The following is a 55843-nucleotide window of genomic DNA, read 5'->3' as shown; positions in this document are numbered from 1 at the left end:
GAGACGGAGCGGGGGCGCGCACGGTTCCCCGGAGCGCCCGGAGTTGACTCATTCGCCCTCGACGGGCCGTGCGGTGAGTGCTCCGGACTCAGTCGCCGTATTCAGACATGGCGTCCAGGAGCCGTGCCGAGGAGGCGGGTACGACGACACCATGGATACGGGACGGCGACACCGGAGCGGCCGCCTTGGCGGCCGGCACCACCCAGTGCGGAGCCATCCGTGCGCAGTCACCGCGCAGCTGGGCCAGGGAGATCTCGGACTCGAGCGGCGCGGGGGAGGCGATGGACTTTGTCATATCCGCACCGTACGCATCGGGAGGTCCGCGAAAAAAGCCCTACTATCGGGTAGTTTCTGCCCTTCAGCCCCGGCCTGACAACCGGTAGCGTGAAGCGTCATCCGCCCCCGCCCCTGGAGCGCATCGCCGTGCGAATCGCAGTCACCGGTTCCATCGCCACCGATCACCTCATGACCTTCCCCGGCCGTTTCGCGGACCAACTCGTCGCGGACCAGCTGCACACGGTCTCCCTCTCCTTCCTGGTCGACAACCTCGATGTCCGCAGGGGCGGTGTCGGCGCGAACATCTGCTTCGGCATGGGCCAGCTGGGCACCAGGCCGATCCTGGTCGGAGCGGCCGGATCGGACTTCGACGAGTACCGCGCCTGGCTCGACCGCCACGGCGTGGACACCGGGTCCGTCAGGATCTCCGAGGTCCTGCACACCGCACGCTTCGTCTGCACCACCGACGCCGACCACAACCAGATCGGCTCCTTCTACACCGGCGCCATGAGCGAGGCCCGCCAGATCGAGCTGAAGTCGGTCGCGGACCGGGTCGGCGGCCTGGACCTGGTCCTGATCGGCGCGGACGACCCGGAGGCCATGCTCCGGCACACCGAGGAGTGCCGCTCGCGGCAGATCCCCTTCGCGGCCGACTTCTCGCAGCAGATCGCCCGGATGAACGGTGACGAGATCCGGATACTGCTCGACGGCGCCACCTACCTCTTCTCCAACGAGTACGAGAAGGGACTCATCGAGTCCAAGACCGGCTGGACCGACGAGGAGATCCTCGGCCGCGTCGGCCATCGGGTCACCACCCTCGGCGCGAACGGCGTGCGCATCGAGCGCGTCGGCCACGAGCCGATCGAGGTCGGCTGTGCCGAGGAGGAGGCCAAGGTCGACCCGACGGGCGTGGGCGACGCCTTCCGCGCGGGCTTCCTCTCGGGCCTGACCTGGGGCGTGGGCCTGGAGCGTGCGGCGCAGGTCGGCTGCATGCTCGCGACGCTGGTGATCGAGACGCTGGGCACGCAGGAGTACACGCTGCGGCGGGCGCACTTCATGGACCGCTTCACCAAGGCGTACGGCCACGAGGCGGCCGCCGAGGTCCGCGGCCACCTGGGCTGAACCATCCGCTGGTACGTCAGTACGTCGAGCTCCCCCCGGACGACCGTCCGGGGGGAGCGTCGGTTTCCTGACCGCCCGCCCTGACCGCCCGCCCTGTCGGCCCAGCTCGGAAGTCCCGCCCGGCCGGAGCCGCACCGGGTCGGCCTGCCCCCGGCGCCGCGCCCGGCCGCCCCCGTGCCACCGTCGGCTACACCAGCCGCCGCACCACGTACGCCGTCCCGCGCTCCGCCGGCTCCTCGCCCACGTACTCCTGGTCCCGCATCACGCACCACGCCGGGATGTCCAGCCGCGCCGCCTCGTCGTCCGACAGCACCGTCACCGTGCCGCCCAGCGGTACGTCGCCGATCACCTTCGCCAGCTCGATCACCGGGATCGGGCACCGCTTCCCGAGCGCGTCCACCACGAGGGACGCCCCCTGCCCGGTGCTCGCCGTGGCGGTCGGCGCGCCGAGCCGTTCCCGTACCGCGGACACCACCGTCGGCAGCACCTCCAGAAAACGGTCCACGTCCTCCCCGGTCGTGCCGAGCGGCAGCGAGACCCGCACATTGCCCTCGCTCAGCACCCCCATCGCCCGCAGCACATGGCTCGGCGTCAGGGTGCTCGATGTGCACGAGGACCCCGAGGACACCGAGAAGCCCTCCCGGTCCAGTTCGTGCAGCAGAGTCTCCCCATCGACATAGAGACAGGAGAAGGTGACGAGATGGGGCAGCCGGTGCACCGGATCGCCCACCACCTCGACATCCGGGACCAGTTCCGGCACCCGGGCGCGGATACGGTCCACCAGGGCCCGCAGCCGTACCGCCTCCGCCGCCGCCTCGGCCCGGACCGCCCGCAGCGAGGCGGCCGCGGCGACGATCGCGGGGAGGTTCTCGAACCCCGCGGACCGGCCCGACTCCCTCTCGTCGGCGGGCTCCTGGGGAGCGAACCGGACGCCCTTGCGCACGACGAGCAGCCCGGCCCCCGCGGGACCGCCCCACTTGTGCGCGCTGGCGGCGAGCAGCGACCAGTCCCCGCCGACCGGACCCCACGCGAGCGACTGGGCGGCGTCCACCAGCAGGGGCACCCCGGCGGCCCGGCACACCTCGGCGACCCGGTCCACCGGCTGTTCCGTGCCCACCTCGTGGTTGGCGGACTGCAGACAGGCCAGCGCGGTGTCCTCGCGCAGCGCCGCCGCGTACGCCGCGGGGTCCACCCGGCCCGCCCGGTCCACCGGCACCTCGGTCGCGGTGTCGCCGGCCGCGTGCAGGACGGAGGAGTGCTCCACCGACGAGACCACCACATGCCGTCCGACACGCCGACGGCCCGCGAGCGCCCCGGAAACTCCGAGGTGAACCGCGCGCGTCCCCGAAGGAGTGAACACGAGCTCGTCCGGGCGGCACCCCACGGCCTCCGCCGCGGCCTCCCGCGCCGCGTCCAGCAGCAGCCTGGCCCGTCGCCCTTCGCGGTACAGCCGCGAGGGGTCGGCCCACCCCTCGTCCAGGGAGGCCTGCAGGGCCTGGCGGGCAACCGGGTGCAGGGGAGCGGAGGACGCGGCATCGAAGTAGGGCACGTCGCCACGCTAACCCCAGGGCCCGGAAGGAGCGTCAGATGCCCGCCGGAGGCAGGCATTCCGGACGCTTTCCATCCCTTCGGGGTGTCGGACGGCGCGTTGGGCACCCTCCCCGCGCGACCCCAAATAGCGTCCAGTAGGGTTTGGTCCGCATAAACATCCAAACCCCTGCCCGCGTCAGGGCCGGCGACCGACCAGCGAGACGGCCGCGGCATGCCGCGCGGGCCGAGACTCTCGGGAAGGCGCTACGTGAGTCCCAACGGCTCCGACCTCCCCCACGCCCTGGGGGGCGCGGGCGGTACCCCCATGTCGCGGCGCCCGATGCGGCGGAAGCTGACGCAGCTGCTGACTGCGGGCCTGATCCTGGCGACCGCCACCGGTTGCACCTACAAGGACTTCCCCCGCCTTGGTATGCCCACCCCGGTCACCGAGGAGGCGCCGCGGATCCTGTCCCTCTGGCAGGGCTCGTGGGCGGCAGCGCTCGCCACGGGCGTCCTGGTGTGGGGCCTGATCGTGTGGAGTGTCATCTTCCACCGGCGCAGCCGCACCAAGGTGGAGGTTCCTCCGCAGACCCGGTACAACATGCCCATCGAGGCCCTGTACACGGTCGTTCCGCTCATCATCGTCTCGGTGCTCTTCTACTTCACCGCGCGTGACGAGTCCAAGCTTCTCTCCCTGGCCGACAAGCCGGCCCACACGGTCAACGTGGTCGGGTACCAGTGGAGCTGGGGCTTCAACTACATCGAGAACGTCCCGGGCTCCGAAGGCGACGCGAAGACGTCCAAGGACCTGCAGGCCATTCCCGACAGGTTCCGCGACGACTTCCCGGCCAACGCCGGCGGTGTCTACGACGCCGGTATCCCCGGCACGCGGAACCCGCAGAACGGCAACCCGGGTCCGACCCTGTGGCTGCCCATGGGTGAGAAGGTCCGGTTCGTCCTGACCTCTCGTGACGTGATCCACTCCTTCTGGGTGGTTCCCTTCCTGATGAAGCAGGACGTCATCCCCGGCCACACCAACTCCTTCGAGGTGACTCCGAACCGGGAGGGCACCTTCATGGGCAAGTGCGCCGAGCTCTGCGGCGTCGACCACTCCCGGATGCTCTTCAACGTCAAGGTGGTCTCTCCGGAGCGCTACCAGCAGCACCTGAAGGAGCTGGCGGAGAAGGGGCAGACCGGCTACATCCCGTCGGGCATTGAGCAGACGGACCCGGCCAGGAATGCGGAGAAGAACCAACTGTGAGCATCCTCAACGAACCCCAGGGTGCCGCCGCAGCAGCTGACGACTCGTACGAGAACGAGCTGCCGGTACGGCGCAAGCAGCCCGGCAATGTGGTGGTGACGTGGCTGACCACCACCGACCACAAGACCATCGGCACGCTCTACCTGGTCACGTCGTTCGTCTTCTTCTGCATCGGCGGAGTGATGGCGCTCTTCATGCGCGCCGAGCTGGCCCGGCCGGGCACGCAGATCATGTCGAACGAGCAGTTCAACCAGGCGTTCACGATGCACGGCACGATCATGCTGCTGATGTTCGCGACGCCGCTGTTCGCCGGCTTCGCGAACTGGATCATGCCGCTGCAGATCGGCGCGCCCGACGTGGCGTTCCCGCGGCTGAACATGTTCGCGTACTGGCTGTACCTCTTCGGCTCGATCATCGCCGTCGCGGGCTTCATCACGCCGAACGGTGCGGCCGACTTCGGCTGGTTCGCCTACTCCCCGCTGTCGGACGCCGTCCGCTCACCGGGTATCGGCGCCGACATGTGGATCATGGGTCTGGCCTTCTCCGGCTTCGGCACGATCCTCGGCTCGGTCAACTTCATCACCACGATCATCTGCATGCGCGCACCCGGCATGACGATGTTCCGGATGCCGATCTTCACCTGGAACGTGCTGCTGACCGGTGTGCTGGTCCTGCTCGCCTTCCCGGTTCTCGCCGCCGCGCTCTTCGCGCTGGAGGCGGACCGCAAGTTCGGCGCCCATGTCTTCGACGCGGCCAACGGCGGAGCACTGCTGTGGCAACATCTCTTCTGGTTCTTCGGCCATCCAGAGGTGTACATCATCGCCTTGCCGTTCTTCGGGATCGTCTCCGAAGTGATCCCGGTCTTCAGCCGCAAGCCGATGTTCGGTTACATCGGTCTGATCGGTGCGACGATCGCGATCGCCGGTCTGTCGGTGACGGTCTGGGCGCACCACATGTACGTGACAGGCGGGGTACTCCTACCGTTCTTCTCGTTCATGACATTCCTCATCGCGGTGCCCACCGGTGTGAAGTTCTTCAACTGGATCGGCACGATGTGGAAGGGCTCACTGTCCTTCGAGACACCGATGCTGTGGACGATCGGCTTCCTGGTCACCTTCACCTTCGGTGGTCTGACCGGCGTCATCCTGGCCTCGCCGCCGATGGACTTCCACGTCTCCGACTCGTACTTCGTCGTCGCGCACTTCCACTACGTCGTCTTCGGCACCGTGGTCTTCGCGATGTTCGCCGGCTTCCACTTCTGGTGGCCGAAGTTCACGGGCAAGATGCTGGACGAGCGGCTCGGCAAGATGACCTTCTGGACGCTGTTCATCGGCTTCCACGGCACGTTCCTGGTGCAGCACTGGCTGGGCGCCGAGGGCATGCCGCGGCGGTACGCGGACTACCTCGCCGCGGACGGCTTCACCGCGCTGAACACCATCTCCACGATCAGCTCGTTCGTCCTGGGCCTCTCGGTCCTGCCGTTCTTCTACAACGTGTGGAAGACCGCGAAGTACGGCAAGAAGATCGAGGTCGACGACCCGTGGGGCTACGGCCGTTCACTCGAATGGGCCACGTCCTGCCCGCCGCCCCGGCACAACTTCATCACCCTGCCGCGGATCCGTTCCGAATCCCCGGCCTTCGACCTCCACCACCCGGAGGTCGCGGCTCTCGAGACCCTCGAGAACGCCGGCCAGAAGGACACCAAGATGTTCGGCGGCAAGGAGGTCGGGAAGTGAAGATCCAGGGCAAGATGTTCCTGTGGCTGAGCTTCTTCATCCTCGCCGTCGCCATCCTGTACGGCGTGTGGTCGAAGGATCCGGCCGGTACGACCGCGCTCTTCCTGGCCTTCGGCCTGAGCATCATGATCGGCTTCTACCTGGCCTTCACGGCCCGGCGGGTCGACGCGATGGCGCAGGACAACAAGGAGGCCGACGTCGCGGACGAGGCCGGCGAGGTGGGGTTCTTCTCCCCGCACAGCTGGCAGCCGCTCTCGCTGGCCGTCGGTGGCGCTCTCGCCTTCCTCGCCGTCGCGATGGGCTGGTGGCTGCTGTACTTCTCGGCGCCGCTGATCCTCGTCGGACTCTTCGGCTGGGTGTTCGAGTACTACCGCGGTGAGAGCCAGAACCAGTAACACCGCGTCAGCAACGCACGGGCGGACCCGGATCCCCTTCACTCGCGAGGGGGACCCGGGTCCGCCCATTTGCAGCCTCTCGGCGCGCCGCTACCGACTGATCTTCATAACGTGTGCTTATGAGTCAGACGCCTCGGTTTCGCACCATTCTGAGCTGCACCTTGCTGGTCGTGTCCCTCGGGGCGGTAGCGACCGCGTGCGGCGAACCCGACACCCATCCGCTCTCCGCCACACCGTTCGACGCGGCGGAGCAGATATCCTTCAACACGCCCCACTCCAGTGGGAAGAAGGTCGACCCCGACAAGCCCCTCGAAGTCACCACCAAGGGTGACAGCGGCCGCATCACCGATGTGACCGTCATCGACGGCTCCGGGCACTTCCTCGCCGGCGAACTCTCCGCGGACGGCAGCCGCTGGCGCTCCACCGCCCCGCTCTCGGCCGGTGCGAAGTACACCGTCAAGGTCTCCACGGAGGACTCCGACGGCTCGCCCGGCAGCCGCACCCTCACCTTCGAGACCGCTCCGGCCAAGCGCCTCCTGACGGTCGCGTTCGGCCCGAAGGCGGGCACGTACGGTGTCGGGCAGCCCATCACGGCCGACCTCAGCCTGCCCGTCAAGGACAAGGCCGCCCGGCAAGTCGTCGAACGTGCGCTCAAGGTCGACTCCCAGCCCTCGGTGGAGGGCGCCTGGCACTGGGTCGACGACAAGAAGCTGCACTTCCGCCCGAAGGAGTTCTGGCCCTCCGGAGCGACCGTGAGCGCCTCCAGCAACCTCCAGGGCGTCAAGGTCTCCAACAAGCTCTACGGAGGCTCCTCGAAGGGCCTGAAGCTCACCATCGGCGACCGGATCGAGGCCATCACCGACGCGGCCTCGCACCAGATGACGGTCCTGCGCAACGGAGAAGTGATCAACACCATTCCGGTGACCACCGGCAAGCCCGGCTTCTCCACCCGCAACGGCATCAAGGTCGTGCTCGCCAAGGAGTACTTCGTCCGGATGCGCGGCACCAGCATCGGCATCGCCGAGGGCAGTTCGGAGTCGTACGACCTGCCGGTGTACTACGCCACGCGCGTCACCTGGAGCGGTGAGTACGTGCACGCCGCCCCGTGGTCCGTCGGCTCACAGGGCGCCGCGAACGTCAGCCACGGCTGCACCGGCATGTCGACCAGCAACGCCCAGTGGTTCTTCAATACCGTCCGCGAGGGCGACGTGGTGAAGGTCGTCAACAGTGCCGGAAACGAGATGGACCCGTTCGGCAACGGTTTCGGCGACTGGAACCTGGACTGGGACAAGTGGCGCACGGGCAGCGCCCTGGTGGCCGGCGGCGGCACCGGTGCCGTCACGAACCCCGTCGACACGGCACGGCTGCGTCCCCAGGTCTGACCGGCACGCGGCAGGCTCGTCAGGCCTCCACGGCCAGCCTGCCGCGCAGCAGGGCCGCCAGTGCGTCCGCGAACTCCACCGGGTCCACCGGAAGGGTCACGGCGGCCTCGGCGCGGCTCCAGGTGGCCAGCCAGGCATCCTGCGGGCGGCCGATCAGCAGCAGCACGGGCGGGCAGTCGAAGATCTCGTCCTTGATCTGCCGGCACACGCCCATACCGCCCGCGGGAACCGTCTCGCCGTCCAGCACACAGACATCGACGCCGCCCTGGTCCAGCTGCTTCAGCACGGCGGGCAGCGTGGCGCACTCGATGAACTCGACCGGCGGAACGTCGGTCGCGGGCCTGCGCCCGGTCGCCAGCCGCACCTGCTCGCGGGTGTTGGCGTCGTCGCTGTAGACCAGCACGGTGGCGGTCGGCTGCATTCTTCCTCCGATTCGACGGCGGCTCGGCTCAGGAACCGATGGGCCGGATGCTACTCGGTCACACACCCGGTCAACAGCCGTTCGGACACCGCTTCGATGGGCCGTTCGGGCTGGACGGGAGCCACTGACACACCGAACGGCACCCCCCGGAGTGAGGCCGGGATAAGCGACCGACATAATGTCGGTCGTGGCGACAGCAACGACAGTAGAAACCGGGCACGCGCACCCGTCGGTCAATCGACCGAACCTCACCAGCGTCGGAACCATCATCTGGCTGAGTTCCGAGCTGATGTTCTTCGCGGCCCTCTTCGCGATGTACTTCACCCTGCGATCGGTGACGGGGGCCGAGTTCTGGTCGGAGAAGGCTTCGACCCTGAACTTCCCGTTCTCGGCGACCAACACCACGATCCTGGTGCTCTCCTCCCTCACCTGCCAGCTCGGCGTCTTTGCCGCCGAGCGCGGTGACGTGAAGAAGCTCCGCTCCTGGTTCGTGATCACGTTCGTGATGGGTGCGATCTTCATCGGCGGCCAGGTGTTCGAGTACACCGAGCTGGTCAAGCACGAGGGCCTCTCGCTCTCGTCGGACCCGTACGGCTCGGTGTTCTACCTGACCACCGGCTTCCACGGTCTGCACGTGACGGGCGGACTCATTGCCTTCCTGCTGGTTCTCGGCAGAACGTACGCAGCCAGGAGGTTCACCCACGAGCAGGCAACCGCCGCCATCGTCGTGTCCTACTACTGGCACTTCGTCGATGTCGTCTGGATCGGCCTCTTCGCCACGATCTACATGATCAAGTAAACGGCGCAGGCACTCGCTGCCTGAAGCAGACACAGTCCAGAAGCATCGACGCAGAAGATCCTGACACCGGGGTAATCCGTGAAAAAGCTCTCCGCACGACGACGCCATCCGCTGGCGGCGGTCGTCGTCCTACTCCTCGCGCTGGCGGCAACTGGGGGGCTGTACGCCGCGTTCGCACCCGCGGACAAGGCGCAGGCCGATGAAACCGCCCAGTCCCTCGCCATCGAGGAGGGCAAGAAGCTCTACACCGTCGGCTGCGCCAGCTGCCACGGTACCGGCGGTCAGGGCACCTCTGACGGCCCGAGCCTGGTCGGCGTGGGCTCCGCAGCCGTCGACTTCCAGGTCGGCACCGGCCGTATGCCGGCCCAGCAGCCGGGCGCCCAGGTGCCGAAGAAGAAGGTCATCTACTCGCAGGCCGAGATCGACCAGCTGGCGGCGTACATCGCCTCGCTCGGCGCCGGTCCGATCACGCCGACCGAGAAGCAGTACAACCCCGCGGGTGCCGACATCGCCAAGGGTGGCGACCTGTTCCGCACCAACTGCGCCCAGTGCCACAACTTCACGGGTGAGGGCGGTGCGCTGACCAACGGCAAGTACGCCCCGAGCCTGGAAGGCGTGAGCCCGAAGCACATCTACGAGGCCATGCAGACCGGCCCGCAGAACATGCCCTCCTTCCCCGACACGACGATGCCGGAGCAGGAGAAGCGGGACATCATCGCTTACATCAAGAATGTGAACGGCGAGGAGTCCGAGAGCCCCGGCGGCCTCAACCTGGGTGGGCTCGGCCCCGTCAGTGAGGGACTGTTCGGCTGGATCTTCGGTCTGGGTGCGCTGATCGCAGTCGCCATCTGGGTCGCGGCCCACACCGCTAAGGCCAAGAAGTCATGAGTAGCCAAGAGAATCCAGAAGAGAACCTGCCCGCAGAGCAGGCTGCCGCGCACGGCGCGGGACACGAGGGCACCACCGTCGTCAAGCACGACGCGGACCCGTTCGCCGACCCGGGACTGCCGGCCCACAAGCCGCGTATCCAGGACATCGACGAAAGGGCAGCCAAGCGCTCCGAGCGCACGGTCGCCTTCCTGTTCCTGCTGTCGATGCTGGCAACGGTCGCGTTCATCGCGTCGTTCGTCATCTTCCCGGTCACCGAGATCGTCTACATCTGGCCGCTCGGCCACATCAGCGCGCTCAACTTCGCGCTGGGTATGACGCTCGGCGTCGCCCTCTTCTGCATCGGCGCGGGCGCGGTCCACTGGGCCCGCACCCTGATGTCGGACGTGGAGATGGTCGACGAGCGGCACCCCGTCGCCGCACCGCCCGAGGTCCGTGCCAAGGTCATGGCCGACTTCGCGGCGGGCGCCAAGGAGTCCGCGATCGGCCGGCGCAAGCTCATCCGCAACACGATGTTCGGTGCGCTGACGCTGCTGCCGCTCTCCGGTGTGGTGCTGCTGCGCGACCTCGGTCCGCTGCCCGAGAAGAAGCTGCGCTCGACGCTGTGGGCCAAGGGCAAGCAGCTCATCAACATGAACACCAATGAGCCGCTGCGTCCCGAGGACGTCGCCGTCGGTTCGCTGACCTTCGCCATGCCCGAGGGCCTGGAGGAGGACAGCCACGATTTCCAGAAGGAGATCGCGAAGGCGGCCCTGATGATCGTCCGTATCCAGCCGGAGGACATCAAGGACAAGCGCGAGCTCGAGTGGTCGCACGAGGGCATCGTGGCCTTCTCGAAGATCTGCACGCACGTCGGCTGCCCGATCAGCCTCTACGAGCAGCAGACCCACCACGTGCTCTGCCCGTGCCACCAGTCCACCTTCGACCTCGCCGACGGCGCCCGCGTCATCTTCGGTCCCGCCGGTCACGCCCTTCCGCAGCTGCGGATCGGTGTGAACGCCGAGGGCCACCTCGAGGCGCTCGGCGACTTCGACGAGCCTGTCGGTCCTGCCTTCTGGGAGCGCGGATGAGTACCAAGACAGAGTCCAAGCGCAAGGCACCGGCCGGCGAGAAGGTTGCCGACTGGGCGGACGGCCGGCTGGGGATCTACTCCCTGGCCAAGGCCAACATGCGCAAGATCTTCCCGGACCACTGGTCCTTCATGCTCGGTGAGATCTGCCTCTACAGCTTCATCATCATCATCCTCACGGGTGTGTATCTGACGCTGTTCTTCCACCCGTCGATGAACGAGGTGGAGTACCACGGCAGCTACATCCCGATGCAGGGTGTGCGGATGTCGGAGGCGTACGCCTCGACGCTGGACATCAGCTTCGACGTCCGCGGCGGTCTGCTGATCCGGCAGATCCACCACTGGGCCGCGCTGGTGTTCCTCGCCGGCATGCTGGTGCACATGATGCGCGTCTTCTTCACGGGCGCGTTCCGCAAGCCGCGCGAAGTCAACTGGATGTTCGGCTTCCTGCTGTTCGTCCTCGGCATGTTCACCGGCTTCACCGGTTACTCGCTGCCGGACGACCTGTTGTCGGGCACCGGTGTGCGGTTCATGCAGGGAGCGGTCCTGTCCGTGCCGGTCGTCGGCACGTACCTGTCGATGTTCCTGTTCGGCGGGGAGTTCCCCGGCGGCGACTTCGTGGCCAGGTTCTACTCGGTCCACATCCTGCTGCTGCCGGGCATCATGCTCGGTCTGCTGGTGGGCCACCTGATCCTGGTCTTCTACCACAAGCACACGCAGTTCGCGGGCCCCGGCCGGACGAACAAGAACGTCGTGGGCATGCCGCTGCTGCCGGTCTACATGGCCAAGGCCGGAGGCTTCTTCTTCCTGGTCTTCGGTGTCATCTCGGTGATGGCCGCGGTCGCCTCGATCAACCCGATCTGGGCGCTCGGTCCCTACCGGCCGGACCAGGTCTCCACCGGCGCACAGCCCGACTGGTACATGGGCTTCTCCGAGGGTCTGATCCGTGTGATGCCAGGCTGGGAGATCAACGCCTGGGGCCACACGCTCGCCCTGGGTGTGTTCATCCCGCTGGTGATCTTCCCGCTGGTGCTGGTCGCGATCGCCGTCTACCCGTTCATCGAGTCCTGGGTCACCGGGGACAAGCGCGAGCACCACATCCTGGACCGCCCGCGCAACGCCCCGACCCGAACGGCTTTCGGTGTGGCGTGGCTGACCGTCTACTTCGTGCTGCTGATCGGTGGCGGCAACGACCTCTGGGCGACCCACTTCCATCTGTCGATCAACTCGATCACCTGGTTCGTCCGGATCTTCTTCTTCGCCGGACCGGTCATCGCCTTCATCGTCACGAAGCGGATCTGTCTGGGTCTTCAGCGTCGCGACCGGGACAAGGTGCTGCACGGACGCGAGTCCGGCATCATCAAGCGCCTGCCGCACGGTGAGTTCGTCGAGGTCCACGAGCCGCTCAGCCAGAGCGACCTGCACGCGCTCACCGCGCACGAGCAGTACAAGCCCGAGGAGCTCGGCCCGGAGACGGACGAGAACGGGGTCCGCCGCAAGGTCACCCCGGCCCAGAGGATGCGGGTCAAGCTCAGCAAGTCGTACTACGGCGAGGAAAGCCAGATCCCCAAGCCGACGCCCGAGGAGTTCAGGGAGATCAGCAGCGGCCACGGCCACCACTGACCGCCTGAAGCGAGCGCATTGCCGCCACAGCGCCAAAGGCACCTCCCGGCAGTAGCAGGTGAAGGGCCCCGTCCAATCGTCGGACGGGGCCCTTCGCCGTCTCCGGGGCTGGATAGGGTGGACGCATCCCCTTATCGGCTGTGGACCCAGGAGTGGACCATGAACGTTGTGACCCCGGTCGGCGGCGACAGCGTGGCGGCTCACTCCTGGCCGAGTGTGCTGAACGCGCTGCTCGACAACCGTGACCAGAGCGCCGACGCCACCGCCTGGGCGATGGACCGCATCCTCAGCGGCGAGGCGACGAACGCCCAGATCGCCGGGTTCGCGGTCGCGCTGCGGGCGAAGGGCGAGACGGTCGAGGAGATCTCCGGCCTCGTGCGCACCATGTACGCGCACGCGAACCTGATCCAGGTGCCCGGCCGCAGCGTCGACATCGTCGGCACGGGCGGCGACGGGGCCAAGACGGTGAACATCTCCACGATGTCGGCCATCGTCGTGGCCGGCACCGGAGCCAAGGTCGTCAAGCACGGAAACCGCGCGGCCTCGTCCGCGAGCGGCGCTTCCGACGTCCTGGAGAAGCTCGGCGTCAACCTCCAGCTCACCCCGCAGCGGGTGGCCGAGGTCGCGGAGGAGGCGGGCATCACCTTCTGCTTCGCGGTGAAGTTCCACCCCGCCCTGCGGCATGTGGCCGCGGCACGCAAGGAACTGGGCATCCGCACCACGTTCAACTTCCTCGGCCCGCTGACCAATCCGGCGCAGGTCAGGGCGCAGGCCACCGGTGTCGCGGACGCGCGGATGGCGCCCATCATGGCCGGGGTGCTCGCCGACCGCGGCTCGTCGGCACTGGTCTTCCGCGGCGACGACGGCCTGGACGAACTGACGACGACCGCCACCTCACGGGTGTGGGTCGTACGCGACGGTGCGGTGCGTGAGGAGGCGTTCGACCCGCGGGACATCGGCATCGACCTGGTGCCGGTGGAGGCGCTGCGCGGCGCCGACGCCTCGTACAACGCCGATGTGGCCAGACGCCTCCTCGGCGGGGAGACCGGGGCGGTGCGGGACGCCGTCCTGCTGAACTCGGCGGCCGCCCTGGTGGCGCTGGATCCGACGGACGGCACGCTGAACGAACAGCTGGCGGCAGGGGTCGCGCAGGCCGCCCAGGCCATCGACTCGGGGGCGGCGAACGACGCGCTCCAGCGCTGGGTGGCCGCCACCAACGATCAGGGCTGATCCGGCGGGGCCGGCAGTACCGATCGATGCGTCACGCGAGGGCGCGGTCCGGATGGTGGACCGCGCCCTTGCGGTGTCCGCGACGTGTGGCAGGATGCTCTCCAAGGTCATGAGTGACAGCGATTACGGCCCCGGCCCGCTGTCCGGCAACCCTCCGTCCGTGGCGGGGTGCCCCGGGTGAAGACCAGGCCGCAGGCAGCGAGGTCTGTGGCAAGCGCGGACCCCTGCACACCCTGGGGTCCTGGTCCTCAAGGGAGCAGTCTCGTGAGCAAGCGAATGCGATAGGGCGTACAGCCCCTTCTTCAGCACACCCTCCGCACGGCGTCCGCCGTGCGTCGAGGTCCCCGCACCGCCGGGTTCTTGAAGCCGATTCGCCTTTCCTGCCGGGAGATACCGCCATGTCCGCACGCCTGAACACCGCCACCGCCCCTGCCGCCACCGTCCCCTCCCCGGACGCGGCCGTCGCCGATGCCGGATCCGACCCCTGCTGTGCCGAGCCGCTGCCGGTCCTCGGCCGTGACGTGACCGTGCCGCTCGTGACCGGCGGCGAGGTCACCTACGCGGCCCTCGACTACGCGGCCAGCGCACCGGCCCTTCAGCGCGTGTGGGACGACGTGGCCGCGTACGCCCCCTACTACGGCAGCGTCCACCGCGGCGCCGGGTACCTCTCGCAGCTGTCCACCGACCTCTTCGAGAACAGCCGCGTCACGGTCGCCGACTTCCTCGACTGCCGCGAGGGCGACCAGGTGGTCTTCACCCGGTCCACCACCGACTCGCTGAACCTGCTGGCGTCCGCGCTGCCGGCGGACTGCCGGGTCTTCGTCTTCGAGACCGAGCACCACGCCTCGCTGCTGCCCTGGGGCGACACCCGGGTGACGTATCTGAACGCGCCGCGCACCCACGCCGAGGCGGTGCGGACGCTGGAGCAGGCGCTCGCCGACCGCGACCCTTCCTCTCGCTCTTCGAGCTGGGGAGACCCCGTCGGTCCGGCGCTGGTCTGTGTGACCGGAGCGTCCAATGTGACGGGTGAGCTGTGGCCGGTGAAGGAGCTCGCGGAAGTGGCGCACGCCCACGGCGCGCGGATCGTCCTGGACGCGGCGCAGCTCGCCCCGCACCACGCCGTCTCGGTGCGGGACCTGGACGTCGACTGGGTGGCGTTCTCCGGGCACAAGCTGTACGCGCCGTTCGGCTCGGGCGTGCTCGCGGGCCGGGCGGACTGGCTGCAGGAGGCGGAGCCGTACCTCGCGGGCGGCGGTGCGTCGCGCACGGTGGCACGGCGTGCCGACGGCGGCGTCGATGTCGAGTGGCACACGACGCCCGCGCGCCACGAGGCGGGCTCGCCGAACGTCATCGGCGTCTACTCCATCGCCTCGGCCTGCAAGGCGCTCACCGAGGCCGGCTTCGAGAACCTCGTCGCCCGTGAGCAGCACCTGGTCGACAGGGTCCGGGAGGGCCTGGCCGCGGTGCCGGAGGTCAAGGTGCTGTCGCTGTTCGGTGCGGATGCGCCGCGGGTGGGTGTCATCTCCTTCGTGGTGGAGGGCTGGAACAGCTCGCACTTCGCTGCGGCCCTGTCGGCGGAGTACGGCATCGGCGTACGCGACGGACTGTTCTGCGCCCACCCGCTGGTGCGCACCCTGCTCGGCAGCGCCCCGCAGGACCCGGGCGAGTGCGGCGCCCCGGAGGCCCGGCCGGGCGAGGTCTCGCTCAACGCGATCCGGGTGAGCTTCGGCGCCGGGACGCCCGACGAGCACGTGGAGCGCTTCGTCGGTGCGGTGAAGGAGCTGGTGCGCGAGGGCGCGAAGTGGCAGTACCGCACCGAGGACGGCCGCTGCGTGCCTGCCGTCTGAGCGACCTCCCGAGCGAGAAGCCCGCGCCGGACGGCGCGGGCTTCTTCGTGTGCCGGGGGCTGTCCCGGTCGCGTGGGCCGACGGGCTCTAGGAGTCCAGACCGATCGCGAACGCCGCCTCCAGGTCGTGCTGCGAGTACGTACGGAACGCCACGTGCGTGTCCGTGCCCTCGACACCCTGGATCTTGCTGATGCGGCCGGGGATCACGTCCGCCAGGTCGTCGTGCTTCGCCACGCGGACCATGGCGATCAGGTCGTAGGTGCCCGTGACGGAGAAGACCTCGCTGACGCTGTCCAGCGCCGCGATGGACTCGGCGATCTCGGGAATGCGGTCCACGCTGGTCTTGATGAGCACGATCGCAGTGATCACGGCTGGCTTTCTCCCTCGGTGGCCGCTGCTGGGGCCTTCACTCTAGCCGGACGCCGGAACCGCCCCCAGGCATAGAGGAACCCGGTGCCGAACCCCACCACATGCGCGAGATAGGCGACCCCGGGCCCGCCCTCGCCGGCCCCCGACGCGGCCAGCCACTGGAGGACGAACCAGAAGATCAGCACGATCCAGGCGGGGAAACGCAGCGGCAGGAAGAAGAGGAAAGGGAAGAGACTGGTGACCCGGGCCTTCGGGAAGAGGAGAAGGAAGGCGCCGAGCACCCCCGAGATCGCCCCGGACGCTCCCACCAGGGTCTGCTCGGACTCGGCGTTGGCCGCCGCGTAGGCGAGCAGGGCGAAGGCGCCGGTGCCCAGGTAGAACAGGGCGAACTCCAGCGGCCCCATGCGCTCCTCCACCATCGCGCCGAAGACGTAGAGGAAGAGCATGTTGCCGAGCAGGTGCAGCCAGTTCCCGTGCACGAAGAGCGCGGTGAAGGGGGTGAGCAGTGTGTCAGGGGAGCCGGTCATCAGCTGGGCCGGGATCACGCCCCACCGCACGAAGTACGCGCTCTGCGCCGCGAGCCACGCGTCACCCGTGCCGTACGACGGGTTCAGCCCCGAGACCGGGCTGATGAGGAAGACCGCGCAGCAGACCGCGATCAGGCCGTACGTCACCGAGGGCCTGGTCACCGCGCCCCGCACCCTCCGCCAACCGATCATGGACAGATCATGGCGTAGCGGGCCGGAAGGGTACAGAGTGCCTCGCCGTGCCGCGGGGTACCTGCGAGGCCGTAGGGTTACAGGGAGTACATCCGCAGTTCGACGGCGCACCGCGGCACCCGCATCCGCACGACGAAACGAGGACGGAACGATGACGACGGTTCCCTCGCCGACGGACCAGACCCGCTGGCGCTGCACGCTCTGCGGGAACCTCACCCGCTTCGACGTCACGCGCTCGTCGAAGGTCGTGGAGTACGTCCATCTGGACCTGGCCGGAGAGCCGACCGTCGAAGAGCGTGACGTGGTCAGTGAGACCATCGAGTCGGTGCGCTGCCGCTGGTGCAACGCGGTGGACAAGATCGAGCTGGTGGACAGGCCGGGCGCCGCCTCCTGAGGGAGTGGCCCGAACGGGTAGTGGGGTGACGGATCGTGGAGCAGCCTGACAGCGGCGCCGAGCCGGCCGGTGCGGCCGGTGACGCCGCAGAGGCGCTCGACCGGCCGTTGCCGGAAGGTGTGCGACGCCGGGTCGTGGCGCTGGTCTCGGACGCCTTCGGCGGGCTCACCGTCGCGGAACTGCCCGCCCAGTTGCGGCAGTACGCCCGTTTCACCCCTTCCCGCCGCGCCAAGTTCGCCGGCAACGCGATGGCCGCCGCCCTGGAGAGCGACCCCGTCTTCCGGCAGCGCATCGCCGAACGGCTCACGCAGGCGCAGCCCGAACTGTGCGGGGCGCTGACGGCGGGATCGCCGCCCGCGGCGGCCGATCCACTCGACGTGGCGGCCGCCGCCTACGTTCTGCGGCCCACCGGATGGGTGAAACTTGTCGCCGCCGCCGGTGAGGAGGCGCAGCGCGCCGACGCCGAGCGGGCGGACGAGGCCGGGCGGCGCGAACTGGAGCGGCTGCGCGAGGAACTCGTCGAGGCCCGCGGTCTGACCAAGAGCGAGACCGAACGGCTGCGCACCGAGCTGGAGACGGTCCGCAAGGAAGCCGAATCGCTTCGCCGCAAGCTGCGCAGCGCCCAGAGCGACGTCAAGCGCGGTGAGGCCGCGCTGCGCCGGGTGAACGCCGAGATCGACACCGTCCGGTCCGAGACCGCGGCCCAGGTCTCGGCCGCCGAGAGCGAGAGCAGGCGCCTCAAGGCCCGTCTCGGCGAGGCGGAGGCGGCGGTCGAGGCCGGACGCCGTGCTGCCCGTGAGGGGCGCTCCGTCGAGGACATGCGGCTGCGGCTGCTGCTGGACACCGTGCTGGAGTCCGCGCAGGGGCTGCGCCGCGAACTGGCCCTGCCACCCGCGTCCGTGCATCCCGCGGACACGGTCGACGCGGTCGAGCCCGGTCGGATGTCGCCCAAGGACATCGCGGCCCGGGCCCTGTCGGAGACCGACCCGGCGCTGCTCGACCAACTGCTCGCGCTGCCCCAGGCGCATCTCGTCGTCGACGGCTACAACGTCACCAAGACCGGCTATCCGACGATGCCGCTGGAGAAGCAGCGGCTGCGGCTGCTCGGCGGGCTCTCCATGCTCGCGGCGCAGACCGGGGCCGAGATCACCTGTGTCTTCGACGGGGCCGAGCTGGCCGCCCCGGTGCTGCTGGCGCCGCCGCGAGGCGTGCGGGTGCTGTTCTCCAAGCCGGGTGTGACGGCCGACGAGCTGATCCGCCAGCTGGTGCGCGCGGAGCCGCCCGGCAGGCCCGTCGTGGTGGTCTCCACCGATCGCGAGGTCGCCGACGGTGTGGCGAAGGCGGGGGCCAGGCCGGTCGCGTCCGTTTTGTTGCTGAAGCGGCTTTCGCGCGTCTGAGCAACTCGCGTACTCCTTGGGCCGATTCGCCCCACTCTCGGCGGAACGTTGCGTCAAGTGGCAATCACAACGCGTGTGATGTGAGTAAAGAATGCCCTCCGCGCCAAACATTTTTCCCGACAGGATTTGAAGTGATCACAAGAAGGTCACTAAGGTCAGGCCTCGAACCTTCGCGCGGTTGATCGCCCATCCGGGGTGACAGCGAAGGAACCGCCACTTCTGTGTACTTCAGCTTTTTCCCGGGGGAGCTGTGTGCGCGGAGCCGGGGTTCACCCCCCACTGCCCGGTAGGCGGCTGAGGAAGAAGGAGCTCGCCCGCGTGGCGTCCCACCGTCGTCCCAAGCAGCCGAGCCGCACCCGCGTGACCGTGCTCACCGCGACCGCGGCAGCGGCCGTCGCCCTCACTTCCCAGGCCGCCCAGGCTGATCCGAAGCCGAGCAAGAGCGACGTCAAGGAAAAGGTCGACAAGCTCTACGAAGAGGCCGAGAAGGCCACCGAGAAGTACAACGGCGCCAAGGAGCAGCAGGACAAGCTCCAGAAGCAGGTCGACGCCATCCAGGACAAGGTCGCCCGCGGTCAGGACGAGCTCAACACCCTGCGGGACGGCCTCGGTTCGGTGGCCAGCGCCCAGTACCGCTCCGGCGGCATCGACCCGGCCGTACAGCTCTTCCTCTCCTCGGACCCGGACAGCTACCTCGACAAGGCCTCCGCGCTGGACCAGCTCGGTGCCAAGCAGACCGAGGCGCTCACCGAGATCCAGACCAAGCAGCGCACCCTCGCGCAGCAGCGCCAGGAAGCCCAGAGCAAGCTCGGCGACCTGGCCGACACGCGCAAGCAGCTCGGCACGAAGAAGAAGGAAGTCCAGTCCAAGCTCGCGTCCGCGCAGAAGCTGCTGAACTCCCTGAGCGCGCAGGAGCGTGCCTCCCTCGCCGCTGACGAGACCCGCGCCGACCGCGCGAGCGAGCGCGTGGACCTCGGTGCCACGGTGCCCGCCTCGCAGCGCGCGTCCGCCGCGTTCGCCGCCGCCCAGAGCAAGATCGGTACGCCGTACGTCTACGGCGCCTCCGGCCCCAACTCCTTCGACTGCTCCGGCCTCACCTCCTGGGCGTTCGCCCAGGCCGGTGTCTCCATACCGCGCACCTCGCAGTCGCAGGCCAACGCCGGCACCCGGATCTACTCCCAGAGCGCCCTCAAGCAGGGCGACCTGGTGATCTTCTACGGCGACCAGCACCACGTCGGCTTCTACGCGGGCAACGGCCAGGTGCTGCACGCGCCGCGGAGCGGAGCCAACGTGCGCTACGAGTCCATCAACAACATGCCCTTCCAGTTCGGCGTGCGCATCTGACGCCCAATCGGGCGATTTCCCGCACCTCCTGCTGACGCTGCGCCCCGCCGGTGACCTGTGGTCTCCGGTGGGGCGTCACTGTCTGTGCACGATACGGTCGTTGGCCGCCGCGTGATCGCCCGGCTACTGTCTGCCGCGCACCATCCCTCGTGCACCTCGTCCAGCGGAAGGGAGCGCGGTTCGTGGCGTCCCATCGACGGTCCTCACAGCCCGGTCTCACTCACAGCGCCAGGGTCACCGTTCTGTCCGCCGCGGCGGCAACGGCCGCTGCGGCGCTCGGGGCCGCACCGGCGGCCGTCGCCGACCCGGGCGACGGGCCGGACTCCTCGCGTGCCACGGTCGACCGGCTCTTCCAGGAGGCCGAGAAGGCCACCGAGCAGTTCAACAAGGCCGGTGAGAAGGCCGACCGGCTGCGCGAGGACGTGAGCCACACGCAGGACAGCGTCGCGCGGGGCCAGGAGCGCATCAACCGGATGCGCGGCGCGCTCGGTTCGGTCGCGGGGGCGCAGTACCGCTCCGGCGGCATGGACCCGGCGCTCGCACTGCTCCTCTCCGCGGACCCCGACAGCTATCTGGAGAAGGCAGCGACCCTGGACCGCATCAGCGAGCGTCAGGCCACCGCCCTGCGGGATCTCCAGCAGGCCCAGCGAAGACTCGGCCAGGAGCGTGCGGAAGCCGCTCGCGACCTCGTCGAACTGGAGCGCAGCCGGGCGGCCGTCGCCCACCACAAGCGCACCGTCGAACGCAAGCTGGGAGAAGCCCGGCGCCTGCTCGACTCGCTGCCCCCCGAGGACCGCGCGGACTTCGACCGCGCTTCCCGCTCGGGACGCGGCCAACTGCCCGAGCTCTCGGGCCTCGCCCCCTCCTCGGCCCGGGCCGCCGCCGCGGTGATGGCCGCCCGCAACGCGGTGGGCCGCCCCTACGTCTGGGGCGCCAACGGGCCCTCGGGCTTCGACTGTTCGGGGCTCACCCAGTGGTCGTACGCCCAGGCGGGCGTCGGGCTGCCGCGCACCTCGCAGGCACAGCGCTACGCCGGCCGCCAGGTCTCCCTCTCCGAGGCCCGCCCCGGCGACCTGGTGGCGTACCGCAGCGACGCCAGCCACATCGCGATGTACATGGGCAACGGGCAGGTGGTGCACGCGCCCTATCCCGGCGCCCCGGTGCGCTACGACCCGGTCGGCATGATGCCCGTCTCGTCGGTCACGCGCGTCTGAGCCCGTTCCGGCTCCGAGCACCGGTCGGCCGTCCGAGCCCGGTCCGGCGTCCGGAGCGGCTTGGTCCGCGGCGGCTGTACGGGTGGGCCGGCTCCTCGTCCGGGCACGGGCCGCGTCCTGGCCCGTCCGCTTCCGCTCTACGTTCCGTACGATCGACAGGGTGGCAGGTCACGGGCGCGTCGGGCGCCGGGCGATACGGATGGCGGCGGGGCTCGGCCTCGCCGTCGCTCTGCTGACCTCCGGCTGCGCCGGTCCCGGGGCGTCCGACAGCACCGTCCGGGAGATCCAGCGCACCCTCGACGGCCGCGCCGCCGCCGTCCTCGGGCACGACGAGAACGCCTATCTCGGTGCGGTGGCCTCCGACGCGAGCGCCCTGCGGGCCGACGAGCTCAGACAGTTCCGCAACATGGCGGACATCCCCTTCGGGTCCTGGGAGTACCGGCTCGGGGACGTACGCCGCGACGGCTCCACCGCGGTCGCCGACGCCGAACTCCGCTACCGCATCGCCGGATACGACACCGCACCCGTCACCGCCGCCCGCACGGTCGAATTCACCCGGCGCGACGGCCGCTGGTATCTGAAGGCCGACCGGCCCGCCGGGAAGAGCGCTCAGCAGCTCTGGCAGCAGGGCGACGTCCATGTCGTACGTGGCAGCCGCAGCCTGGTGCTCGCCGTCGACCGGGACACCGTCCGGCAGAAGGCGCTCGCGGCGACCGCCGACCGTGCGGTGCCGGCCGTCGCGGGCGCCTGGCCGTCCCCGTGGGCCCGGCGCGTCGTCGTCCTGGTGCCGTCCTCGCTGGAGGCCATGGGCGAGCTGCTGGGTGCCCCCGCGGCCGGTTACCGCGGCATCGCTGCCGTCACCACGGGCGAGACCGGGTCGTCCGGCAAGGCCCCCGCGGACCGGGTGATCGTCAACCCCGAGGCGTACGGGGTGCTCGGCGACTTCGGGCAGACCGTCGTGCTCACGCACGAGACGACGCATGTGGCGACCCGTGCGTACACCTCGAAGGCCACTCCCATGTGGCTCTCCGAGGGCTTCGCGGACTGGGTCGCCTACCGCGGCACCTCCCGCACGGACGGACAGACCGCGCCCGAACTCCAGCGCGCGGTCCGCGGCGGTGAGACCCCGGCCGCCCTGCCGGACGACAAGGACTTCGCCTTCGGCGGCGACGCGGATGTGCTGGCGCGGGCGTACGAGGGCGGCTGGATGGCCTGCGAGCTGATCGCCGGGAGATGGGGCGAGGGGAAGCTGACCGCCTTCTACCGGGCGGTGGGGGAGAAGGAGCACCGGGCGAGCGCGGTCGAGAAGGCGATGCAGGACGTGCTGGGGATCTCGCCGGAGGAGTTCACGGTGACGTGGCGGGGCTATCTGCGGGAGCGCCTGGGCTGACGGCGGCCCCATGCGGGGGCGCCTCAGGAGGAGAGCAGTTCCTTGTCGGGTGCGGGCCGCAGCGGCAGGCTTCCGCGGCCGCCGGGCTCATGGACGGTGTGCCGCCACAGCCGTACGCAGGCGGTCACCGTCGCCGCGACCAGCAGACCGTTGCGCACCGCCAGCAGCAGCACACCCAGCGGGTCGCTCTCCACCACATGCGCGAAGTAGACGGGGAACTCCAGCACCGTCATCGCGCATGCGGCCAGCACCAGCCAGGCGGGCAGGGTCATGCGGCAGGCCCGGAAGGTGAGGCAGACCGCCGCCAGCCCGACCAGCCAGATCATGTACTGCGGGCTGATCACCCGGCTGGTGGTGGTGAACAGCAGCACGGCCGCGAACGCCGCGTCGCACACGGTGGAGGGGCCGAACTCCCGCGCCCGCAGCCGCCACAGCACCAGCCAGCCGAGCGCCCCCGCACCGAGGACCATCGCGAGCGTGGACACGAGCGGGACGTACGGGCCGAGGAACTCCACGGACCCGTAGTTCAGCGCCACCCGGCCGTCCCAGCCGATGTGCCGCGCCCCGTGGAAGACGAGCGCCCCCAGCGACTCGATCTCGGTGCCCCGGTCGCGCTGGGAGGTGAGAAAGGCCAGGGCGCCGGGCATCGTCGCGACGAAGAGCAGGGTGAGGCCGGCCGCCGTGACCGCGGCGGCGGCCCAGGAACGGCGGGTCGCGCGTCCGCGCGGCAGCCCCAGCAGCAGCAGGACCGGCCAGACCTTGAGCAGGGCGCCCAGGCCCGCGAGCACCCCGAGCATGCGGGGCCGGCGGGCTCCCGCGACGAGTGCGGCCACGGCGACGGCGGTGACCATCAGGTCGTAGCGCGCGTACGCCGTCGGTCCGAGGAGTGCCACGCCGCCGACCCACATCCAGGCACCCCGCCGGGTCGCGCCCGGCCGTCCGCCGGCGTGGAGCAGCAGCGCGAGAACGAAGGCGTCGCAGAGGGCGGCGAGGACGAAGAAGGCGGAGGCGTAGCCGAGCAGGGGCACCACGGCGGGCGAGAGGATCGCGAGCGCGGCGGCGGGCGGGTACTGCCAGGTGACGTCGTCCAGCGGGAAGGTGCCGGTGCCGAGCGTCTCGTACCAGCCCCGGTAGATCACCGAGACGTCGGTGGTGACGTCGGGGCCGGGGAACGTGACCACTTTGAAGACGCACAGCAGCAGCGCCGTCCTGGTGAGGATCCACACCGCGAGGGGGAGCCGGGTGCCGACTGCGTCCGCCATGAGCATCTCGTCCCTGTTCGTACGGAAATGAGAGATGCTCATGATGCCGGGCGGGACCGTGCCGGAGCGACGAGGCAGGGCCGTTCGGTACTGTCGGCGGACGATGCACAAGACCTTGATCGTGACCAACGACTTCCCGCCCCGGCCCGGCGGTATCCAGGCCTTCCTGCACAACATGGCGCTGCGGCTGGACCCCGAACGGCTCGTCGTCTACGCCTCCACCTGGAAGCGCGGCCAGGAGGGCGCGGAGGCGACCGCGGCCTTCGACGCGGAGCAGCCCTTCACCGTCGTGCGGGACCGTACGACCATGCTGCTGCCGACCCCGCGAGTCACCCGGCGTGCGGTCGGACTCCTGCGTGAACACGGCTGCGAGTCCGTGTGGTTCGGGGCGGCGGCGCCGCTCGGGCTGATGGGTCCCGCCCTGCGCAGGGCGGGTGCGCGGCGGCTGGTGGCCACGACGCACGGGCACGAGGCCGGCTGGGCCCAGCTCCCCGCGTCCCGGCAGCTGCTGCGGCGGATCGGCGAGGGCACCGACACCATCACGTATCTGGGCGAGTACACCCGTTCGCGCATCGCCGCCGCGCTCACGCCCGAGGCGGCGGGCCGCATGGTCCAACTGCCGCCGGGCGTCGATGAGAAGACCTTCCACCCGGGCTCCGGAGGCGAAGCGGTCCGCGAACGGCTCGGGCTCACCGACCGGCCCGTGGTCGTCTGTGTCTCACGGCTGGTGCCCCGCAAGGGCCAGGACACCCTGATCCTCGCGATGCCCGCGATCCTGGCGGAGGTGCCGGACGCGGTGCTGCTGATCGTGGGAGGCGGCCCGTACGAGAAGGACCTGCGCAAGCTCGCGCAGGACACCGGAGTCGTGGGATCGGTCCGCTTCACCGGCGCGGTGCCCTGGGCCGAACTGCCCGCCCACTACGGCGCCGGTGACGTCTTCGCGATGCCGTGCCGCACCCGCAGGGGCGGCCTGGACGTCGAGGGTCTCGGCATCGTGTACCTGGAGGCGTCGGCGACGGGCCTGCCGGTGGTGGCGGGCGACTCCGGCGGCGCCCCGGACGCCGTACTCGACGGCGAAACGGGCTGGGTGGTACGCGGCGGCTCGGCCGAGGACGCGGCCGACCGGATCGTGGCGCTGCTGGAGGACCCGGAACTGCGGACGCGGATGGGGGAGCGGGGCAGGCAGTGGGTCGAGGAGAAGTGGCGCTGGGACCTGCTGGCGGAGAAGCTCAGAACGCTGCTGTGAGCGGGATGAGTCGGCGGGGCGTGTCCGCGGTGACGCGATGCCCGACCGGGGGCGTCTTTGCCGACGCGGCGCCCGGCAGAACTCGTACCCGCTGACGCGACGTCCCCGCAGACCCTGGTCTGCGGGGACGGAAGCCGGCGCCGGGTTGCCCGGTCGGCGAGGGCCGGGGGCTGCCGCCCCCGGACAGCCTCAGCCGCGGTAGATCGCCTCGATCTCGTCCGCGAAGTCCTTCGCCACCACATTCCGCTTCAGCTTCAGCGACGGCGTGATGTGTCCCGCCTCTTCCGTGAACTGGGCGTTCAGGATGCGGAACTTGCGCACCGACTCCGCCTTGGAGACGGCCGCGTTGCCCTCGTCCACCGCCTGCTGGATCTCCGCCAGCAGCTCGGCGTCGTCGCGCAGCGAGGCAGCCGTCGAACCCGCCGGCTTGCCGTGGTCCGAGGCCCAGCGGCCCAGGAACTCCTCGTCGATCGTGACCAGCGCGCCCACGAAGGGACGCCCGTCGCCGACCACCATGCACTCCGCGACCAGCGCGTGCGCGCGGATGCGGTCCTCGATCACAGCCGGAGCGACGTTCTTGCCGCCCGCGGTGACCAGGATCTCCTTCTTGCGGCCGGTGATCGCGAGGTAGCCGTCCTCGTCGAGCGTGCCGATGTCGCCGGTGTGGAACCAGCCGTCGGCCAGCGCCTCCGCGGTCGCCGACTCGTTCTGCCAGTAGCCCTGGAAGAGATGCTCTCCGTGCAGCAGCACCTCGCCGTCGTCCGCGATCCGCACCACCGAGCCCGGCAGCGGCTGTCCGACCGTGCCGATCTTCTGGCGGTCCCACGGATTGAACGCCGTCGCCGCGCACGACTCGGTCAGGCCGTAGCCCTCCAGCACGGTGAAGCCGATGCCGCGGAAGAAGTGTCCGAGCCGCTCGCCCAGCGGCGCGCCGCCGGAGACCGCGTACTCGCCGCGGCCGCCCAGCACCGCCCGCAGCTTGCTGAAGACGAGCCGGTCGAAGACCTTGTGCTTGAACTTGAGGCCGATCGAGGGGCCTTCGGAGGTGCCGAGAGCACGGCTGTAGGAGATCGCCGTCTGTGCCGCCTTGTCGAAGATCTTGCCCTTGCCGTCGGCCTGGGCCTTCGCACGGGCGGAGTTGTAGACCTTCTCGAAGACGCGCGGCACACCGAGGATGAGCGTCGGCCGGAAGGAGGCCAGCTCGTCGGTGAGGTTCTTGATGTCCGGGACACAGCCGAGCTTGATCGGAGCCATCACGGCCGCGACCTCGACCATGCGCCCGAAGACGTGCGCGGCGGGGAGGAACAGCAGCACGGAGCTCTCGCCCGTACGGAACAGGGGCTTGAGGCGCTCCACGAGGTTGCCGCACTCGGCGAAGAAGCTGCGGTGGGTGAGCACACAGCCCTTCGGGCGGCCGGTGGTGCCCGAGGTGTAGACGATGGTCGCGGGGTCGTCCGCCTTGGCGTGCGCGCTGCTCGCGTCGACGGCCTCGTCGGAGATCCCGGCGCCCGAGGCGATCAGCGCGTCGACCGCGCCGGCCTCGATCTGCCAGACGTCACGCAGGCCCGGCAGCCGGTCCCGTACGGACTCGACGGCGGCCGCGTGGGCCTCACCCTCCACGATCACCGCGACCGCGCCCGAGTCACCGAGGATCCACTGGACCTGCTCGGCCGAACTCGTCTCGTACACCGGCACGGTGACCGCGCCGGCGCTCCAGATGGCGAAGTCCATCTGCACCCACTCGTAGCGGGTGCGGGACATCAGGGCGACCCGGTCGCCGGGCCGGACACCCGCGGCGATCAGGCCCTTGGCGGCGGCGCGTACCTCGTCGAGGAACTGGCGGGCGGTGACGTCCGCCCAGGCTCCCGCCACCTTTCTGCCCATCACCGCAACATCCGGATGCTGAGAGGCATTGCGGCGGATCAGATCCGTCAGGTTGCCGTCCGAAGGGACCTCGTACAGGGCCGGAAGGCTGAACTCGCGCAAGACTGCTGCTCCTCATCGGGCGCCGGCGCCACGGCTCTGTGTGATGCACCGGCTGCGGTCCAAGATCGGGCAGGTGCTCATTGGGGGGTGAGCACGACTGGACTGCCCGGACGTTACCCACCAGTACTCGGTTCCGGATAGGGGGTCCCGGCCAGATGTTCCCTGCGTCACACGTGTATGGCAGTGCTTCGCGCAGAGTAGTCCACCCCCCGTGCGGTCGGAAGAACGGCTGGTCCCGCCCCCTCTACCCAGCCACGGCGGCGGCGTCCTAGGGTGATCGGCATGCGAGGTATGCGAGTCAATGTGGTCAGTGACGTGCACGGCAATGCCGGGGATCTCGCCACCGCGGGCGACGGCGCCGATGCCCTGATCTGCCTCGGCGACCTCGTCCTCTTCCTCGACTACGCCGACCACTCGCGTGGCATCTTCCCCGACCTCTTCGGCGCCGAGAACGCCCACCGGCTCGTCGAACTGCGCACGGCCCGGCGCTTCGACGAGGCCCGTGACCTGGGGCGGAGTCTGTGGGCGGAGATCGCCACCGACCGCGAGAGCGCCATCGAGTCGGCCGTACGACGCCAGTACGCCGAACTGTTCGCCGCCTTTCCCACCCCGACGTACGCCACCTACGGCAATGTCGATATGCCGACCCTCTGGCAGGAATACGCGCACCCGGGTGTCTCCGTCCTCGACGGCGAGCGCGTCGAGATCGGCGGCCTCGTCTTCGGCTTCGTCGGCGGCGGACTGCGCACCCCCATGCGCACGCCCTACGAGATCTCCGACGAGGAGTACGCGGCGAAGGTCGAGGCCCTCGGCGAGGTCGACGTCCTGTGCTCGCACATTCCGCCGGAGGTCCCCGAGCTGACCTACGACACGGTCGCCCGCCGCTTCGAGCGCGGCAGCCGGGCCCTGCTGGACGCGATCCACCGCACACGGCCGCGCTACTCCCTGTTCGGTCACGTGCACCAGCCGCTCGTCCGGCGGATGCGGGTCGGCGCGACCGAGTGCGTGAACGTCGGGCACTTCGCCTCGACCGGCCGCCCCTGGACGCTGGAATGGTGAGCACGGCCCCAGTGGAGTGAGCACGGGCCGTGGAGTGCCGAGCCCGGCCCCCAAAGGACGGGCAAACGGCGAGCACAGGCCCTGGGATTCCGACCTGCTGAGGCGCGATAGCCTGCACACCACACCACCCCCGGTCCGTACCCGCACTCCGAGGAGCCGCAGCGATGGCGGAACACACCAGCTCGAGCATCACGATCGAGGCGGCGCCGGCCGATGTGATGGGGGTGATCTCGGACTTCGCCCGCTACCCCGAGTGGACCGGCGAGGTGAAGGAGGCGGAAGTTCTCGCCACCGACGGCAAGGGCCGCGCCGAGCAGGTCCGTCTGGTGCTGGACGCCGGTGCGATCAAGGACGACCACACGCTCGCGTACACCTGGAACGGCGACAACCAGGTCAGCTGGACGCTGGTGAAGTCCCAGATGCTGCGCGCCATCGACGGCTCGTACACGCTCGCCCCGGTCGGAGGCGGCGACCGCACCGAGGTCACCTACCGGCTGACCGTCGACGTCAAGATCCCCATGCTCGGCATTTTCAAGCGCAAGGCCGAGAAGGTCATCATCGACCGCGCCCTGGCCGGTCTGAAGAGGCGCGTCGAGAGCGGACGCAAGGCCTGATGCGCACGGTCCTCGTCACCGGCCTCGGCGGCGCGGGCCGTACGACCGTCGCCGCGGCGACCGCCCATGCGGCGGCGAAGCGCGGCGAGCGCGTGCTCTTCCTCTCCGCCGGTCCCGGCGAGGTGCTCGGAAGCCCGGTCACCGGCAGCCCCGATGCGCCCGAGAAGATCACGGACGGCCTCTGGGCGGCCCGTGTCGACACCGGCGCCGACTTCCGGGCGGAATTCCTCTCGCTCCAGGAGCGCAGCGCGACCGCGCTCGACCTGCTCGGCGCCGCACGGCTCGAAGAGGCGGAGCTCACCGAACTCCCCGGGAGCGAGCAGTTCGCCCTCCTGCGGGCGCTGACCGTCGCCGCCTCCGGCGACTGGCACACGGCCGTCGTCGACCTGCCGCCGCTGCGCGAGACGATCGCCCTGCTCGCCCTGCCCGAGCAGCTGCGCCGCTATCTGCGCCGGCTGCTGCCGCAGGAACGCCAGGCCGCCCGCGCCCTGCGCCCGGTCCTCGCCCAGCTCGCGGGTGTCCCGATGCCCGCCCAGTGGCTGTACGCGACTGCCGCGCGCTGGGACGCCGAACTGGCCCTCGTCCAGAGCGTGATCGAGTCCGGCGACACCGCCCTGCGCGTGGTCGCCGAACCAGGACCCGCGGCCGCCGCCGCCCTGCGGACCGCCCGCAGCGGACTCGCGCTGCACGGCCTGCGGGTCGAGGCCCTGCTGGCCAACCGCGTCCTGCCCCGGCACTCCGCCGACACCTGGCTCGCCTCCCTGGCGGCCCAGCAGGAGAAGTGCCTGCACGAGTGGTCCGAGGTCTGGCTGCCCGGCACCGCGCTCCTCGAAGTTCCCCATGCGGGCCGCGACCCCCGCGGCCTCGACGACCTCGCCCTGCTGGGCGACCTGACCCTGCCGGACGGCGGCGGACCGCGAGACGGCGCCGACGCGGGCGCAGGCCACGGCAGCCCCCGGCAGCGGATCGAGGACCGCCGTACCGACGACGGCATCCTCGTCTGGACGCTGGAGCTGCCGGGCGCTGTCAAGGGAGACGTCGGCCTGGTCCGCCGGGGGGATGAACTGATGCTCTCCGTCGGACCGTTCCGCAGGATCCTGCCGCTGCCGTCCGTACTGCGCCGCTGCACCGTGTCGGGCGCGGCCCTCGCGGACGGTGTGCTGAGGGTCCGCTTCGCGCCGGACCCGCAGCTGTGGCCGCACGGGCACTGAACGGGCCACCGCCGTTCGGGTAACGTCGAGCGTACGAGAGCCCGCATCCGGTCAGCCGGTTCATGCCCTGTGCAGGAGTACGCCATGAGTGATGCCACCGAGCGTCCCGCAGTCGATGCCGACGCCGACGCCTGGGCCGACGCGTGCGCGGAGGACCTCGAGGCGGAGAAGGCCCGACGTCGCGCCCAGTACGGTCAGCCCACCGGGTCCGCCTCCGAGGAACTGCGCCGCCTCCTGGACGTCGTCGCCGACAAGGTGTCCGGGTTCCAGAGCTCGCTGCCCGGCATGGCCGCCCAGAGCGCCGTGCAGCAGCTGGTCGACCAGGCGAAGGCCGCGGTCGAGCCGGTGATCGAGCGCAACCCCCAGATCTTCGACCACCTCGCCGCCGCGGGCGGTGAGCTGCTGGCCGCCTACCGGTCCGCGGTCGAGGGCCATGAGCGGCGCTGGACCCAGGAGCCGCGCACCGCCAAGGACGCCGAGGACCCGCGTGACGACGGGCCCGGACCGAGTGAGCACATCGACCTGGACTGACCGGTCGGGTGCCCGCCCTCGGGTACGGTTGCCGTAGCGGGGCTCGACCGAAAACTGAGGGACACATGGGACTCACCATCGGCGTCGACATCGGCGGCACCAAGATCGCGGCTGGCGTGGTCGACGAAGAGGGCACCATTCTCGAGACGCACAAGGTGCCCACCCCGTCGACCCCCGAAGGCATCGTCGACGCGATCTCCTCTGCCGTCGCCGGAGCCGGCAAGGGGCACGACATCGAGGCCGTCGGCATCGGGGCGGCCGGATACGTCGACGACAAGCGAGCCACCGTCCTCTTCGCGCCCAACATCCACTGGCGGCACGAGCCGCTGAAGGACAAGGTCGAGCAGCGCGTCGGCATGCCGGTGGTCGTCGAGAACGACGCGAACGCCGCGGCCTGGGGCGAGTACCGCTTCGGCGCGGGCCAGGGCCACGAGGACGTCATCTGCATCACCCTCGGCACCGGTCTCGGCGGCGGCATCATCATCGGCAACAAGCTGCGCCGCGGACGCTTCGGTGTGGCCGCGGAATTCGGGCACATCAGGGTGGTGCCGGACGGTCTGCTGTGCGGCTGCGGCAGCCAGGGCTGCTGGGAGCAGTACGCCTCCGGCCGCGCGCTCGTGCGGTACGCCAAGCAGCGCGCCAACGCCACACCGGAGAACGCGGAGATCCTCCTCGGCCTCGGCGACGGCACCATCGAGGGCATCGAGGGCAAGCACATCAGCGCCGCCGCACGGCAGGGCGACGCGGTCGCGGTCGACTCCTTCCGCGAGCTGGCCCGTTGGGCGGGCGCCGGCCTGGCCGACCTGGCCTCGCTGTTCGACCCCTCGGCGTTCATCGTCGGCGGTGGCGTCTCGGACGAGGGCGAGCTGGTCCTGGACCCGATCCGCAAGTCGTTCCGCCGCTGGCTCATCGGCGGCCAGTGGCGTCCGCACGCCCAGGTCCTCGCCGCCCAACTTGGCGGAAAGGCGGGCCTGGTGGGCGCGGCGGACCTGGCCCGTCAGGGCTAGAGCCGCCCCTTGCCCCGCTGGTGATCGCGGAACCGGCCGGAGTGACCGGCCGGTCCCGCGGCAGCCGCACACAGCTCGCGGCGGAGCCCGGGAACACCCCCCGCACCGTCGTATCGTGCTGGCATGGCGATCACCGCACTGCCCAACTCCCGCACCGAACCCGACGGTTCGGCCGTGATCCGGGTGCTCAGCTACAACATCCGCTCGCTGCGGGACGACGAGGAAGCGCTCGCCCGGGTGATCCGGGCGTGCGAACCCGACCTCGTGTTCGTCCAGGAGGCGCCGCGCTTCTTCCGCTGGCGCAAGCACGCCGCACGGCTCGCGGCCAGGACCGATCTCGTGGTGCTCAGCGGTGGCGCGACCGCCGCGGGCCCCCTGCTGCTCTGCTCACTGCGCGCGACCGTGGAGCGTACGGAGGATGTGCTGCTGCCGCTGACGCGCGGACTGCACCGGCGGGGGTTCGCCACCGCGGTCGTACGGTTCGGCGGCGCCCGGGTCGGGCTGCTCAGCTGCCATCTGAGCCTTCAGACGGACGAGCGGCTGGCCCAGACCGGGATGCTGCTCGAGCGGCTCGCCGCCATTGACGTGCCGTACACGATCACGGCCGGTGACATCAACGAGCGGCCCACCGGGCGGAGCTTCACACGGCTCGCCCGCGAACTCCAGGACGCCTGGGCGGTCGCGCCCTGGGGCGGTGAGTACACCTCGACGCCGGACCGTCCGCACCAGCGGATCGACGCGATCTTCGCCAGTGCGGGGATCGAGGTGCTCGGCTGCGGTGTGCCGCTGGATCTGCCCGGCATCACCACGGCGGACCTGAGCGCTGCCACCGATCATCTGCCGGTGCTGGCGGCGCTCAGAATCCCGGCGGCGGGTTCCGCCTGACGGACGGGACCGGCCTGGCGATCGCGACGGTGCGACGACCTGGTACCGCGGCTGGGGGACCCGTACCGCTCAGACCACCGCTCCGCGGCCCGGGTCGTCCTCGTCCTCGTCGTCGCCGTGCGCCATGCGGGCCACCAGGGTGGCGAAGCCGCCCAGGAAGCCGCCCACGCAGATCGTCGTCAGCCACCAGGTCATGTCCCACTGGAGCAGCACGGCGACCAGCATCAGCAGCGGTCCGCCGACCACCGCGAGCCAGGCGAACTTGGCGGTGACGTCCGCCTCGGGCAGCGGCGGCGGCTCCGGCGGCACGAAGTGACCCTCGTCGCTCTCGTCGAGGTCGTCCTCCTTGGCCTCCGCGAGACCGTAGTCCCGAGGACCGCCGACGCCGGGCGCGAAGGTGACCGAGCTGCCCAGCGCGGGCTGGTCCGCGTCCGGGTCGGGATCGGGCTCCCGCTCGGCCTTCGCAGCCTTCGGCGTCTCGTTCACCTCACTCTCCAGCAGAGCGAGGTCGTCGACCGACTTGAACGGCTTGGCGCCCGGCGGGTCCACCGGCTCGTCGCCGTACCCCGCCACGATGGCGGCCCACGCCGCTTCCTCGTCGATCGGCTGCGGCTCGCGGTCCGCGTCGTGCTGCTCAGCCACCGGTGGTGCTCCCTTTCTTCCCGACACTCGGAGCGAGCCGGCCGATGAACGCGTAACTCTCCTCGAAAATCCGCTCCGCATCGTGGTCCAACGTCGCCACGTGGTAGCTCTGTTCCAGCAGGATCTCCTGAACATCGGTCGAGGAGACCCGGCTGAGGATCCTGGCCGAGTCCATCGGCGGCACCACGTGGTCCTGCGGGCTGTGCAGCAGCACCATCGGCTGCGTCACCTGCGGCAGCTCACCGTCGACCAGCCGGAAGAACCGGCGCAGGGAGTGAGCGGCGTGCAGTGGCACCCGGTCGTACCCGACCTCGTCCATGCCTTCCTTGGCGATGTCGTTCGTCAGGCCCTTCGTCGTGCGCACCAGGTGGCGGGCCACCGGCAGGGCATAGGCGGAGAGGCCGTGCACCTTGTTCGCCGGGTTCACCACGACGACACCGCTGATCGCGTCACCGTGCTTGGCGGCGAGCCGCAGCGTGAGCGCACCGCCCATGGAGAGCCCCATGACGAAGACACGGCTGCACCGGCCGGCGAGCTCACGCAGCTCGCGGTCCACCTCCGCGTACCAGTCCTGCCAGCCGGTGAGCTGCATGTCCTGCCAGCGGGTGCCGTGCCCGGGGAGCAGCGGCAGCGACACGGTCAGCCCGCGCTCCGCCAGGAACTCGGCCCAGGGGCGCAGCGACTGAGGGGAGCCGGTGAATCCGTGACAGAGAAGAACGCCGACCTCTCCGCCCTCGTGGCGGTACGGCTCGGCTCCGGGAAGCACCGGCACCGGGGTCTCCTGTTCTGTGCATGAAGCTCGAAGGGTGTACCTCACCGTACGCGACCGGACCGACACCGACCAGGCCCGTAAGCCCGTCGACGCGGGGATCCCCGGCCTGCGTCGGGTTAAGGTCTGTTCGACAGCAACAGGAGGAATTCGAGTTGATCTACGGCGCCATGAAGTTCTCCATCGGAGGGTCGCTGAAGCTTGCCTTCCGGCCCTGGGTGGAGGGCCTCGAGAACATCCCCGTCGACGGCCCGGCGATCCTCGCGAGCAACCATCTGTCCTTCTCGGACTCCTTCTTCCTGCCGACGATGCTCGACCGCAAGGTCACCTTCATCGCCAAGGCCGAGTACTTCACCTCGCCCGGGGTCAAGGGCAAGCTGACCGCCGCCTTCTTCAAGGGTGTCGGCCAGCTCCCGGTCGACCGCTCGGGCGCGCGGGGCGCCGGCGAGGCGGCGATCAAGGCCGGTCTCGACGTCCTCGAGGCCGGCGGCCTGTTCGGCATCTACCCGGAGGGCACCCGCTCCCCGGACGGCAGGCTCTACCGCGGCAAGCCGGGCGGTCTCGCCCGGGTGGCGCTCGCCAGCGGTGCGCCCGTCATCCCGGTGGCCATGATCGACACCGAGAAGATCCAGCCGCCCGGCAAGGTGGTCCCCAAGCTGATGCGCCCGGGGATCAGGATCGGCGAACCGCTCGACTTCAGCCGCTACCGGGGCATGGAGAGCGACCGGTTCATCCTGCGCTCACTGACCGACGAGGTCATGTACGAGATCATGAAGCTGTCCGGCCAGGAGTACGTCGACATCTACGCCACCGCCGCCAAGCGGCAGATCGCGGACGCGGAGAAGGCGGCGAAGGCGGCGGCGAAGGCGAAGGCCGAGCAGCAGGCGGAGACGACGGACCGGTCGGCGGCCTAGGGCGCGTCGTCCGGACCGGACCGGGGTGGGGGACATGGTCAAGCGCGAACGGGTCGTGCGGATGTCGGTGGAGCTGCCGCTGTGGCGTGCGCTCGCCGGGTATCGCGTACTGACGATGATCTACGCGGTGCTGCTGCTCGTCTTCATACCCGACAAGTTCGAGCGCCCGTGGGTGGCGATCGTGTTCCTGGCGGTGATGGGCGTCTGGACGCTGGCCACGCTGCCCCAGGTCTCCAGCGCCGCCCGCTGCACCAAGCCCTTCCTCGTCGCCGACCTCACCGTGGCGCTCACCGGCATTCTGCTGACACCGCTCGCCGACACCCACGCGCAGCAGATCGACGGACCCACGCTGCCGTCGATATGGACGGCCGGTTCCGTCCTCGCCTTCGCCATCAAGGGCGGCTGGCGATGGGCCGCCGTCGCGTCCTCCTTCGTCGCGGTCGCCAACATCATCGAGCGGGGCGAGCCGAGCCGGGACACCTTCCACAACGTCCTGCTGGTCTGGATCGCCTCCATCGCGATCGGTTACGTCGTCGAGGTCGCCCGGGCCTCGGAACGCACCCTCGCCCGCGCGCTGGAGATCGAGGCCGCGACACGGGAACGCGAGCGTCTCGCCCGCGACATCCACGACAGCGTGCTCCAGGTGCTGGCCATGGTGCAGCGGCGCGGCGCCGCCATCGGCGGTGAGGCCGCGGACCTCGGACGGATGGCGGGGGAGCAGGAAGTCGCCCTGCGGACGCTGGTCTCCAGCGGTCTGGTCCCCGCGACCCGCGCCTCCGAGGACGCCTCTCTCGGCGCCGTGGTGCGCACCGTCGAGGACGACGAACCGGACGGCCCGCCCGACGAGTACGATCTGCGGTCGCTGCTCGCCCGGCACGCCGGATCGCGGGTCACGCTCTCCGAGCCGGGCGCTCCGGTGCTGCTGCCGGCGGCCTCCGCCTCCGAACTCGCCGCCGCTGTCGGTGCCGCCCTGGACAATGTCCGTCAGCACGCCGGTCAGGACGCCCGGACCTGGATCCTCGTCGAGGACTGGCCGGACGAGGTGGTCGTGACGGTCAGGGACGACGGCCCCGGCATTCCGGAGGGCCGGCTCGCCCAGGCGGAGGGCGAGGGCCGGCTCGGAGTCGCCCTCTCCATCCGCGGACGGCTGCGGGACCTGGGCGGCACGGCCGAGCTGATCTCGGTCCCGGGCCAGGGCACAGAAGTCGAACTGAAGATTCCACGGGGGAAGGCACACGCATGACGGACCAGCAGACGGACCAGCAGACGATCAAGGTGATGGTCGTCGACGACCACCCGATGTGGCGGGACGCGGTCGCCCGCGATCTGACCGCCGCCGGATTCGAGGTGGTGGCGACGGCGGGCGACGGTCCCCAGGCGGTCCGCCGCGCCCACGCGGCCGGCCCCGACGTCCTGGTCCTCGACCTCAACCTGCCCGGGATGCCCGGGGTCCAGGTGTGCAAGGAGCTTGTGGGCTCCCGCCCCGGGCTGCGGGTCCTGGTGCTGTCGGCGAGCGGGGAGCACGCGGACGTCCTGGAGGCGGTGAAGTCCGGCGCCACCGGCTATCTCCTCAAGTCGGCCAGTACCGAGGAGCTCACCGACGCGGTGCGGCGTACGGCCGTCGGCGACCCGGTCTTCACGCCGGGCCTCGCGGGCCTCGTGCTGGGCGAGTACCGCAGGCTCGCCTCCGAACCGGTTCCCGCTTCCGGCGGCGACGAGCCGAAGGCACCTCAACTGACCGACCGCGAGACCGAGGTGCTGCGCCTGGTCGCCAAGGGGCTGTCGTACAAGCAGATCGCCGAGCGGCTCGTCATCTCCCACCGCACCGTGCAGAACCATGTGCAGAACACGCTCGGCAAGCTTCAGCTGCACAACCGCGTCGAGTTGGTGCGCTACGCGATCGAGCGGGGGCTCGACGACGCCTGAGGCGGACGTACCGCCGCCGGGGCGACCCTCGTACGGGTGAAACCGGACAGGGGGCGCGGCTCAAACACCGCATCCCGTACAGGAATTGACCTTCCCTCCCATCCCGCAGTGACCTGGATCACCATTAGCGTGACGGTCATAGGGCTCATCAGGCGAAGGGAAGTTTTCCATGCGCGTCGGAGTACTGACCGGGGGCGGCGACTGCCCCGGCCTCAATGCGGTCATCCGTGGCATCGTCCGCAAGGGCGTTCAGGAGTACGCGTACGAGTTCGTGGGCTACCGCGACGGATGGCGCGGGCCGCTGGAAGATGACACGGTCCCGCTCGCCATCCCGGCCGTGCGCGGCATCCTGCCCCGCGGCGGCACCATCCTCGGCTCTTCGCGCACCAACCCCCTCAAGGCGGAGAACGGCATCCGCCGTATCAAGGAGAACCTCGCCAAGGCGGAGGTCGACGCACTGATCGCGATCGGCGGCGAGGACACCCTCGGCGTCGCCGCCCGGCTGCACGACGAGTACGGCATCAAGTGCGTCGGCGTACCCAAAACCATCGACAACGACCTGTCCGCCACCGACTACACCTTCGGTTTCGACACCGCCGTCGGCATCGCCACCGAGGCGATCGACCGGCTCCACACCACCGCCGAGTCGCACATGCGGGTCCTGGTCGTCGAGGTGATGGGACGGCACGCCGGCTGGATCGCCCTGCACTCGGGCCTGGCGGGCGGGGCCAATGTCATCCTCATTCCGGAGCAGCGCTTCGACGTCGACCAGGTCTGCACCTGGGTGACCTCGCGTTTCAAGGCCAGTTACGCCCCGATCGTGGTGGTCGCCGAAGGCGCCATGCCCAAGGACGGCGACGCGGTCCTCAAGGACGGCTCGCTCGACTCCTTCGGGCATGTCCGGCTCTCCGGTGTCGGCGAGTGGCTGGCCAAGGAGATCGAGAGGCGCACCGGCAAGGAGGCCCGCACCACGGTCCTCGGCCATGTCCAGCGCGGCGGCACCCCGAGCGCCTTCGACCGCTGGCTGGCCACCCGCTTCGGGCTGCACGCCATCGAGGCCGTGCGGGACGGTGACTTCGGCAAGATGGTCGCGCTCCAGGGCACGGACATCGTGCGGGTGCCGATCGCGGAGGCCACCGCCAAGCTGAAGACGGTCGACCCCAAGCTCTACGAGGAGGTCGGCGTCTTCTTCGGCTGACGGTCCGGCCCGTACTGTTTCCTCGACAAGTCCCTGGAGCCGCACCAGGACGACACCCTGGCGCGGCTGGTCACGTTCCCGCACGTGCCGGTCACCTCGCACCAGGCGTACTGCACCGAGGACGCGGTCGGCCAGATCGTCGAGGCGGCGGTGCGGAACGCCGACGATTACGCGGCGGGGCGGCGCAACGAGAACGTCCTGGTCCCCGCCGCGCCGCCCGGCACGAGCTAGACCGGCTGGTCCGCCTGGTCAGGTGCGCCGAAGGTCAGATGCGCGGGATCGAGTGCTCGCAGGAAGTCCGCCGCGTCGAAGAGTTCCCCGGCGGCGGCCACCCCGGTCCGGTCGACCCGGCCGTCCATGATCCGCGTCGCCGCCTCGACGACCAGGGGTGCGCTCACCGCGTAGATGTCCCGGCCGGACGCCGTCGCGCGGCGGCCGGCGCCGGCCCTGCGTGCCACCACGTCGACGACGAAGGTCTGTGCCGAGCGCCCGTGGGAGTCCACGGCCGTGGGCGGAGGCGTCGCCGGGTCGCTCAGATCGCGCAGGGGTGCCTCATTGATGCAGACCCGGATCTCCGGCACACGCAGATGGCGGGAGATGGTGACCTGGTCGGCCGTGGAGAGCTCGACGACCCGCTGGACACCCACGGGCTCCGGGAACCGCCAGGAGTACGAGCGGGGCGGGTCCTCCGGTGCGGTGAGACGGCCACCGGTGAAGGCCAGCTTCCGCCCGGCGTTGCTCCGCGCGGTCCTGCGCGTGCCCTCCGTCGGCCACCAGCTGTCGAGGGCGATCGCGACGGTGATCTCGTCGGCGTCGGGCCAGTCGCCGATCGCCGCACCGGCCAGCAGGTCGCCCAGCCCGCCGTAGAACGCCATCGCCGGGAGGACCACCACACCCGCCTCACGGGCCCGTCGGTGCCGCAGCCGGAACGCCTCCAGGATCGCGGCCTGTTCCGCGGCCACGTCCAGGTAGGGGATGCCCGCGCGCAGGGCCGCGTCGATGACGGGGAGCATGGTGACGGCGAACGGGCCCGCGCAGTTGATGACCGCATCCGCGCCCGTCAGTGCGCGGTCCAGCGACGACGGGTCGTCGAGGGACACGACCCTCACGGTCCCCGGACGGCCCTTGGCGGCGGCGTCCAGCCTGGCGGCGTCCCGGCCGACGAGAAGAGGGGTGAGGCCGCGTCGGCGCAGTTCCGCGACGACGAAGGCGGCGGTGTGTCCGTAGGCTCCGACGACCGCGACCGTCCGGTGATGTGTGTTCATGCGGCCATGCTCACGGGCCCGGACGCCGACCACGAGTGGCCGAAACGACGAGATGCGTACACTTTCGGACATGAGATCCGTGGCGCTGGCGCTCTACGACGGGGCCATGCTGTTCGAGGCCGCCGCTGCCTGCGAGGTGTTCGGCGTCGACCGCGAACTCACGGACGCCTGGTACGACTTCCGCGTCTGCGGGCCCACGGAGGCGTGGCTGGGCAGCTGGCTGAGACTCGACACGCCCCACGACTACGACGCCCTCGCGGAGGCGGACACCGTCATCGTGCCCGCGTGCGGCGATGTCGAGGCCGACCCGCCGGCCGACCTCGTGGACGCCGTGCGCGCGGCCCACGTGCGGGGCGCCCGGCTGGTGTCCCTGTGCACCGGAGCGTTCGTGCTGGCAGCCGCCGGCGTACTGGACGGCCGCCGCGCCACCACACACTGGGAGCACACCGCCGCGCTCGCGGCCCGCTATCCCCGTATCGAGGTCGACCCGGACGTCCTCTACATCGACGACCGGACCGTGCTGACCTCGGCGGGCAAGGCCGCCGGTATGGATCTGTGCCTGCACATCGTCACCGCCGACCACGGTGCCGCCGTCGCCAACGCCCTGGCACGCCGGCTGGTGGTCCCGGCCCGCCGGGCCGGCGGTCAGGCGCAGTTCGTGGCGGTGCCGGCGGTCGCCGACACCGGCCACGCGTTCGCGGACCTGCTGCACTGGGTGAGCGGGCGGCTGGACGAGCCGTTGACCGTGCCCGACCTGGCCCGCCAGGCGAACATGAGCACCCGGAACCTGACCCGCCGCTTCACCGCCGCCACCGGCACCACCCCTTTGCGCTGGCTGCACACCCAGCGCATCCACCGGGCCCAGGAACTCCTGGAGACGACCGACGACAGCATCGAACTCATCGCCGCCCGTACCGGGATGGGCACCGCGGCCACCTTGCGCCGGCACTTCCATCGCGCCCTCGGGGTGCCGCCGGACATCTACCGGCGCACCTTCCGTACCCACAGCACGGCCACCCCGGCGACCTGACTCCCGTCCTCCCTGGACGGGACTAGCCCACCAGTACGCCCGCGATCATCGTCGCCGTCAGCGCCGCGCCGTCCATCGTGAGCACCGACTCCGGATGGAACTGGAGGCCCGCGAAGCCCGGCCCGCGCATCGCGTGCACATCGCCGCTCACCTCGTCCCGGCTCAGCTCGACGCGGTGCATCGCCAGTTCGGCCGCGGTCCGTTCGTCGCACCGCGCGGTGAAGCTGTTGTAGAAGCCCACCGTCTCCTCCCGCCCGAAGAAGTCGATCCGCTCCTGTGCCCCCTGATGCGGCGCGTCCTTCCTGGCGATCTCCAGCCCCAGTTCCGCCGCCATCAGCTCATGGCCCAGACATACGCCCAGCAGGCCGTGGCGGTGATCGCGCAGCAGATCGGCGGTGAGCGACCGCAGGAAACGCATCTTGGGGTCGGCAGCGTCCGCCGGATCACCCGGCCCCGGGCCGAGCACCACCGGACCCGGGTGACGCAGTGCCGTCTCCCTGAGACCCGGCTCGTCGTACCGCCGCACCGTCACGGTGAGACCCGTCGAGCGCAGCAGATGCGCCAGCATGGCGGTGAAGGTGTCCTCCCCGTCGATCACCAGCGCGTCGCCGGTCAGATCGGCGCTGCGCTCCTGCATCCGCAGCCAGAACGGCGCGAGGTCGGCCCGGCGGGCGTCCAGCGCGGCGCGCACCCGCGGGTCGTCGGCGAGCCGCGGCCGCTCGGCGTCCTCCCGGGGCCGCCCCGGTCGCACCCCCAGCGCGGCCAGCACACCCGCCGCCTTCGCATGGGTCTCGGCGACCTCGCCCTCCGGGTCGGAGTGCCGCACCAGGGTCGCCCCGACCGGCACACGCAGGGCTCCCCCGGCGTCGATGTCGGCCGTGCGGATCAGGATGGGGGAGTCGAGGGTCTGCGCACCGCCCGCGTCCGTACCGATCAGGGCGAGCGCCCCCGCGTAGTAGCCGCGGCCACCCACCTCGTGCCGCTCGATGACCCGGCACGCGTTCTGTACGGGGGACCCGGTGACGGTCGCCGCGAACATCGTCTCCCGCAGCACCTCCCGCACATCGAGCGAGGACCGACCGCGCAACTCGTACTCGGTGTGCGCGAGATGGGCCATCTCCTTGAGCCGCGGCCCGACGACCACACCGCCCATGTCCCCGACCGTGCACATCATCTTCAGCTCCTCGTCCACGACCATGGAGAGCTCCTCGCGCTCCTTGCGGTCGTCCAGGAACCGGAGCAGGCCCTCCGGGGTCGGACCCTCGGGGGGATAGCGGAAGGTGCCGCTGATCGGATTCATCACGACGGTCCCGCCGCTCATCCGCACATGCACCTCGGGGCTGGCGCCGACCAGCGTGCGCTCGCCGGTGTGCACCACGAAGGTCCAGTACGCCCCGCGCTCGCCGGCCAGCAGCCGCCGGAACAGGGCGAGCGCGTCGGCCCGGCCGAAGCCGGGGATGCTGCCGGTGTAGGTGCGGCGGATGACGAAGTTCGCCCCCTCGCCGCTGCCGATCTCCTCCTCGACGACCCGCCGGACGATGTCCGCGTACGCCGTGTCGTCCACGTCGAAGGAACCCCCCTCCACCCGGACGCGGTGCGAGGGAAGTCTCTCCAGCGCCTCGGCGAGCGGCATCTCCGAGTACTCGTCGGCGACCAGCACACTCAGCGGCGTGCCGTCGTCGCGCACGTCGAAGCCGCGCTCCCGGATCTGCCGGAACGGCACGAGGGCGAGCGAGGGACGGTCGGTGACGGGGATGTCGGCGAGCGCCTGCGCCTCGTGCACCGAGCCGATCAGTACCTCGACGGTGTCGTGGTCGCGGCCGGGGGTGCGCCTGCGGAGCAGGGCGAAGGGAGGGCAGTCGTCGTCCAGCAGTCGGGCGAGGGGCATCCGGTGTTCCTTCCGAGTGGGAGGAACGGCCGATTCCCGGAAACACCGAAGGCCGCCCCTCGGGCGGCCTTCGCGATTCCTCCACGCACGCGATCAGTCAGTGGGCCGCCGGATGTGCGGTCCACCACCAGTTCTGGATCGAGTGCGTCAGCATGCCCGGAACCCTACCGCATGAGAAATGCTGGACTTCTCGTCTCATTTGCTGGGCGGACGGAAACGGCCCGGCGGCAACCCCGTACTGTGGGCGGTGTGACCGTGAACGCTAAAACCACCCCCGCCGGTGGCCACACCTGGCGAGACCTGCCCGCGGCGCAGCAGCCCGAGTACCCCGATGCCGAGGCTCTGCGCGATGTGATCGCGGACCTCGAGTCGTATCCGCCGCTCGTCTTCGCGGGCGAGTGCGACCAGCTGCGCGCCCGGATGGGAGCCGTCGCCAAGGGCGAGGCGTTCCTGCTGCAGGGCGGCGACTGCGCCGAGGCCTTCGACGCCGTGTCCGCCGACCACATCCGTAACAAGCTGAAGACGCTCCTCCAGATGGGAGCGGTGCTCACCTACGCGGCCTCCGTGCCGGTGGTGAAGGTCGGCCGCATCGCCGGCCAGTACTCCAAGCCGCGTTCCAAGCCGACCGAGACCCGCGACGGCGTGACGCTCCCCACCTACCGGGGCGACTCCGTCAACGGCTTCGAGTTCACCGAAGCGGCCCGTATCCCGGACCCCGAGCGCCTGAAGCGGATGTACAACGCGTCCGCGGCGACGCTGAACCTGGTGCGCGCCTTCACCACCGGTGGTTACGCGGATCTGCGTCAGGTGCACGCCTGGAACCAGGACTTCGTGAAGTCGTCCCCGTCCGGTCAGCGCTACGAGCAGCTCGCGCGGGAGATCGACAACGCGCTGAACTTCATGGAGGCCTGTGGCACCGACCCGGCGGAGTTCCGCACGGTCGAGTTCTACTCCTCCCACGAGGCGCTGCTGCTCGACTACGAGGGCGCGCTGACCCGCACCGACTCGCGGACCGGCCGGCTCTACAACACCTCCGGCCACATGGTCTGGATCGGTGAGCGCACCCGGCAGCTGGACGGCGCCCACGTCGAGTTCGCCTCGCGCATCCGCAACCCCATCGGTGTGAAGCTCGGCCCGACGACCACGGTCGACGACGCCCTGCACTACATCGACAAGCTCGACCCGGAGCGCGAGCCGGGCCGGCTGACCTTCGTCGTCCGCATGGGCGCCGACACGGTCCGCGACAAGCTCCCCGAGCTGGTCGAGAAGGTCACCGCGTCCGGTGCCACGGTGGCCTGGGTGACCGACCCGATGCACGGCAACACCTTCGAGGCGGCGTCCGGCCACAAGACCCGGCGCTTCGACGACGTGCTCGACGAGGTCAAGGGCTTCTTCGAGGTCCACAAGGCCCTGGGCACGCACCCGGGCGGCATCCACGTCGAGCTCACCGGTGACGACGTCACCGAGTGCGTGGGCGGCGGCGACGAGATCTTCGTCGACGATCTGCACCAGCGTTACGAGACGGCCTGCGACCCGCGACTGAACCGCAGCCAGTCCCTGGACCTGGCGTTCCTGGTGGCGGAGATGTACCGCGACCAGTGATCTTGTGCGTACGGCTGTGGGGCGCGGATCGATGTGATCCGCGCCCCACACCGCTTTTCCAGGCTGGCCACGGCGGGTAAGGTTAGGTTAGCCTCACCGAGCAATCGGGAGGCAGACGATCGACCGGCCGGGAGGTGAACCGCGTGTACGTATGCTCATGCTTCGGCGTCACCGAGAAGCAGGTCAAGGAGCACGCGGACGCGGGTGCCTGCACCCCCCGTCAGATCGCCTCCGCCTCCAAGGCGGGCACGGACTGCGGCTCGTGCGTGCGCACGATCCAGTCGATCCTCGGCCGCGGCACCTGCCCGCGGCGTGAGCTGCTGGAGCAGGGAAAGCCCGCACTCACAGCCGGCCTCGCCGAGCTGGACGAGGCCGCCTAGCCTTGCCGCCTTCCTGGGGCGCGCAGGGCCCGACAGGGCCCCGGACCGCAGCCCTCGGCGTACGTCAGCTGTCGGGCTGCTCGATCAGCTGCGCGATGTAGAGCGGCTCACCGAGCTTCTCGATCAGGTCCAGCTGGGTGTCGAGATAGTCGATGTGGTGCTCCTCGTCCTCGAGGATCGACTCGAAGATGTTCGCGGACGTGACATCACCCTTGGCGCGCATGATGTCGATACCGCGCCGGAGACGGTCGATCGCCTCCACCTCGACCTGCCGGTCCGCCTGGAACATCTCGGTGACCGTCTGACCGATGCGTACGTGGAACAGGCGCTGGTAGTTCGGAAGTCCGTCGAGGAAGAGAATCCGGTCGGTGAGCACTTCCGCGTGCTTCATCTCGTCGAACGACTCCGACCGGGTGTACTTGGCAAGCTTCGTCCAGCCGAAGTTCTCCTGCATCTTCGCGTGCAGGAAGTACTGGTTGATCGCGGTCAATTCGGCGGTCAGCTGCTCATTGAGGAACTCGATGACCTCGGGGTCGCCCTGCATCGCAGAGGCTCCTTCCGCGCTTGGTACCGGGGCAAGTGGCCGCATCCTTCCATCGCGTCCGTGAGCCCGTCCAGTAAGTGCCTCCTTAGTAGGAGTTGCCCGAATCGGGCCAGACCTGGTCATGACCACCCCATGCGGTCTGTCACCATTGAAGACATGGGTCAGCCGGAAAGCCGGGAATACCGCGCATCAGAGGAGTCCGAGCTTCCGCCGGGTCAGCGACTGCAGCGAGGCTGGCCGGTCACCCACTACGGACCCGTGCCCAAGTTCAAGCCGGACCGCTGGGAGTTCAGGGTTTTCGGCGCCACGGCCGACGGCGACAAACACTGCTGGAACCACGAGGAGTTCTCGGCGCTGCCCTTCTCCTCGGTCGTCGCCGATCTGCACTGCGTGACGAAGTTCAGCATGCTGGGGGCCGAATGGGGTGGTGTTCCCGCCCGCGAACTGGTCGCCCTCGCGCCGCCGGCCGCGAACGTCACCCATGTCATGGTCTGGGCCGAGTACGGCTACAGCGCCAATGTGCGGCTCTCCGACTTCACCTCGGAGCGCACGATCTTCGCCACCCACAAGGACGGCGAACTGCTCACCGCCGAGCACGGTTTCCCCCTGCGTCTGGTCCTTCCGCATCTCTACGCCTGGAAAGGGCCCAAGTGGGTCCGCGGCGTGGAGTACATGACCGACGACCGGCGTGGCTTCTGGGAGGAGCGGGGCTACCACAACCTCGGCGACCCCTGGCGGGAGCAGCGCTACTCCTACCAGGAGGAGCCGGGGGACGGCCCCGAGCTCTAGAGCCTGTCCGCCGGGACGCCCCGGACGGTCAGTCGCGGAGTGCTTTCAGCAGGGCCACGTCCGCCGCGTGGCCCTCCTTGCCGCCCGGGGTCTCGATGATCAGCGGTACGCCCTCGGTCGCCGGGTGGCGCATGAGCTCCCGGAACGGCTCCTCGCCGATGTGACCCACGCCGATGTTCTCGTGACGGTCCTTGTGGGCGCCCGCCACATCCTTAGAGTCGTTGGCGTGGATCAGCTTGAGGCGCCCCTCGCCGACCGTCTCCACCAGCAGGTCCAGCGCCTGCGCCATGCCGCCCGGTGCCGCCAGGTCGTGTCCTGCCGCGAACAGATGGCAGGTGTCCAGACAGACCCCCAGCCGGGGATGGGCGTCCAGAGCCGCGAAGTACGGCCCGAAGTCCCAGGTCCGCGAGCAGAGCGAGAACCCCTGCCCGGCCGTCGACTCCAGCAGCAGGAACGGGTCGTCGTCGTGCGTCAGCTCGTCCAGCAGCGGCAGCATCCGCTCGCGCACCTGCGCCAGCGCCACCTCCCGCGGCCGCCCGCCCGTCGCCGACCCGGTGTGCACGACGACGCCCAGCGCGCCTATCTCACGGGCGCGGCGCAGCGAATGGCGCAACGAGTCCACGGACCGCTCGACGGTCGCCTCGGTGTGGGAGCCGAAGTTGATCAGATACGGAGCATGGACGTACGCCGGCATGTCCGCGGCGGCGCACTCGGAGCGGAACAACTCGTCCTGCGCGGGATTGCCCGGCGGTGTCGCCCAGCCCCGCGGATTGGCGACGAAGACCTGGACGGTCTCCGCGCGCAGCTCCGTCGCGTATCCGAGACCGACCTTGGCGAGTCCGCCGGCCACGGGGACGTGGCCGCCGACGGGGTTACGCATCTGTGGCTAGATTCCCTTGGTCTTGATGGTGATCGTGCTGCCCTCGGGCGCCTTGCCGTCCGCGGCCGGGGACTGGCTCTCGACGGTGTCGCCCAGGAAGGGGAAGGCCTTCTCGACGTCCACTTCGAAGCCCGCGTCCTTCAGCTCGGCGGTGGCTTCGTCGACGCTCATCCCGACGACATCGGGGACGTCGATCGCGCGCGGCCCCTTGGAGACGGTCAGCGTGATCGTGTCGCCGGAAGCCAGCTCGGCCCCCTCGGCCGCCGACTGGCGGGCGACGGTGCCCGCCTCCTGGGGGGAGTTGACCTGCGCGGGAGCGACCTTGACCGTGAAGCCGGCGTCCTCCAGCTCGCCCGTCGCGTCCTCGACGGAATCGCCGATCACGCCCGGGACCTCGACGGGGGAGCCCTTGCTGACGACGATCGCGATCGCCGAGTCCGGGCTGCGCCGGGCGCCGGCCGCCGGCTCGGTGCTGACGACACGGCCCTGGGGCACGTCCTCGCTGAACTCCTTGGTGACCACCCCGGGCGCGAGCCCTGCCTTCTTGAGCTTGCTCTCGGCCGTGGCGAGCGGGTCGCCACCGACGTCGGGGACCCTGACGATCTTCGGGCCGCGCGAGACGATGAGCGTCACCGAGCCGTTGCCGCGGATGCGTTCGTTGGTGCCGGGGTCGCTGTTGATGACCGAGCCGCGGTCGACCGTCTCGCTGAAGTCGCGCCGGACGCTCTTCACATCGAGGCCGGCGTCCTTGAGCTCCTGCCGGGCGTCCTTCTCGGACTTGCCGATCAGGGCCGGGACGCGGGTGAACTGCCCGGAATTGATGTACCAGACGCCGGCTCCGGCGCCGAGCACCAGGAAAACGGCGACAAGGATCGCGACCACACCGCGCCGCGGCACGCGGGAGCGGCCGGTGCGGTCCGGGCGGTGCTGCGGAGGCGCGGGCGGCATCGCCATCCGGGCCGTGTGGTTGACCTGCGGCTCTTCGCCCGGCAGTACGCGTGGGATGACGTCCGTACGCTCATCGGGGCCCGCGTCCGCGCCGGTCGCGTACGTCTGCGGCTCCTGCTGGAGCGCCTGCGGAGGCACCAGGTCCAGCTGGTCGTCGCCGAGCGCGGCACGGGCCTCACGGACCAGTGCGAGCAGCGCCACCGCGTCGTACGGGCGGATCTCGGGATTGCGGGCGGTGGCACTCGCGACCAGCTCGTCGAGCTCGACGGCGAGGCCCGGGACGAGCGCGGAGGGCGCCGGAATGTCCTCGTTCAGATGCTGGAAGAGCACCTGGGCCGGGGTGTCGCCGGAGTGCGGCTTGGAGCCGGTCAGCATCTCGTAGAGGACGACACCGCACGCGTACACATCGGCACGGGTGTCGGCCGTGCCGTACTCGATCTGCTCAGGGGCGAGGTAGGAGACGGTGCCGAGGACGGTGCCGGTGGTGCTGGTGACGGAGCCCACCGCGCGCACCAGGCCGAAGTCGGCGACCTTGACCCGGCCGTCGTCCCCTATCAGCACGTTCTCCGGCTTCATGTCCCGGTGGACGAATCCGGCCCGGTGGGCAGCGCCGAGCGCGGCGAGCACGGGCTCCAGGATGTCCAGCGCGGCCCGCGGCTGGAGCGCTCCGCGCTCGCGCAGGACGTCGCGCAGGGTGCAGCCCGCCACGTACTCCATGGCCAGATAGACGTACGCACCTTCGGCGCCCTGGTCGAAGACGCCCACCACGTTGGGGTGGGAGAGCCGGGCGACGGACTTGGCCTCGCGGATGAAGCGCTCCACGAAGGAGGCGTCCGTCGCGAGGGCGGGGTGCATCACCTTGAGGGCGAGTTCCCGGTCGAGTCTGGTGTCGACCGCCCGGTAGACCGTGGCCATACCGCCGACGGCGATACGCGCGTCGACGCGGTAGCGGCCGTCGAGCAGCTGCCCGACGAGGGGGTCCTTGAGGGTCGTGTCCACGCGGGAGATTCTACGAGTCACCTCGGACACCCCTGACGTCCCGGGGCGGGACCGGAGCCGTACTGCAGCCGAGCTGTGACAGCAGACGCGCTTGTGCGGGGCCGGTCCGACACGACCGGCTTTCGAAGGGGGAGAGGCGGCGGGACGGGCGGAGGGGGACGGGTGCGGGGTGCGGTGGGGGTGCGGTGTTCGGGGGGTCGCGCCTCAATCGCGGGCGCGGCCGGAAATCGTCCCTGCGCCTCGATCGCCGGCGGGGCATGAGCTTGGCCCCTGCGCGGGGAGGGCGATGCCAGCCCGTCCGGCGTTCGAGGACGAAGCCTGCGCCGCATGGGGCCGAGCTGGGCGGGTGCGGCTCCTTGCGGGGGGCGCTGCCCCCGGACCTCCGCGCCTCAATCGCCGGCGGGGCTTGATGTTGTCCCCGTGCCTCTGATGTGGCCCGCCCGCCTCAGTCGCCGGCGGGGCCTGATGCGGCCGCGCCGGGAGACCCTCCGTACGCGTCAGAACGCCGGGCGTTCCGGGTCCAGGTGGGCGCGGCCGTCCTGGGGGGACGAGGCCTCGGCGAAGTGGCGGCGGGGGATGCGGCCCGCCCGGTGGGCCAGGCGGCCCGCCTCCACCGCGTGCCGCATCGCCTCCGCCATCAGGACCGGCTCCTGCGCCCGGGTGACGGCCGACGCCAGCATGACCGCCGTGCAGCCCAGCTCCATCGCCAGCGCCGCGTCGGACGCCGTGCCCGCGCCCGCGTCCAGGATCACCGGCACGCGCGCGTGCTCGACGATCAGCTGGAAGTTGTGCGGGTTGCGGATGCCGAGGCCGGAGCCGATGGGGGAGCCCAGCGGCATGATCGCCGCGCAGCCCACGTCCTCCAGCTTGCGCGCCAGCACCGGGTCGTCGTTGGTGTACGGCAGGACCGTGAACCCGTCGTCGACCAGGGTTTCCGCCGCGTCGAGCAGCTCGATCGGATCGGGCAGCAGCGTGCGCTCGTCCGCGACGACCTCGAGCTTCACCCAGTCCGTCCCGAGCGCCTCGCGCGCGAGACGGGCGGTCAGGACGGCCTCGCCCGCGGTGAAGCAGCCGGCCGTGTTGGGCAGGACGCGGATGCCGAGCCGGTCCAGGACGCAGAGCACGGAGCCCTGGACCGTCGGGTCCAGGCGGCGCATCGCGACGGTGGTGAGTTCGGTCCCGCTCGCGATGAGGGAGCGTTCCAGGACGTCGAGGCTGGGCGCACCGCCGGTGCCCATGATCAGCCGGGAGTTGAAGGTGCTGTCACCGATGGTGAGACGGTCGTCGGCCATGGCTGATCAGCCTCCCTGGACTGCGGTGAGGACCTCGACACGGTCGCCGTCGTCGAGCAGGGTGCCCGCCCATGCGCTGCGCGGGACCACCGCCTCGTTGACGGCGGCGGCGACGCCGGACCGGGCGGCGGTCAGCTCCGTGACCAGGGCGTCGAGTGTGGTTCCGGTGGCGAGCATCCTGGTCTCGCCGTTGACGGAGACGTTCATGCGGGCTGCTCCTGGGAGACGGCGGAGAAGCGGCGAGGGGTGAAGGGGCGGGCCTCGTCGGGGAGTGAGCCCGAGACCAGGACCGCCGCCATCACATCGCCGGTGACGGGTGTCAGGAGGACCCCGTTGCGGTGGTGTCCGGTGGCCAGATGCAGGCCGGGGAGCGCGGTCGGGCCGAGCAGCGGCGCGTTGTCGGGGGAGGCGGGGCGCAGCCCTGCGCGCGTCTCGGTGAGTGGCAGCTCCGTGATGCCGGGCACCAGCTCATGGGCGTCGCGCAGCAGCTCGTACACACCGCCCGCGGTGACCGTCGTGTCCCAGCCCAGTTCCTCGCTGGTCGCGCCGACGACCAGCTCGCCGTTCTCGCGCGGCACCAGATACACATCGCTGCCGCGGACCACCGCACGGACGGTCCTGGACAGGAAGGGCGCGTACGCGGGCGGCACGGTCAGGCGCAGGACCTGGCCCTTCACGGGACGCACGGGAGGCAGCACATCCGCCGGGACCCCGCTCAGCCTGCCGCTCAGGCTGCCGCCGGCGAGCACCACCTGGTCGGCGGTCAGCTCCTCCCCGTCGGCGAGGACGACACCGGCCGCCCGGTCGCCCGTGACCGACAGCCGTTCCGCCCAGCCGTGACGGAAGACCACTCCCGCCCGCTCGCACGCCGTGACCAGCGCGGACGCGAGGCGGCGCGGGTCGACCTGGTGGTCGCCGTCCACCCGCAGACCGCCGCGGACACCGGGAGCGAGCATCGGCTCCAGGCGCCGGCACTCACGGCCGGTCAGCCATTCCGAGGCGAGTCCGGAACGCCGTTGCAGGGCGTGCAGTTCCCGCAGATGGGCGCGGTCGTCGGCGTCGAGCGCGACGGCGAGCGTCCCGCAGGCGCGGTAGCCGACGCTCTGTCCGCTCGCCTCCTCCAGCTCGGCGACGAACGCCGGATAGCGCTGTGCGGAGGCGACGTTGAGCGCGAGCAGCGTCTGCTCGCCGTAGTGCAGTTCGGTGACGGCGGCGAGCATGCCCGCGGCGACCTGCGCCGCGCCGCCGCCCGGCTCCGGATCGGCGACGGTGACGGCCAGCCCGCGCTGGGCCGCGCGCCAGGCCGTGACCAGTCCGATGATTCCGCCCCCGACGACGAGAACGTCTGAGGCGCGCGTTTCTTGGATACGCGACATGGGCGTCCAGCCCCTCCCTTCGCCGGCATGACCCGGATCAGGTTCGTACGGTCGGAGGCCGTCCAGCCTCCCTCTCAGCCCGGTGCGTCCGGACTCCCGCGAGTGTCTTACGGTGGCCACCCTAACCCCGGGCCCGGTGTCGAGTTAAGGGAGCGACAGCCTCCCAAGGCCTGCGGTACAGGAGGTGTTCTTGATGGCGGGGTCGCTCGACGGAGTCGTTCTGGTGCCGGTCGCGGACCAGGCTCCGGGCCAGGTCGGCACCCGTACCCGCTTCACGTACCACGAGCGGGACGGGCACATCTGGGCCGAGTACGCGGGCGGTGACGTGGTCCGCGGTCATCTGGTGGGCACCCGTCAGGGGGACCGGATCGACTTCCGTTATGTGCAGTTGAAGACGGACGGCCGTACCGCGTCCGGGCACTGTGTCTCGACGATCGCCGAGCTGCCGGACGGCAGACTGCGCCTGGAGGAGAGCTGGGAGTGGGAGTCGCAGGAGGGCAGCGGGACGAGCGTCGTGGAGCAACCGCTGTCCTGACGAGCTGTCAGATGGGGTCGCCGGATGCGTAAGGTTGACGGGTGAGCGAGCAGCAGACACAGCAGGCACGGCGCGTGGTCGTCGTCGGAGCCGGGATGGCGGGCGTGCAGACCGCCGTGGCCCTGCGCGAACAGGGCTTCACCGGTCCGGTCACCCTCATCGGCGCCGAACCCCATCAGCCGTACGACCGTCCCCCGCTGTCCAAGGCCGTCCTCCTCGGCAAGGCGGAGGGCTCGGCCTTCGACGTCGACTTCGAGGCCCTCGGCATCGGGCTGCGGCTCGGCTGCGAGGTGACGGCCGTCCGGCCGCAGGAGCACGAACTGGACACCGAGGCCGGGCCCGTCCCGTACGACGTCCTGGTCATCGCCAGCGGCGCCGAACCCGTCCACCTGCCGGGGGCCGCATCGGTGCCCGGCGTCCATCTGCTGCGCACCCTCGACGACGCCGCCCGGCTGCGTCCCGTGCTCGCCCGGCAGCACGACATCGTGGTCGTCGGCGCGGGCTGGATCGGCGCCGAGTTCGCGACGGCGGCCCGAGAGGCCGGCTGCGCGGTCACCGTCGTCGAGGCCGCGGACCGCCCGCTCGCCGGCGCGCTGCCCGCCGAGGTCGCCGCCGCGATGACCGACTGGTACGCGGAGTACGGCATCGAACTGCTCACGGGCTCACGGGTGGAGGAGATCGAGCCCGGCACGGTGATTCTCTCGGACGGCAGGCGGCTCGCCGCCGGGGCCGTCGTCGTCGGCATCGGCGCACGGCCCGCCACCCGGTGGCTCACCGGCTCCGGCATCGCGCTCGGTCCGGACGGCGCGATCACCGCCGACGAGTATCTGCGCACCTCGCTGCCCGATGTGTACGCCGTCGGCGACTGCGCCTCCTTCCCGTCCGCCCGCTACGGACAGCGGCTGCTCGTGCACCACTGGGACAACGCCCTCCAGGGACCGCGCACGGTCGCCGCCAACGTCATCGCGGAGGACCTCGGCGAACCCGCGCAGATCTACGACCCCGTCCCGTACTTCTGGTCCGAGCAGTTCGGCCGGTTCGTGCAGTACGTGGGCCACCACGCGGTCGCCGACACACTGGTGTGGCGCGGGGACCCGGCGAGCGCCTCCTGGTCGGTGCTGTGGCTGCGGGAGGGCGCGCTCGTCGCCCTGCTCGCGGTGGGCAGGCCGCGCGATCTGGCACAGGGCCGCAAACTCGTCCTGACGGGCACACGGCTGGATCCGACGACGGCCGCGGACCCCTCGGTCCCTCTGAAGGCCGCTTCGCTGTGAGCGGGCTCTCTCCCGACAGTTCGTCGCTGACCTGCACATTCTCCCCGTTTCCGGGCTGATCGGGGCGTCCGTGTGGGGGGCAGCGCTACCCAGTGTCAGTCCCAGATGGCAGGCTTGTCCTGTGACCGAGATTGACGCAAAGATCGATGCTCTCGTCCCCGCCTGGCTCACCCTCCCCGACATCGCGGAAATGCTCGATGTCGAGGTGACGCGCGTCCGGCAGCTGGTCAAGGAGGGCCAGCTGATCGCGGTGCGCCGAGGTGAGAACCGGGTGCTCCAGGTTCCCGCCGCCTTCATCAGCGGCGAGAAGGTCGTCAAGGGCCTCTCCGGCACCCTGACGCTCCTGAGGGACGACGGCTTCTCCGACGAAGAGATGCTGGAGTGGCTCTTCACCCCCGACCCGACCCTGCCCGGCACCCCCGCGCAGGCGCTCAGCGAGAATCGCGGCACGGAGGTGAAGCGCCGGGCCCAGGCGCTCGCCGTCTGACGCCCTGAAGACACCATCAAGCGGTGTGCGGGCGGGGCCGCAGAAGTCCTGCCCGCACACCGCCGACCCGCCCCGGGGGGAAATCGCCATGTCCACGGCTCGCGCACTGCTGTCCGACGCCCGGCTCTATCTGTGCACGGACGCCCGCAGGAAGCAGGGCGACCTCGCCGCGTTCCTGGACACGGTGCTCGCTTCCGGGGTCGACATCGTGCAGCTGCGCGACAAGGGTATGGAAGCGGCCGAGGAGCTGGAGCACCTCCAGGTCTTCGCCGACGCCTGCCGCCGGCACGGCAAGCTGCTCGCCGTGAACGACCGCGCGGACGTCGCCCATGCCATCGGCGCCGCGGTCCTGCATCTGGGGCAGGGCGACCTGCCCGTCCCGGCCGCCCGCGCCATCCTCGGCGACGACGTCCTCATCGGCCGTTCCACGCACGCCGCCTCCGAGGCCGCCGCGGCGGCCGTCGAGCCCGGCGTGGACTACTTCTGCACCGGTCCCTGCTGGCCCACGCCCACCAAGCCCGGCCGGCACGCCCCCGGCCTGGACCTCGTGCGCTCCACCGCCGCGCTGGGCACCGACCGGCCCTGGTTCGCGATCGGCGGCATCGACGCGGGCAATCTGGACGAGGTGCTCGACGCGGGCGCCCGCCGGGTCGTCGTCGTCCGGGCGATCACCGAGGCGGCCGATCCCGGGGCCGCCGCCGCCCATCTCGCCAAGCGGATCGGCGAGCGCGGAGAGTAGGCCAAGGGCGAACAATCGGTGTCCGATGGGTGGACTCCGGTTGGGTCACCCCCTGGGCGTGGATAACCTGCGAGTATGGCCCTCGGAACAGCTTCCACCAGGACGGACCACGCACGGACGGTGCGTGAGCTGCTCGCGACCGGCAAGACGTCCTACTCCTTCGAGTTCTGGGCGCCGAAAACGGAAAAGGGCGAGCGCAACCTCTGGAACGCTCTGCGCCGGGTCGAGGCGGTCGCCCCCAGCTTCGTCTCCGTGACCTACGGCGCCGGTGGCTCCACCCGCGCCGGCACGGTCAAGGCCACCGAGCAGATCGCCGCGGACACGACGCTCACTCCCGTCGCGCACCTCACCGCGGTCAACCACTCGATCGCCGAGCTGCGGAACATGATCGGCCAGTACGCCGACGCGGGCATCCGCAACATCCTCGCGGTGCGGGGCGACCCGCCCGGCGACCCGATGGGCGACTGGGTCAAGCACCCCGACGGCGTGCAGTACGCGGCCGAACTGGTGCGCCTGATCAAGGAGTCGGGCGATTTCTGTGTCGGCGTGGCCGCCTTCCCGGAGATGCATCCCCGGTCCGCCGACTGGGAGACCGACACCCGGCACTTCGTCGACAAGTGCCGCGCCGGCGCCGACTACGCGATCACCCAGATGTTCTTCAGGGCCGAGGACTATCTGCGGCTGCGCGACCGGGTCGCGGCCGCGGACTGCGCCACCCCGATCATCCCCGAGATCATGCCCGTCACCAGCGTCAAACAGCTCGAGCGGTTTGCCCAGCTCAGCAACGCATCGATCCCTGAGGACCTGAAAGAGAGGATCCTCACGGTCAAGGACGATCCGGCGGCTGTACGCTCCATGGGGATCGAGTTCGCAACGGAGTTCTGCGCGGAGCTGCTCTCCGAGGGTGTCCCCGGACTGCACTTCATTACGCTCAACAACTCCACGGCGACGCTCGAAATCTACGAGAATCTCGGACTGCACGAGCAGTTGTGATCGGTCGTACCCGACCCGACCGGGGGCGGCGGCCGAAGGAGAGGGGCGGGCATGGGCTGGACGGTCCTCTACGTCGCGTTCGGAATCGTCGCGCTGTGGCTGCTCGGCGAGGTGCTGCTGCAGTACAAGGCGCGGCTGCGCTGGCGGCTGCTGGCCTTCGGCGGATTCCTGTGTGTCGTCTTCGGTGTGCTGCTGCCGTCCGTGGTCGTGATCGCGCTCGGTGCCATCGCCTTCGCCGTGGGACAGACCTATGTGACGCTCTCCTTCCGTCGCGGCTTCTCCACCGGCTGGGCCCTCGGCGGCAGTCCCGGCGCGAGCCGCCGCCGCAAGTCCGGTGGCCGGCAGGGCGAAGCCGCCACCCGTGAGCCCACATTGGAGGTGTCGGACCTCGCCTACGAGGCTCCCGCCGCCCCCGACCTGGACCCCGAGCCGGTCTACGAGCCGCAGCCGCTGCCCGACGACACCGGGCAGTACGGCGTCTACAGCGACGCGGCCTACGCGGCGATGCAGCAGGACCAGGACGGCCAGAACTACGGGCAGCCGGCGGGCCGCACCGACGGCCAGTACGACCCGTACTACGGCTACGACCAGCAGCCCACGGGTCAGGACGCCTTCGCCGGGCAGTACGACTACGGCACCGGCCAGCAGCAGTACGCCGCGTACTCCGACCCCTACGTGGGCGGCCAGCAGTACAGCACCTACGAGAACTACGACAGCTTCGGCAGCCCGCAGCAGCAGCAGTACACCGATCCGTACTACGCGCAGCCGTCGTACAGCGACACCCCGCCCGGCGGGGTGTGGGTGCCGCAGCAGCGGGACACCGACCAGCAGGTGCCCGGGGAACAGCAGTCGCCGTACGGCTACGACAACGAGTACAACGAGCAGCAGTACCGCTTCTGAGCCGCGGTCGGCCCCCTTCTGGGCCGGCGCCGCCAGACGTCCGTCAGCGCCGGCGTCCGCCGCGCCTCACTGTGAGCCGCGGAAGTCCGCGCCCTCCACGATGAGTCCGGCCACCAGTGCCCCCGACATGCCGGCGTGCGCCAGTCCGCCGCCCGGGTGCGCGTGTCCGCCGACCAGATGGAGCCCGGGCAGCCGGGTGCTGTTCGCGGGGTGCAGATACCGGCCGCCGAGCCCGGCCAGCGACGGCGCCGGGACGGCACCCGTCTCGG

Annotated in this window: 56 protein-coding genes, 1 pseudogene and 2 riboswitches (1 of these 59 only partly in view); of the genes and pseudogenes, 38 read left to right on the top strand and 19 right to left on the bottom strand. The window is 70.4% G+C overall.

Annotated features, from left to right (window positions below; genetic code table 11):
* Positions 1-88: 88 nt before the first annotated feature.
* Complete coding sequence (locus ACQPWZ_RS09810; protein WP_313946799.1) at positions 89-295, bottom strand: hypothetical protein; 207 nt, start codon at positions 293-295, stop codon at positions 89-91.
* Between the two features lie 128 nt (positions 296-423).
* Here ACQPWZ_RS09810 and ACQPWZ_RS09805 point away from each other — a divergent pair, with 128 nt between their 5' ends.
* Positions 424-1398, top strand: coding sequence for a carbohydrate kinase family protein (locus ACQPWZ_RS09805; RefSeq protein ID WP_340472657.1), 975 nt, complete (start codon positions 424-426; stop codon positions 1396-1398).
* Between the two features lie 187 nt (positions 1399-1585).
* Here ACQPWZ_RS09805 and ACQPWZ_RS09800 read toward each other — a convergent pair whose 3' ends face one another.
* Positions 1586-2947: a cysteine desulfurase/sulfurtransferase TusA family protein gene (locus ACQPWZ_RS09800; RefSeq protein WP_433571117.1), complete on the bottom strand. Its 1362-nt coding sequence runs from the start codon at positions 2945-2947 to the stop codon at positions 1586-1588.
* Between the two features lie 249 nt (positions 2948-3196).
* Between ACQPWZ_RS09800 and ctaC the strand changes: the two genes are divergently transcribed.
* From ctaC to ACQPWZ_RS09780, 4 genes are all read left to right on the top strand, one after another.
* Positions 3197-4189 (top strand): aa3-type cytochrome oxidase subunit II, encoded by a 993-nt coding sequence (gene ctaC / locus ACQPWZ_RS09795; protein WP_383246078.1) that lies wholly within the window; start codon positions 3197-3199, stop codon positions 4187-4189.
* Positions 4186-5925 (top strand): aa3-type cytochrome oxidase subunit I, encoded by a 1740-nt coding sequence (ctaD, locus tag ACQPWZ_RS09790; protein WP_356699119.1) that lies wholly within the window; start codon positions 4186-4188, stop codon positions 5923-5925. Before ctaC ends, ctaD begins: the two co-directional genes overlap by 4 nt.
* Entirely contained in the window at positions 5922-6320 is a 399-nt protein-coding gene (locus tag ACQPWZ_RS09785) for a cytochrome c oxidase subunit 4 (protein WP_313946803.1), read from the top strand. Before ctaD ends, ACQPWZ_RS09785 begins: the two co-directional genes overlap by 4 nt.
* A 119-nt stretch (positions 6321-6439) precedes the next feature.
* Positions 6440-7702 carry a L,D-transpeptidase gene (locus ACQPWZ_RS09780; RefSeq protein WP_383243294.1) on the top strand — a complete coding sequence of 421 codons (1263 nt, stop codon included), beginning with the start codon at positions 6440-6442 and terminating at the stop codon, positions 7700-7702.
* 19 nt (positions 7703-7721) lie between these two features.
* Here the strand turns inward: ACQPWZ_RS09780 and ACQPWZ_RS09775 are convergent, their stop codons facing one another.
* Positions 7722-8123, bottom strand: a complete 402-nt coding sequence (locus ACQPWZ_RS09775) for a hypothetical protein (RefSeq protein WP_313946805.1) — start codon at positions 8121-8123, stop codon at positions 7722-7724.
* A gap of 178 nt (positions 8124-8301) precedes the next feature.
* On the opposite strand from ACQPWZ_RS09775, the gene ctaE reads away from it, so the two are divergent.
* The 6 genes from ctaE to ACQPWZ_RS09745 all read left to right on the top strand — a co-directional run bounded on the left by ctaE (position 8302) and on the right by ACQPWZ_RS09745 (position 15579).
* A complete protein-coding gene (gene ctaE / locus ACQPWZ_RS09770) occupies positions 8302-8922 on the top strand; it encodes an aa3-type cytochrome oxidase subunit III (RefSeq protein WP_313946806.1) in 621 nt (206 codons plus the stop codon).
* A gap of 78 nt (positions 8923-9000) precedes the next feature.
* A complete protein-coding gene (gene qcrC, locus ACQPWZ_RS09765; protein WP_313946807.1) occupies positions 9001-9810 on the top strand; it encodes a cytochrome bc1 complex diheme cytochrome c subunit in 810 nt (269 codons plus the stop codon).
* On the top strand, positions 9807-10880 hold the full coding sequence (qcrA, locus tag ACQPWZ_RS09760; RefSeq protein WP_327684685.1) for a cytochrome bc1 complex Rieske iron-sulfur subunit: 1074 nt from the start codon (positions 9807-9809) through the stop codon (positions 10878-10880). Before qcrC ends, qcrA begins: the two co-directional genes overlap by 4 nt.
* The gene (qcrB, locus tag ACQPWZ_RS09755) at positions 10877-12502 is read left to right on the top strand and encodes a cytochrome bc1 complex cytochrome b subunit (protein ID WP_340472653.1); all 1626 of its coding nucleotides are present in this window, start codon (positions 10877-10879) and stop codon (positions 12500-12502) included. Before qcrA ends, qcrB begins: the two co-directional genes overlap by 4 nt.
* Before the next feature lie 159 nt (positions 12503-12661).
* The gene (gene trpD, locus ACQPWZ_RS09750) at positions 12662-13732 is read left to right on the top strand and encodes an anthranilate phosphoribosyltransferase (RefSeq protein ID WP_433571116.1); all 1071 of its coding nucleotides are present in this window, start codon (positions 12662-12664) and stop codon (positions 13730-13732) included.
* Positions 13733-13837: 105 nt separating this feature from the next.
* Positions 13838-13955, top strand: a riboswitch (SAM riboswitch).
* Between the two features lie 175 nt (positions 13956-14130).
* Positions 14131-15579, top strand: coding sequence for an aminotransferase class V-fold PLP-dependent enzyme (locus ACQPWZ_RS09745; RefSeq protein WP_433571115.1), 1449 nt, complete (start codon positions 14131-14133; stop codon positions 15577-15579).
* An 87-nt stretch (positions 15580-15666) separates the two neighbouring features.
* Here ACQPWZ_RS09745 and ACQPWZ_RS09740 read toward each other — a convergent pair whose 3' ends face one another.
* Together ACQPWZ_RS09740 and ACQPWZ_RS09735 are read right to left on the bottom strand one after the other, a co-directional pair.
* Complete coding sequence (locus ACQPWZ_RS09740) at positions 15667-15948, bottom strand: Lrp/AsnC family transcriptional regulator (protein ID WP_307663983.1); 282 nt, start codon at positions 15946-15948, stop codon at positions 15667-15669.
* Positions 15945-16667, bottom strand: coding sequence for a rhomboid family intramembrane serine protease (locus ACQPWZ_RS09735; RefSeq protein ID WP_340472650.1), 723 nt, complete (start codon positions 16665-16667; stop codon positions 15945-15947). The genes ACQPWZ_RS09740 and ACQPWZ_RS09735 overlap by 4 nt, the downstream gene beginning before the upstream one ends.
* Positions 16668-16818: 151 nt before the next feature.
* Between ACQPWZ_RS09735 and ACQPWZ_RS09730 the strand changes: the two genes are divergently transcribed.
* The 5 genes from ACQPWZ_RS09730 (at position 16819) to ACQPWZ_RS09710 (ending at position 22406) form a co-directional block, all read left to right on the top strand.
* A complete protein-coding gene (locus ACQPWZ_RS09730; RefSeq protein WP_313946813.1) occupies positions 16819-17061 on the top strand; it encodes a hypothetical protein in 243 nt (80 codons plus the stop codon).
* 35 nt (positions 17062-17096) lie between these two features.
* Positions 17097-18458: an NYN domain-containing protein gene (locus tag ACQPWZ_RS09725; RefSeq protein ID WP_340472649.1), complete on the top strand. Its 1362-nt coding sequence runs from the start codon at positions 17097-17099 to the stop codon at positions 18456-18458.
* Between the two features lie 318 nt (positions 18459-18776).
* Entirely contained in the window at positions 18777-19802 is a 1026-nt protein-coding gene (locus ACQPWZ_RS09720) for an NlpC/P60 family protein (protein ID WP_433571114.1), read from the top strand.
* 182 nt (positions 19803-19984) lie between these two features.
* On the top strand, positions 19985-21016 hold the full coding sequence (locus ACQPWZ_RS09715; RefSeq protein WP_405568895.1) for an NlpC/P60 family protein: 1032 nt from the start codon (positions 19985-19987) through the stop codon (positions 21014-21016).
* 199 nt (positions 21017-21215) lie between these two features.
* A complete protein-coding gene (locus ACQPWZ_RS09710; RefSeq protein ID WP_383243209.1) occupies positions 21216-22406 on the top strand; it encodes a hypothetical protein in 1191 nt (396 codons plus the stop codon).
* 23 nt (positions 22407-22429) lie between these two features.
* Here ACQPWZ_RS09710 and ACQPWZ_RS09705 read toward each other — a convergent pair whose 3' ends face one another.
* Positions 22430-23674 carry a glycosyltransferase 87 family protein gene (locus ACQPWZ_RS09705; RefSeq protein WP_433573798.1) on the bottom strand — a complete coding sequence of 415 codons (1245 nt, stop codon included), beginning with the start codon at positions 23672-23674 and terminating at the stop codon, positions 22430-22432.
* 97 nt (positions 23675-23771) lie between these two features.
* Here ACQPWZ_RS09705 and ACQPWZ_RS09700 point away from each other — a divergent pair, with 97 nt between their 5' ends.
* Positions 23772-24914, top strand: coding sequence for a glycosyltransferase family 4 protein (locus ACQPWZ_RS09700; protein WP_433571113.1), 1143 nt, complete (start codon positions 23772-23774; stop codon positions 24912-24914).
* A gap of 189 nt (positions 24915-25103) precedes the next feature.
* Here ACQPWZ_RS09700 and ACQPWZ_RS09695 read toward each other — a convergent pair whose 3' ends face one another.
* Positions 25104-26900, bottom strand: a complete 1797-nt coding sequence (locus ACQPWZ_RS09695) for an AMP-dependent synthetase/ligase (protein ID WP_340472645.1) — start codon at positions 26898-26900, stop codon at positions 25104-25106.
* Between the two features lie 291 nt (positions 26901-27191).
* Between ACQPWZ_RS09695 and ACQPWZ_RS09690 the strand changes: the two genes are divergently transcribed.
* From ACQPWZ_RS09690 to ACQPWZ_RS09665, 6 genes are all read left to right on the top strand, one after another.
* A complete protein-coding gene (locus tag ACQPWZ_RS09690) occupies positions 27192-27959 on the top strand; it encodes a metallophosphoesterase family protein (RefSeq protein ID WP_433573797.1) in 768 nt (255 codons plus the stop codon).
* A 164-nt stretch (positions 27960-28123) separates the two neighbouring features.
* Positions 28124-28573: an SRPBCC family protein gene (locus ACQPWZ_RS09685; protein ID WP_433571112.1), complete on the top strand. Its 450-nt coding sequence runs from the start codon at positions 28124-28126 to the stop codon at positions 28571-28573.
* Positions 28573-29784 (top strand): ArsA family ATPase, encoded by a 1212-nt coding sequence (locus ACQPWZ_RS09680; RefSeq protein WP_433571111.1) that lies wholly within the window; start codon positions 28573-28575, stop codon positions 29782-29784. Before ACQPWZ_RS09685 ends, ACQPWZ_RS09680 begins: the two co-directional genes overlap by 1 nt.
* Positions 29785-29868: 84 nt before the next feature.
* On the top strand, positions 29869-30315 hold the full coding sequence (locus ACQPWZ_RS09675; protein ID WP_356699142.1) for a DUF5304 domain-containing protein: 447 nt from the start codon (positions 29869-29871) through the stop codon (positions 30313-30315).
* 65 nt (positions 30316-30380) lie between these two features.
* Complete coding sequence (locus tag ACQPWZ_RS09670; RefSeq protein ID WP_313946822.1) at positions 30381-31322, top strand: ROK family glucokinase; 942 nt, start codon at positions 30381-30383, stop codon at positions 31320-31322.
* Between the two features lie 123 nt (positions 31323-31445).
* Complete coding sequence (locus tag ACQPWZ_RS09665; protein WP_433571110.1) at positions 31446-32207, top strand: endonuclease/exonuclease/phosphatase family protein; 762 nt, start codon at positions 31446-31448, stop codon at positions 32205-32207.
* A 69-nt stretch (positions 32208-32276) separates the two neighbouring features.
* Here the strand turns inward: ACQPWZ_RS09665 and ACQPWZ_RS09660 are convergent, their stop codons facing one another.
* Both ACQPWZ_RS09660 and ACQPWZ_RS09655 read right to left on the bottom strand, forming a co-directional pair.
* Positions 32277-32849, bottom strand: coding sequence for a hypothetical protein (locus ACQPWZ_RS09660; protein WP_356699146.1), 573 nt, complete (start codon positions 32847-32849; stop codon positions 32277-32279).
* Positions 32842-33621: an alpha/beta hydrolase gene (locus ACQPWZ_RS09655; RefSeq protein ID WP_433571109.1), complete on the bottom strand. Its 780-nt coding sequence runs from the start codon at positions 33619-33621 to the stop codon at positions 32842-32844. The genes ACQPWZ_RS09660 and ACQPWZ_RS09655 overlap by 8 nt, the downstream gene beginning before the upstream one ends.
* A gap of 152 nt (positions 33622-33773) precedes the next feature.
* On the opposite strand from ACQPWZ_RS09655, the gene ACQPWZ_RS09650 reads away from it, so the two are divergent.
* The 5 genes and pseudogenes from ACQPWZ_RS09650 to ACQPWZ_RS09630 form a co-directional block, all read left to right on the top strand.
* A complete protein-coding gene (locus ACQPWZ_RS09650; protein WP_340472639.1) occupies positions 33774-34532 on the top strand; it encodes a lysophospholipid acyltransferase family protein in 759 nt (252 codons plus the stop codon).
* Positions 34533-34566: 34 nt separating this feature from the next.
* Positions 34567-35775 carry a MacS family sensor histidine kinase gene (macS, locus tag ACQPWZ_RS09645; protein WP_340472638.1) on the top strand — a complete coding sequence of 403 codons (1209 nt, stop codon included), beginning with the start codon at positions 34567-34569 and terminating at the stop codon, positions 35773-35775.
* Positions 35772-36458, top strand: a complete 687-nt coding sequence (locus ACQPWZ_RS09640; RefSeq protein ID WP_340472637.1) for a response regulator transcription factor — start codon at positions 35772-35774, stop codon at positions 36456-36458. The genes macS and ACQPWZ_RS09640 overlap by 4 nt, the downstream gene beginning before the upstream one ends.
* A gap of 169 nt (positions 36459-36627) precedes the next feature.
* Positions 36628-37656, top strand: a complete 1029-nt coding sequence (locus ACQPWZ_RS09635) for a 6-phosphofructokinase (protein ID WP_340472636.1) — start codon at positions 36628-36630, stop codon at positions 37654-37656.
* Between the two features lie 18 nt (positions 37657-37674).
* A pseudogene (locus ACQPWZ_RS09630) lies at positions 37675-37887 on the top strand (2-hydroxyacid dehydrogenase); the annotation flags it as partial.
* Here the strand turns inward: ACQPWZ_RS09630 and ACQPWZ_RS09625 are convergent.
* The gene (locus ACQPWZ_RS09625; protein WP_433571108.1) at positions 37884-38921 is read right to left on the bottom strand and encodes a saccharopine dehydrogenase NADP-binding domain-containing protein; all 1038 of its coding nucleotides are present in this window, start codon (positions 38919-38921) and stop codon (positions 37884-37886) included. The pseudogene ACQPWZ_RS09630 and the gene ACQPWZ_RS09625 overlap by 4 nt on opposite strands.
* A gap of 70 nt (positions 38922-38991) precedes the next feature.
* Between ACQPWZ_RS09625 and ACQPWZ_RS09620 the strand changes: the two genes are divergently transcribed.
* Positions 38992-39951: a helix-turn-helix domain-containing protein gene (locus ACQPWZ_RS09620; protein WP_433571107.1), complete on the top strand. Its 960-nt coding sequence runs from the start codon at positions 38992-38994 to the stop codon at positions 39949-39951.
* A gap of 22 nt (positions 39952-39973) precedes the next feature.
* Here the strand turns inward: ACQPWZ_RS09620 and ACQPWZ_RS09615 are convergent, their stop codons facing one another.
* Positions 39974-41839, bottom strand: a complete 1866-nt coding sequence (locus tag ACQPWZ_RS09615) for an anthranilate synthase family protein (RefSeq protein ID WP_433571106.1) — start codon at positions 41837-41839, stop codon at positions 39974-39976.
* A 97-nt stretch (positions 41840-41936) separates the two neighbouring features.
* A complete protein-coding gene (locus tag ACQPWZ_RS09610) occupies positions 41937-41993 on the bottom strand; it encodes a trp operon leader peptide (RefSeq protein WP_352209957.1) in 57 nt (18 codons plus the stop codon).
* A 95-nt stretch (positions 41994-42088) separates the two neighbouring features.
* Here ACQPWZ_RS09610 and ACQPWZ_RS09605 point away from each other — a divergent pair, with 95 nt between their 5' ends.
* Both ACQPWZ_RS09605 and ACQPWZ_RS09600 read left to right on the top strand, forming a co-directional pair.
* Positions 42089-43441 carry a class II 3-deoxy-7-phosphoheptulonate synthase gene (locus ACQPWZ_RS09605; protein WP_340472632.1) on the top strand — a complete coding sequence of 451 codons (1353 nt, stop codon included), beginning with the start codon at positions 42089-42091 and terminating at the stop codon, positions 43439-43441.
* A gap of 134 nt (positions 43442-43575) precedes the next feature.
* Positions 43576-43821, top strand: a complete 246-nt coding sequence (locus ACQPWZ_RS09600; protein ID WP_313946835.1) for a (2Fe-2S)-binding protein — start codon at positions 43576-43578, stop codon at positions 43819-43821.
* Positions 43822-43885: 64 nt separating this feature from the next.
* Here ACQPWZ_RS09600 and bfr read toward each other — a convergent pair whose 3' ends face one another.
* The gene (gene bfr / locus ACQPWZ_RS09595) at positions 43886-44365 is read right to left on the bottom strand and encodes a bacterioferritin (protein WP_313946836.1); all 480 of its coding nucleotides are present in this window, start codon (positions 44363-44365) and stop codon (positions 43886-43888) included.
* Between the two features lie 156 nt (positions 44366-44521).
* On the opposite strand from bfr, the gene ACQPWZ_RS09590 reads away from it, so the two are divergent.
* Entirely contained in the window at positions 44522-45154 is a 633-nt protein-coding gene (locus ACQPWZ_RS09590; RefSeq protein WP_340472631.1) for a sulfite oxidase-like oxidoreductase, read from the top strand.
* Positions 45155-45182: 28 nt separating this feature from the next.
* On the opposite strand, the gene ACQPWZ_RS09585 is transcribed toward ACQPWZ_RS09590, so the two are convergent.
* The 5 genes from ACQPWZ_RS09585 to thiO all read right to left on the bottom strand — a co-directional run bounded on the left by ACQPWZ_RS09585 (position 45183) and on the right by thiO (position 50649).
* Entirely contained in the window at positions 45183-46034 is an 852-nt protein-coding gene (locus ACQPWZ_RS09585; protein WP_433571105.1) for a deoxyribonuclease IV, read from the bottom strand.
* 6 nt (positions 46035-46040) lie between these two features.
* Positions 46041-47981, bottom strand: a complete 1941-nt coding sequence (pknB, locus tag ACQPWZ_RS09580) for a Stk1 family PASTA domain-containing Ser/Thr kinase (RefSeq protein WP_405568877.1) — start codon at positions 47979-47981, stop codon at positions 46041-46043.
* 497 nt (positions 47982-48478) lie between these two features.
* Positions 48479-49273 carry a thiazole synthase gene (locus ACQPWZ_RS09575; protein WP_340472627.1) on the bottom strand — a complete coding sequence of 265 codons (795 nt, stop codon included), beginning with the start codon at positions 49271-49273 and terminating at the stop codon, positions 48479-48481.
* Between the two features lie 6 nt (positions 49274-49279).
* Positions 49280-49480 carry a sulfur carrier protein ThiS gene (gene thiS / locus ACQPWZ_RS09570; protein WP_340472626.1) on the bottom strand — a complete coding sequence of 67 codons (201 nt, stop codon included), beginning with the start codon at positions 49478-49480 and terminating at the stop codon, positions 49280-49282.
* A complete protein-coding gene (gene thiO / locus ACQPWZ_RS09565; RefSeq protein ID WP_433571104.1) occupies positions 49477-50649 on the bottom strand; it encodes a glycine oxidase ThiO in 1173 nt (390 codons plus the stop codon). The genes thiS and thiO overlap by 4 nt, the downstream gene beginning before the upstream one ends.
* Positions 50647-50759: riboswitch (TPP riboswitch) on the bottom strand. (Overlaps the previous gene by 3 nt.)
* Positions 50760-50842: 83 nt before the next feature.
* On the opposite strand from thiO, the gene ACQPWZ_RS09560 reads away from it, so the two are divergent.
* The 6 genes from ACQPWZ_RS09560 to ACQPWZ_RS09535 all read left to right on the top strand — a co-directional run bounded on the left by ACQPWZ_RS09560 (position 50843) and on the right by ACQPWZ_RS09535 (position 55574).
* Positions 50843-51184, top strand: a complete 342-nt coding sequence (locus ACQPWZ_RS09560; RefSeq protein ID WP_405568874.1) for a hypothetical protein — start codon at positions 50843-50845, stop codon at positions 51182-51184.
* Positions 51185-51225: 41 nt separating this feature from the next.
* Complete coding sequence (locus tag ACQPWZ_RS09555; RefSeq protein ID WP_433571103.1) at positions 51226-52455, top strand: NAD(P)/FAD-dependent oxidoreductase; 1230 nt, start codon at positions 51226-51228, stop codon at positions 52453-52455.
* Positions 52456-52576: 121 nt separating this feature from the next.
* Positions 52577-52942, top strand: coding sequence for an Rv2175c family DNA-binding protein (locus tag ACQPWZ_RS09550; RefSeq protein WP_313946845.1), 366 nt, complete (start codon positions 52577-52579; stop codon positions 52940-52942).
* Between the two features lie 88 nt (positions 52943-53030).
* Positions 53031-53681: a thiamine phosphate synthase gene (gene thiE / locus ACQPWZ_RS09545; RefSeq protein WP_340472622.1), complete on the top strand. Its 651-nt coding sequence runs from the start codon at positions 53031-53033 to the stop codon at positions 53679-53681.
* 75 nt (positions 53682-53756) lie between these two features.
* Positions 53757-54674, top strand: a complete 918-nt coding sequence (metF, locus tag ACQPWZ_RS09540; RefSeq protein ID WP_328860275.1) for a methylenetetrahydrofolate reductase [NAD(P)H] — start codon at positions 53757-53759, stop codon at positions 54672-54674.
* A 51-nt stretch (positions 54675-54725) separates the two neighbouring features.
* A complete protein-coding gene (locus ACQPWZ_RS09535; RefSeq protein WP_405568864.1) occupies positions 54726-55574 on the top strand; it encodes a hypothetical protein in 849 nt (282 codons plus the stop codon).
* 66 nt (positions 55575-55640) lie between these two features.
* Here the strand turns inward: ACQPWZ_RS09535 and ACQPWZ_RS09530 are convergent, their stop codons facing one another.
* On the bottom strand, positions 55641-55843 hold the end of the coding sequence (locus ACQPWZ_RS09530) for a phytoene desaturase family protein (RefSeq protein WP_433573796.1). 1270 nt of this gene lie beyond the right edge of the window; the window shows 203 of its 1473 coding nt (coding positions 1271-1473); the start codon falls outside the window, past its right edge; its stop codon occupies positions 55641-55643.

The sequence above is a fragment of the Streptomyces sp. CA-251247 genome (genome assembly GCF_050952975.1).
Lineage (GTDB): Bacteria > Actinomycetota > Actinomycetes > Streptomycetales > Streptomycetaceae > Streptomyces > Streptomyces achmelvichensis.
This window is presented reverse-complemented; position numbering and strand designations above follow the sequence as displayed.

Coding starts and splice junctions, on each gene's coding strand:
- ACQPWZ_RS09810 (WP_313946799.1), bottom strand. CDS start 295: ATGACAAAGTCCATCGCCTCCCCCGCGCCGCTCGAGTCCGAGATCTCC.
- trpD (WP_433571116.1), top strand. CDS start 12,662: ATGAACGTTGTGACCCCGGTCGGCGGCGACAGCGTGGCGGCTCACTCC.
- thiE (WP_340472622.1), top strand. CDS start 53,031: ATGTCCACGGCTCGCGCACTGCTGTCCGACGCCCGGCTCTATCTGTGC.
- ACQPWZ_RS09575 (WP_340472627.1), bottom strand. CDS start 49,273: ATGGCCGACGACCGTCTCACCATCGGTGACAGCACCTTCAACTCCCGG.
- qcrA (WP_327684685.1), top strand. CDS start 9,807: ATGAGTAGCCAAGAGAATCCAGAAGAGAACCTGCCCGCAGAGCAGGCT.
- ACQPWZ_RS09710 (WP_383243209.1), top strand. CDS start 21,216: ATGGCGGCGGGGCTCGGCCTCGCCGTCGCTCTGCTGACCTCCGGCTGC.
- ACQPWZ_RS09670 (WP_313946822.1), top strand. CDS start 30,381: ATGGGACTCACCATCGGCGTCGACATCGGCGGCACCAAGATCGCGGCT.
- ACQPWZ_RS09705 (WP_433573798.1), bottom strand. CDS start 23,674: ATGCTCATGGCGGACGCAGTCGGCACCCGGCTCCCCCTCGCGGTGTGG.
- ACQPWZ_RS09685 (WP_433571112.1), top strand. CDS start 28,124: ATGGCGGAACACACCAGCTCGAGCATCACGATCGAGGCGGCGCCGGCC.
- ACQPWZ_RS09620 (WP_433571107.1), top strand. CDS start 38,992: ATGAGATCCGTGGCGCTGGCGCTCTACGACGGGGCCATGCTGTTCGAG.
- ACQPWZ_RS09560 (WP_405568874.1), top strand. CDS start 50,843: ATGGCGGGGTCGCTCGACGGAGTCGTTCTGGTGCCGGTCGCGGACCAG.
- ACQPWZ_RS09775 (WP_313946805.1), bottom strand. CDS start 8,123: ATGCAGCCGACCGCCACCGTGCTGGTCTACAGCGACGACGCCAACACC.
- metF (WP_328860275.1), top strand. CDS start 53,757: ATGGCCCTCGGAACAGCTTCCACCAGGACGGACCACGCACGGACGGTG.
- ACQPWZ_RS09625 (WP_433571108.1), bottom strand. CDS start 38,921: ATGAACACACATCACCGGACGGTCGCGGTCGTCGGAGCCTACGGACAC.
- ACQPWZ_RS09590 (WP_340472631.1), top strand. CDS start 44,522: ATGGGTCAGCCGGAAAGCCGGGAATACCGCGCATCAGAGGAGTCCGAG.
- macS (WP_340472638.1), top strand. CDS start 34,567: ATGGTCAAGCGCGAACGGGTCGTGCGGATGTCGGTGGAGCTGCCGCTG.
- ACQPWZ_RS09700 (WP_433571113.1), top strand. CDS start 23,772: ATGCACAAGACCTTGATCGTGACCAACGACTTCCCGCCCCGGCCCGGC.
- thiS (WP_340472626.1), bottom strand. CDS start 49,480: ATGAACGTCTCCGTCAACGGCGAGACCAGGATGCTCGCCACCGGAACC.
- ACQPWZ_RS09745 (WP_433571115.1), top strand. CDS start 14,131: ATGTCCGCACGCCTGAACACCGCCACCGCCCCTGCCGCCACCGTCCCC.
- ACQPWZ_RS09535 (WP_405568864.1), top strand. CDS start 54,726: ATGGGCTGGACGGTCCTCTACGTCGCGTTCGGAATCGTCGCGCTGTGG.
- ACQPWZ_RS09635 (WP_340472636.1), top strand. CDS start 36,628: ATGCGCGTCGGAGTACTGACCGGGGGCGGCGACTGCCCCGGCCTCAAT.
- ACQPWZ_RS09730 (WP_313946813.1), top strand. CDS start 16,819: ATGACGACGGTTCCCTCGCCGACGGACCAGACCCGCTGGCGCTGCACG.
- ACQPWZ_RS09780 (WP_383243294.1), top strand. CDS start 6,440: ATGAGTCAGACGCCTCGGTTTCGCACCATTCTGAGCTGCACCTTGCTG.
- ACQPWZ_RS09585 (WP_433571105.1), bottom strand. CDS start 46,034: ATGCGTAACCCCGTCGGCGGCCACGTCCCCGTGGCCGGCGGACTCGCC.
- bfr (WP_313946836.1), bottom strand. CDS start 44,365: ATGCAGGGCGACCCCGAGGTCATCGAGTTCCTCAATGAGCAGCTGACC.
- thiO (WP_433571104.1), bottom strand. CDS start 50,649: ATGTCGCGTATCCAAGAAACGCGCGCCTCAGACGTTCTCGTCGTCGGG.
- ACQPWZ_RS09735 (WP_340472650.1), bottom strand. CDS start 16,667: ATGATCGGTTGGCGGAGGGTGCGGGGCGCGGTGACCAGGCCCTCGGTG.
- ACQPWZ_RS09675 (WP_356699142.1), top strand. CDS start 29,869: ATGAGTGATGCCACCGAGCGTCCCGCAGTCGATGCCGACGCCGACGCC.
- ACQPWZ_RS09690 (WP_433573797.1), top strand. CDS start 27,192: ATGCGAGTCAATGTGGTCAGTGACGTGCACGGCAATGCCGGGGATCTC.
- ACQPWZ_RS09640 (WP_340472637.1), top strand. CDS start 35,772: ATGACGGACCAGCAGACGGACCAGCAGACGATCAAGGTGATGGTCGTC.
- ACQPWZ_RS09680 (WP_433571111.1), top strand. CDS start 28,573: ATGCGCACGGTCCTCGTCACCGGCCTCGGCGGCGCGGGCCGTACGACC.
- ACQPWZ_RS09615 (WP_433571106.1), bottom strand. CDS start 41,839: ATGCCCCTCGCCCGACTGCTGGACGACGACTGCCCTCCCTTCGCCCTG.
- qcrB (WP_340472653.1), top strand. CDS start 10,877: ATGAGTACCAAGACAGAGTCCAAGCGCAAGGCACCGGCCGGCGAGAAG.
- ACQPWZ_RS09665 (WP_433571110.1), top strand. CDS start 31,446: ATGGCGATCACCGCACTGCCCAACTCCCGCACCGAACCCGACGGTTCG.
- ctaE (WP_313946806.1), top strand. CDS start 8,302: ATGTCGGTCGTGGCGACAGCAACGACAGTAGAAACCGGGCACGCGCAC.